The 56917-nt window shown below is 55.6% G+C and carries 56 protein-coding genes (1 of these 56 cut by a window edge); 16 read left to right on the top strand and 40 right to left on the bottom strand.

The features are described from left to right. Positions 1–457: the 3' portion of a MurR/RpiR family transcriptional regulator gene (locus CKK19_RS11070; protein WP_063853381.1), read on the top strand. Its footprint begins 314 nt before the window's first position; only the last 457 of its 771 coding nucleotides appear in the window; the start codon falls outside the window, past its left edge; it ends in the stop codon at positions 455–457. Positions 458–474: 17 nt separating this feature from the next. On the opposite strand, the gene sseB is transcribed toward CKK19_RS11070, so the two are convergent. The 11 genes from sseB to trmJ all read right to left on the bottom strand — a co-directional run bounded on the left by sseB (position 475) and on the right by trmJ (position 9323). After that, positions 475–1251: an enhanced serine sensitivity protein SseB gene (gene sseB, locus CKK19_RS11065; RefSeq protein ID WP_045308549.1), complete on the bottom strand. Its 777-nt coding sequence runs from the start codon at positions 1249–1251 to the stop codon at positions 475–477. A 96-nt stretch (positions 1252–1347) separates the two neighbouring features. Beyond that, positions 1348–2634 (bottom strand): aminopeptidase PepB, encoded by a 1287-nt coding sequence (pepB, locus tag CKK19_RS11060; protein WP_023306708.1) that lies wholly within the window; start codon positions 2632–2634, stop codon positions 1348–1350. 53 nt (positions 2635–2687) lie between these two features. Continuing rightward, a complete protein-coding gene (gene iscX, locus CKK19_RS11055; protein WP_003860650.1) occupies positions 2688–2888 on the bottom strand; it encodes a Fe-S cluster assembly protein IscX in 201 nt (66 codons plus the stop codon). Position 2889: 1 nt separating this feature from the next. After that, positions 2890–3225 (bottom strand): ISC system 2Fe-2S type ferredoxin, encoded by a 336-nt coding sequence (gene fdx / locus CKK19_RS11050; RefSeq protein ID WP_003860652.1) that lies wholly within the window; start codon positions 3223–3225, stop codon positions 2890–2892. A 1-nt stretch (position 3226) separates the two neighbouring features. After that, positions 3227–5077 carry a Fe-S protein assembly chaperone HscA gene (gene hscA, locus CKK19_RS11045; RefSeq protein WP_063853380.1) on the bottom strand — a complete coding sequence of 617 codons (1851 nt, stop codon included), beginning with the start codon at positions 5075–5077 and terminating at the stop codon, positions 3227–3229. A gap of 14 nt (positions 5078–5091) precedes the next feature. Continuing rightward, positions 5092–5607: a co-chaperone HscB gene (hscB, locus tag CKK19_RS11040; RefSeq protein WP_063149212.1), complete on the bottom strand. Its 516-nt coding sequence runs from the start codon at positions 5605–5607 to the stop codon at positions 5092–5094. Positions 5608–5805: 198 nt separating this feature from the next. Next, positions 5806–6129: an iron-sulfur cluster assembly protein IscA gene (gene iscA / locus CKK19_RS11035; protein WP_003860659.1), complete on the bottom strand. Its 324-nt coding sequence runs from the start codon at positions 6127–6129 to the stop codon at positions 5806–5808. 13 nt (positions 6130–6142) lie between these two features. Further along, positions 6143–6529, bottom strand: a complete 387-nt coding sequence (iscU, locus tag CKK19_RS11030) for a Fe-S cluster assembly scaffold IscU (protein ID WP_003860661.1) — start codon at positions 6527–6529, stop codon at positions 6143–6145. 24 nt (positions 6530–6553) lie between these two features. Continuing rightward, positions 6554–7768 (bottom strand): cysteine desulfurase, encoded by a 1215-nt coding sequence (iscS, locus tag CKK19_RS11025; RefSeq protein ID WP_063853379.1) that lies wholly within the window; start codon positions 7766–7768, stop codon positions 6554–6556. A 117-nt stretch (positions 7769–7885) separates the two neighbouring features. Next, a complete protein-coding gene (iscR, locus tag CKK19_RS11020; protein ID WP_003860665.1) occupies positions 7886–8377 on the bottom strand; it encodes a Fe-S cluster assembly transcriptional regulator IscR in 492 nt (163 codons plus the stop codon). A 220-nt stretch (positions 8378–8597) separates the two neighbouring features. Beyond that, on the bottom strand, positions 8598–9323 hold the full coding sequence (gene trmJ / locus CKK19_RS11015) for a tRNA (cytosine(32)/uridine(32)-2'-O)-methyltransferase TrmJ (RefSeq protein WP_015572157.1): 726 nt from the start codon (positions 9321–9323) through the stop codon (positions 8598–8600). A 132-nt stretch (positions 9324–9455) separates the two neighbouring features. On the opposite strand from trmJ, the gene suhB reads away from it, so the two are divergent. Beyond that, positions 9456–10259, top strand: a complete 804-nt coding sequence (suhB, locus tag CKK19_RS11010; RefSeq protein WP_022649020.1) for an inositol-1-monophosphatase — start codon at positions 9456–9458, stop codon at positions 10257–10259. A gap of 60 nt (positions 10260–10319) precedes the next feature. Here the strand turns inward: suhB and CKK19_RS11005 are convergent, their stop codons facing one another. Both CKK19_RS11005 and CKK19_RS11000 read right to left on the bottom strand, forming a co-directional pair. Next, positions 10320–11300 (bottom strand): nickel/cobalt transporter, encoded by a 981-nt coding sequence (locus CKK19_RS11005; RefSeq protein WP_063853378.1) that lies wholly within the window; start codon positions 11298–11300, stop codon positions 10320–10322. After that, positions 11291–11929 carry a DUF1007 family protein gene (locus CKK19_RS11000; RefSeq protein ID WP_022649022.1) on the bottom strand — a complete coding sequence of 213 codons (639 nt, stop codon included), beginning with the start codon at positions 11927–11929 and terminating at the stop codon, positions 11291–11293. The genes CKK19_RS11005 and CKK19_RS11000 overlap by 10 nt, the downstream gene beginning before the upstream one ends. 125 nt (positions 11930–12054) lie before the next feature. Between CKK19_RS11000 and csiE the strand changes: the two genes are divergently transcribed. Next, positions 12055–13332 (top strand): stationary phase inducible protein CsiE, encoded by a 1278-nt coding sequence (gene csiE / locus CKK19_RS10995; protein WP_063853377.1) that lies wholly within the window; start codon positions 12055–12057, stop codon positions 13330–13332. On the opposite strand, the gene CKK19_RS10990 is transcribed toward csiE, so the two are convergent. Further along, entirely contained in the window at positions 13333–14472 is a 1140-nt protein-coding gene (locus CKK19_RS10990) for a 3-phenylpropionate MFS transporter (protein ID WP_063853376.1), read from the bottom strand. It abuts the gene before it with no gap. 172 nt (positions 14473–14644) lie between these two features. Between CKK19_RS10990 and CKK19_RS10985 the strand changes: the two genes are divergently transcribed. After that, positions 14645–15067, top strand: coding sequence for a DoxX family protein (locus CKK19_RS10985; protein WP_038416512.1), 423 nt, complete (start codon positions 14645–14647; stop codon positions 15065–15067). Positions 15068–15120: 53 nt separating this feature from the next. Here the strand turns inward: CKK19_RS10985 and glyA are convergent, their stop codons facing one another. Then, entirely contained in the window at positions 15121–16374 is a 1254-nt protein-coding gene (gene glyA / locus CKK19_RS10980) for a serine hydroxymethyltransferase (protein ID WP_003860678.1), read from the bottom strand. A 304-nt stretch (positions 16375–16678) separates the two neighbouring features. On the opposite strand from glyA, the gene hmpA reads away from it, so the two are divergent. Then, positions 16679–17869, top strand: coding sequence for an NO-inducible flavohemoprotein (gene hmpA / locus CKK19_RS10975; RefSeq protein ID WP_032623756.1), 1191 nt, complete (start codon positions 16679–16681; stop codon positions 17867–17869). 80 nt (positions 17870–17949) lie between these two features. Here hmpA and glnB read toward each other — a convergent pair whose 3' ends face one another. From glnB to purL, 5 genes are all read right to left on the bottom strand, one after another. Continuing rightward, on the bottom strand, positions 17950–18288 hold the full coding sequence (gene glnB, locus CKK19_RS10970; protein ID WP_003860685.1) for a nitrogen regulatory protein P-II: 339 nt from the start codon (positions 18286–18288) through the stop codon (positions 17950–17952). An 80-nt stretch (positions 18289–18368) separates the two neighbouring features. Beyond that, positions 18369–19706, bottom strand: a complete 1338-nt coding sequence (glrR, locus tag CKK19_RS10965) for a two-component system response regulator GlrR (RefSeq protein ID WP_015572150.1) — start codon at positions 19704–19706, stop codon at positions 18369–18371. Next, entirely contained in the window at positions 19703–20455 is a 753-nt protein-coding gene (gene qseG / locus CKK19_RS10960; protein ID WP_032623754.1) for a two-component system QseEF-associated lipoprotein QseG, read from the bottom strand. The genes glrR and qseG overlap by 4 nt, the downstream gene beginning before the upstream one ends. After that, positions 20452–21885 carry a two component system sensor histidine kinase QseE/GlrK gene (qseE, locus tag CKK19_RS10955; RefSeq protein ID WP_038417062.1) on the bottom strand — a complete coding sequence of 478 codons (1434 nt, stop codon included), beginning with the start codon at positions 21883–21885 and terminating at the stop codon, positions 20452–20454. Before qseE ends, qseG begins: the two co-directional genes overlap by 4 nt. A gap of 532 nt (positions 21886–22417) precedes the next feature. Then, the gene (gene purL, locus CKK19_RS10950; RefSeq protein WP_063853375.1) at positions 22418–26305 is read right to left on the bottom strand and encodes a phosphoribosylformylglycinamidine synthase; all 3888 of its coding nucleotides are present in this window, start codon (positions 26303–26305) and stop codon (positions 22418–22420) included. 267 nt (positions 26306–26572) lie between these two features. Between purL and mltF the strand changes: the two genes are divergently transcribed. Beyond that, on the top strand, positions 26573–28123 hold the full coding sequence (mltF, locus tag CKK19_RS10945; RefSeq protein WP_032623752.1) for a membrane-bound lytic murein transglycosylase MltF: 1551 nt from the start codon (positions 26573–26575) through the stop codon (positions 28121–28123). Here mltF and tadA read toward each other — a convergent pair. Genes tadA through murQ form a run of 4 tightly spaced genes read right to left on the bottom strand, consistent with a single transcriptional unit; the run spans position 28011 to position 31484 of the window. Continuing rightward, positions 28011–28550 (bottom strand): tRNA adenosine(34) deaminase TadA, encoded by a 540-nt coding sequence (gene tadA / locus CKK19_RS10940; protein ID WP_063853374.1) that lies wholly within the window; start codon positions 28548–28550, stop codon positions 28011–28013. The two genes, mltF and tadA, sit on opposite strands and share 113 nt — an antisense overlap. Positions 28551–28574: 24 nt before the next feature. Beyond that, on the bottom strand, positions 28575–29210 hold the full coding sequence (gene yfhb, locus CKK19_RS10935; protein ID WP_063853373.1) for a phosphatidylglycerophosphatase C: 636 nt from the start codon (positions 29208–29210) through the stop codon (positions 28575–28577). A 3-nt stretch (positions 29211–29213) separates the two neighbouring features. After that, on the bottom strand, positions 29214–30578 hold the full coding sequence (locus CKK19_RS10930; protein ID WP_225455139.1) for a PTS transporter subunit EIIC: 1365 nt from the start codon (positions 30576–30578) through the stop codon (positions 29214–29216). Between the two features lie 9 nt (positions 30579–30587). Continuing rightward, positions 30588–31484, bottom strand: a complete 897-nt coding sequence (gene murQ, locus CKK19_RS10925; protein ID WP_063853371.1) for an N-acetylmuramic acid 6-phosphate etherase — start codon at positions 31482–31484, stop codon at positions 30588–30590. Positions 31485–31602: 118 nt separating this feature from the next. Here murQ and CKK19_RS10920 point away from each other — a divergent pair, with 118 nt between their 5' ends. Further along, complete coding sequence (locus CKK19_RS10920; protein WP_023300733.1) at positions 31603–32451, top strand: MurR/RpiR family transcriptional regulator; 849 nt, start codon at positions 31603–31605, stop codon at positions 32449–32451. Positions 32452–32507: 56 nt separating this feature from the next. Beyond that, positions 32508–32768 (top strand): YfhL family 4Fe-4S dicluster ferredoxin, encoded by a 261-nt coding sequence (locus CKK19_RS10915; RefSeq protein ID WP_023300734.1) that lies wholly within the window; start codon positions 32508–32510, stop codon positions 32766–32768. Here CKK19_RS10915 and acpS read toward each other — a convergent pair. From acpS to rpoE, 11 genes are all read right to left on the bottom strand, one after another. Then, the gene (gene acpS / locus CKK19_RS10910; RefSeq protein ID WP_015572144.1) at positions 32765–33145 is read right to left on the bottom strand and encodes a holo-ACP synthase; all 381 of its coding nucleotides are present in this window, start codon (positions 33143–33145) and stop codon (positions 32765–32767) included. The two genes, CKK19_RS10915 and acpS, sit on opposite strands and share 4 nt — an antisense overlap. Then, a complete protein-coding gene (pdxJ, locus tag CKK19_RS10905; RefSeq protein WP_015572143.1) occupies positions 33145–33876 on the bottom strand; it encodes a pyridoxine 5'-phosphate synthase in 732 nt (243 codons plus the stop codon). The genes acpS and pdxJ overlap by 1 nt, the downstream gene beginning before the upstream one ends. A gap of 75 nt (positions 33877–33951) precedes the next feature. Next, complete coding sequence (gene recO / locus CKK19_RS10900; RefSeq protein WP_015572142.1) at positions 33952–34659, bottom strand: DNA repair protein RecO; 708 nt, start codon at positions 34657–34659, stop codon at positions 33952–33954. Positions 34660–34676: 17 nt separating this feature from the next. Then, positions 34677–35582: a GTPase Era gene (era, locus tag CKK19_RS10895; RefSeq protein WP_003860709.1), complete on the bottom strand. Its 906-nt coding sequence runs from the start codon at positions 35580–35582 to the stop codon at positions 34677–34679. Further along, positions 35579–36259 carry a ribonuclease III gene (rnc, locus tag CKK19_RS10890; RefSeq protein ID WP_003860711.1) on the bottom strand — a complete coding sequence of 227 codons (681 nt, stop codon included), beginning with the start codon at positions 36257–36259 and terminating at the stop codon, positions 35579–35581. Before rnc ends, era begins: the two co-directional genes overlap by 4 nt. 223 nt (positions 36260–36482) lie before the next feature. Then, positions 36483–37457: a signal peptidase I gene (gene lepB / locus CKK19_RS10885; RefSeq protein WP_022649040.1), complete on the bottom strand. Its 975-nt coding sequence runs from the start codon at positions 37455–37457 to the stop codon at positions 36483–36485. Positions 37458–37472: 15 nt separating this feature from the next. Continuing rightward, the gene (gene lepA / locus CKK19_RS10880; RefSeq protein ID WP_022649041.1) at positions 37473–39278 is read right to left on the bottom strand and encodes a translation elongation factor 4; all 1806 of its coding nucleotides are present in this window, start codon (positions 39276–39278) and stop codon (positions 37473–37475) included. A gap of 185 nt (positions 39279–39463) precedes the next feature. After that, positions 39464–39940 (bottom strand): SoxR-reducing system protein RseC, encoded by a 477-nt coding sequence (gene rseC / locus CKK19_RS10875; RefSeq protein ID WP_063853370.1) that lies wholly within the window; start codon positions 39938–39940, stop codon positions 39464–39466. After that, positions 39937–40890 (bottom strand): sigma-E factor regulatory protein RseB, encoded by a 954-nt coding sequence (gene rseB, locus CKK19_RS10870; protein WP_022649043.1) that lies wholly within the window; start codon positions 40888–40890, stop codon positions 39937–39939. Before rseB ends, rseC begins: the two co-directional genes overlap by 4 nt. Beyond that, on the bottom strand, positions 40890–41540 hold the full coding sequence (gene rseA / locus CKK19_RS10865; protein WP_022649044.1) for an anti-sigma-E factor RseA: 651 nt from the start codon (positions 41538–41540) through the stop codon (positions 40890–40892). Before rseA ends, rseB begins: the two co-directional genes overlap by 1 nt. Before the next feature lie 31 nt (positions 41541–41571). Beyond that, complete coding sequence (gene rpoE / locus CKK19_RS10860; protein WP_006176728.1) at positions 41572–42147, bottom strand: RNA polymerase sigma factor RpoE; 576 nt, start codon at positions 42145–42147, stop codon at positions 41572–41574. 425 nt (positions 42148–42572) lie between these two features. Between rpoE and nadB the strand changes: the two genes are divergently transcribed. Continuing rightward, a complete protein-coding gene (gene nadB / locus CKK19_RS10855; RefSeq protein ID WP_063853369.1) occupies positions 42573–44192 on the top strand; it encodes an L-aspartate oxidase in 1620 nt (539 codons plus the stop codon). Here nadB and trmN read toward each other — a convergent pair. Further along, on the bottom strand, positions 44177–44914 hold the full coding sequence (trmN, locus tag CKK19_RS10850; protein ID WP_058677483.1) for a tRNA(1)(Val) (adenine(37)-N(6))-methyltransferase TrmN: 738 nt from the start codon (positions 44912–44914) through the stop codon (positions 44177–44179). The two genes, nadB and trmN, sit on opposite strands and share 16 nt — an antisense overlap. Before the next feature lie 132 nt (positions 44915–45046). On the opposite strand from trmN, the gene srmB reads away from it, so the two are divergent. Next, positions 45047–46375, top strand: a complete 1329-nt coding sequence (gene srmB / locus CKK19_RS10845; RefSeq protein WP_022649047.1) for an ATP-dependent RNA helicase SrmB — start codon at positions 45047–45049, stop codon at positions 46373–46375. 52 nt (positions 46376–46427) lie between these two features. On the opposite strand, the gene grcA is transcribed toward srmB, so the two are convergent. After that, a complete protein-coding gene (gene grcA, locus CKK19_RS10840; protein WP_022649048.1) occupies positions 46428–46811 on the bottom strand; it encodes an autonomous glycyl radical cofactor GrcA in 384 nt (127 codons plus the stop codon). A 314-nt stretch (positions 46812–47125) separates the two neighbouring features. On the opposite strand from grcA, the gene ung reads away from it, so the two are divergent. Continuing rightward, entirely contained in the window at positions 47126–47815 is a 690-nt protein-coding gene (gene ung, locus CKK19_RS10835) for a uracil-DNA glycosylase (protein ID WP_003860729.1), read from the top strand. Positions 47816–47854: 39 nt separating this feature from the next. Here the strand turns inward: ung and CKK19_RS10830 are convergent, their stop codons facing one another. Then, positions 47855–48940 carry a tRNA/rRNA methyltransferase gene (locus CKK19_RS10830; RefSeq protein WP_023300740.1) on the bottom strand — a complete coding sequence of 362 codons (1086 nt, stop codon included), beginning with the start codon at positions 48938–48940 and terminating at the stop codon, positions 47855–47857. A gap of 204 nt (positions 48941–49144) precedes the next feature. Between CKK19_RS10830 and trxC the strand changes: the two genes are divergently transcribed. The 5 genes from trxC (at position 49145) to CKK19_RS10800 (ending at position 54866) form a co-directional block, all read left to right on the top strand. Further along, complete coding sequence (gene trxC / locus CKK19_RS10825) at positions 49145–49564, top strand: thioredoxin TrxC (RefSeq protein WP_003860733.1); 420 nt, start codon at positions 49145–49147, stop codon at positions 49562–49564. A 70-nt stretch (positions 49565–49634) separates the two neighbouring features. Beyond that, on the top strand, positions 49635–50333 hold the full coding sequence (gene tapT / locus CKK19_RS10820; RefSeq protein ID WP_022649050.1) for a tRNA-uridine aminocarboxypropyltransferase: 699 nt from the start codon (positions 49635–49637) through the stop codon (positions 50331–50333). Between the two features lie 35 nt (positions 50334–50368). Then, entirely contained in the window at positions 50369–53032 is a 2664-nt protein-coding gene (locus CKK19_RS10815; protein ID WP_063853368.1) for a bifunctional acetate--CoA ligase family protein/GNAT family N-acetyltransferase, read from the top strand. Between the two features lie 109 nt (positions 53033–53141). Beyond that, on the top strand, positions 53142–54497 hold the full coding sequence (pssA, locus tag CKK19_RS10805) for a CDP-diacylglycerol--serine O-phosphatidyltransferase (protein WP_063149204.1): 1356 nt from the start codon (positions 53142–53144) through the stop codon (positions 54495–54497). Positions 54498–54542: 45 nt separating this feature from the next. Further along, positions 54543–54866, top strand: coding sequence for a YfiM family lipoprotein (locus CKK19_RS10800; RefSeq protein WP_022649053.1), 324 nt, complete (start codon positions 54543–54545; stop codon positions 54864–54866). Here the strand turns inward: CKK19_RS10800 and CKK19_RS10795 are convergent. Next, entirely contained in the window at positions 54863–56170 is a 1308-nt protein-coding gene (locus tag CKK19_RS10795) for an MFS transporter (RefSeq protein WP_022649054.1), read from the bottom strand. The genes CKK19_RS10800 and CKK19_RS10795 overlap by 4 nt on opposite strands. Before the next feature lie 151 nt (positions 56171–56321). Continuing rightward, positions 56322–56774 (bottom strand): DUF4385 domain-containing protein, encoded by a 453-nt coding sequence (locus tag CKK19_RS10790; RefSeq protein WP_032622345.1) that lies wholly within the window; start codon positions 56772–56774, stop codon positions 56322–56324. Positions 56775–56917 lie beyond the last annotated feature (143 nt).

Below are 56917 nucleotides of genomic sequence, written 5' to 3'. Positions count from 1 at the left end.
CTTCCAGTGGGTTACCCAGGAAAAACGCCAGCAGTTTGCCAGCCTGCTGCGCCAGAAAGAGAGCTTCTTTCTCTACGGCGCCGGGTTTTCATATCTTTTTGCCGAGTACCTGACCAAGAAGTTGCAGGTGCTGGGAAAAACCGCGTTCATCTCCGGACCGGGGGACAGCCGGAATATTTTTCTCAGCAACGCCGCACGCTATCAGGTATTTATTGCCGTTTCGCGCAGCGGCGAAACGGAGCAGGTGCTGGATAAAGCGCGGATCGCCAAAAACGTCGGCATGACGATCGTCGCGTTTACCCGCGCGTCGGCCAATACGCTGGCAGGTATGGCCGACGTGCATTTTGCCCTCTATGACGAAGCGGTACATTTCGCCGCCGAAGCCGCAGGGGTGACGTCGTTTGAGTCGAATCTGGTGCTGCTGATGGATTTACTGTTGCTGGAAGCAACGGGGTGAAGGTCACCCCGCCGTAATCAGATAATGCGGTTGGTCTTGAGATCGCGCAGGAAGCCGCCCCAGCGACGCTCGTAGAACGGGGTGATGTGCTCGGTAATAAAGTGGCTGATGCCCTGCTCACCTTTCTTCACCTGACAGATATCAATCGGCTCATCGCCCGGGAGCGTGTCGGTCGCTACGCTTCCCGCCGCCTGGATGATCTCCTCAACATCGCCGTCGGCCTCGATCCCTATCAGCAGAACAGGCTTTTCGTCAGCGCTCTCTTTGATGGAGCAGAGGAACGCGCGTTTTACCGGCTTGATGGTTTTAAACAGCGTGGTCAGGGAGTCAATCATCTGCGCGGGCGGCTCAGCCACTTCAGACAGCAGCAGCGTTTCGCCCCCTTCCAGCACCTCCTGGGTGCTGAGCGGGTTGCCTTCTTCACCAATCAGATGGCTGATTTCACGCGGAGTGAACTCTTTCCCGGTCGGCAGTTTGGCGTTGAGGAACAGCGTCTGCCCCAGGGTCATTTCGAACAGCGTGCGCACCGGCATCACCACGAACGCCTGTTCGTCTTCTACCGCTTCCTGCAAGGCCTCGAGCGAGGTAAAGAACGGGATCACCGACGTGCCGTCGTCTTTCTCCCAGTGCAGCAGATCCAGCGCGCTGTCTTCGACAACCTGCTCCCCTTCCGCGGCGGTGCCCGGCACCCAGACGGTGGATTCCAGCAGCGTGCGGAAAAAGGCCGGACGGTGGGCGGGCTCGGTCGCCGCCTGCTCCAGCAGGGTTTCTAATTCGTTTTTGGTTTCTGACATAGTTTGGCTACTTCACAATTGCCCGGCGGCGCAACGCTTGCACGGGCCTACGGGTTTTGTAGGCCGGGTAAGCGTAGCGCCACCCGGCAAAAAAGATCACTCAGCCGTCAGCAGGTTCGCCACGGTACGCACACCCAGACCGGTTGCGCCTGCTGACCACTGCTCAACCGCCGCTTTACGGTAGGTTGCGGAGCAGTCAATGTGCAGCCAGCCTTCATGGTAGTTCTCAACGAAGTGAGACAGGAAGCCTGCTGCGGTACTGGCCCCCGCCGGGTACGCCGCGCTCGCGGTGTTGTTCAGCTCGGCGAAGTTAGACGGCAGCTGGCTGCGGTGGAACTCGGCCAGCGGCAGACGCCAGAACGGCTCGTTTTCCGCCGCCGCGCTGGCCAGCAGGCGAGCGGCCAGCTTGTCGTCGAAGCTGAACAGCGCATGGTAATCGTTGCCAAGGGCAGTTTTCGCCGCGCCGGTCAGGGTCGCCATGTCGATAATCAGCTCCGGCTTCTGCGCAGAGGCGTCGATCAGGCCATCGGCCAGCACCAGACGGCCTTCGGCATCGGTGTTCATCACCTCAACATTTTTACCGTTGCGGTAGCGAATGATGTCGCCCAGCTTGAAGGCGTTGCCACTCACCATGTTATCCGCGCAGCACAGGTAGAGCTTCACGCGCTTGTTCAGACCACGGGTGATGGCGAACGCCAGCGCGCCGGTAATGGTCGCCGCGCCACCCATGTCGGACTTCATGGAGTCCATGAACGCGCTCTGCTTCAGGCTGTAACCGCCGGTATCGAAGGTGATACCTTTCCCGACCAGACAGGCAAAGACCGGCGCTTCTTTATCGCCGGTTGGGTTGTAATCCAGCGCCAGCAGGACCGGAGGACGCTCGGAGCCACGACCCACGGTGTGGATACCCATGTAATTTTGTTCGCGCAGGTCTTCACCTTTGGTGATGCGGTAGGACATCTTGTCGTCCGCCACGCCGCACAGCAGGTCAACCGCGCGCTGCGCCAGCTGCTCAGGCCCCAACTCTTCCGCCGGGGCGTTGATGGTGTCGCGCACCCAGTCGATAATTTTCAGGCGGCTTTCCAGCTCTTTCTGACCGGCTTCATCGAGGTTCGCCCACTCAATTTTACGGGTGCCTTTCGGCCCTTTGTAACCCGCCCAGAAAGCCCAGCTGCGGTCGGTGTCCCAGCCTTCGCCAGTCAGAGTGACATGCTTAATGCCCAGGCCGTCAATTTTACGCGCGGCGCGCTGGATCAGGCCCAAATCATCGTTACCCGTCAGGTGCAGGGTAATACCGTCGTTATTGATGCTCCAGGTGGCTTTCTCGCCCCAGCGTGCGTCGGCTGGCTGCGTGGAGAGCGTAATCTTCATCGCTTCGGTCATTTTATTTGTCCTTATTAGCAAACGGGCCGCCTGAAGGCAGCCCGTTAAGTGATTTACTCTGCTTCATCTAACCAGACTAACAGAATCGCCTCCAGAATTTTTTCATTGGATGCGTTTGGATCGTCGTCAAAATCCTCTAAATCGCAGATCCACTGATGCATGTCGGTGAATCGTACGGTCTTCGGGTCGAGATCCGGGTTCGCGTCGTAGAGCGCTTCGCCGATTTCACGGCTGTCAGTCCACTTCAGTCCCATATTAATGCTCGCGTGCGTGGTTGATGGTGTAGCGTGGGAATTCCACGACCAGATCTTCATCGGTCACCGCGGCCTGGCAGCTTAAGCGGCTGTCTGGCTCCAGACCCCATGCTTTGTCCAGCATGTCGTCTTCGTCTTCGGTGCTCTCGGCGAGAGAATCAAAACCTTCACGCACGATGCAGTGGCAGGTGGTGCAGGCACAGGATTTTTCACAGGCGTGTTCCACTTCGATACCTGCACGCAGGGCTACATCGAGAATGGTTTCACCGGTCTTCGCTTCCAGAACAGCGCCATCCGGACAGAGGTCCGCATGAGGCAAAATAACAATTTTTGGCATATTAAACCTCGTCCACGGACTGGCCTTTCAGCGCGACGCGGACAGATTTGTCCATGCGGCGAGCAGCGAAGTCCTGGGTTTGTTTATCAACGTTTTTAATGGCTTCTTCTATTGCGTCAGCGTCATTGCCTTCGGCCACGGCGCTTAAGCGCGCAGCAGCCTCGTCAATCACCTGGCGCTCAGCGGCGCTTAACAGCGCGGCATCGGCAGCAAGCGCGCCGTTCAGGCTCTCCAGCACGCGTGCGGCTTCCACTTTTTGTTCCGCCAGCATACGCGCCTTCACATCCTGCTCGGCGTAGCTCATTGAGTCCTGAATCATGGAGGCGATTTCGCCATCGGTCAGGCCGTAGGACGGCTTCACCTGAATGGACGATTCGACGCCGGTGGATTTTTCCATCGCCGTCACGCTCAGCAGACCGTCCGCATCTACCTGGAAGGTGACGCGAATATGCGCCCCGCCCGCCGGCAGCGCCGGAATTCCGCGCAGCGCAAAGCGCGCCAGAGAGCGGCAGTCCTGCACCAGCTCGCGCTCGCCCTGCATCACGTGGATGGACATCGCGGTCTGGCCGTCTTTGAAGGTCGTAAACTCCTGCGCGCGCGCCACCGGAATGGTGGTGTTACGCGGAATGACTTTCTCCACCAGGCCGCCCATGGTTTCTAAACCCAGAGACAGCGGGATGACGTCCAGCAGCAGCATTTCGCTGTCCGGCTTGTTGCCGACCAGGATATCGGCCTGGATAGCGGCACCCACGGCAACCACTTTGTCCGGGTCGATAGAGGTCAGCGGCGTGCGGCCAAAGAATTCCCCTACGCGCTCACGTACCAGCGGCACGCGGGTTGAGCCGCCAACCATGACCACTTCCAGCACCTCGCTGGCCTCAACGCCCGCATCTTTCAATGCGCGACGGCAGGCCAGCAGGGTACGCTTAACCAGAGGCGCAATCAGTTCGCTGAACTGGTCGCGGGTGATCTCACCCTGCCAGCCTGCGACGATCACGCTGACGGACTGCGCATCGCTCAGGGCGATTTTGGCGTCGATGGCCGCATCCAGCAGTTCACGCTGGACGCGCGCATCGCTGCGATCGCTGATGCCCGCCTGCTCGCGGATGTAGTCCGCCAGCAGATGGTCGAAGTCATCGCCGCCGAGCGCGGAATCCCCGCCGGTGGCCAGCACTTCGAACACACCGCGGCTTAAGCGCAGGATAGAGATATCAAACGTCCCGCCGCCGAGATCGTAAACCGCAATCACCCCTTCCTGACCGGAATCGAGGCCGTAGGCAATGGCTGCCGCTGTCGGTTCGTTCAGCAGACGCAGCACGTGCAGGCCCGCCAGACGCGCGGCGTCTTTGGTGCCCTGACGCTGTGCATCGTCGAAGTAGGCCGGAACGGTGATTACCACGCCGTCCAGATCGCCACCGAGCGTCGCCGTCGCGCGCGCCGCCAGCGCTTTGAGGATGTCAGCGGAAACACGAATCGGGTTCAGCAGACCGGCAAATGTCGCAATCATCGGCAGGCCGTTTTCGCTGGCCTGTAACTGGTACGGCAGATGCGGATAACGGGTCTGGATATCCGCCAGCGAGCGGCCCATCATGCGCTTAACCGAGCTGATGGTGTTAGCCGGATCGCGCGCGGCATTGGCGCGGGCATCAAAGCCGACAGCGTGACCCTGCTGCTGGTAGTGGACCACGGAAGGCAGCAGATGGCGGCCCTGCTCGTCAGCCAGCGTTTCCGCCTGGCCGCTACGCACGGTCGCCACGAGAGAATTGGTGGTGCCCAGGTCAATACCGACCGCCAGACGACGCTGGTGCGGTGCGGCGCTTAAGCCTGGCTCACTAATTTGTAATAAGGCCATAATTGCTTCCGAAATTAAAAATCGAGCAGCTTTTCTTCGAGTTGTTCAGCACTGCTTCGCAGTTTATCGAGAAAACGGAGTTTGCGCACAGTGTCTGCCGCCACATCCCAGGTCTCGTTGTTCAGTTGCTCAACCATCTGCTGATGGCGGGTATCGAACATGCCCTTTACGCGCTGGAGAAAACGTTCCAGACGCGCTTCGTCTTTAGCCTGTTCAATTTCATCCAGCTCTTCGCGAAGCTCCAGCTGCTCCATCAGAAACGCGGTGTCGCGCACGGTATGCTGTTCGCTCGCCAGATCAAAACCGTGGAGCGAGAGCAGATATTCTGCACGCGCCAGCGGATGACGCAGCGTTTGCCAGGCCTGGTTGATGGTTGCGGAGTGTGATACCGCAGCCAGCTGCTCTGCCTGCGACCCGCTGGCGAATTTATCCGGATGGTACTGACGCTGGAGATCCTGAAAACGGATCGTCAGCGCCTGGAGATCAATCGGGTATTGAGCGGGTAGTCCGAAGAGAGTGAAGTAATCCATAACAATCTCAGGGGTAGCCTGTTAGAACAAACCCCACGCGTAGCACAGCCACGGTGGGGTTATACCTTCTTACTTCGCGCTGCAGATGCGTTGTCTGCGCTCGTTCACCCCAGTCACTTACTTAAGTAAGCTCCCGGGGATTCACTCGCTTGCCGCCTTTCTGCAACACGAATTAATCGGTATAACAGCGGAACGCGGTTAAACGTGGAAGCTTTCGCCGCAACCACACTCGTCTTTGACGTTCGGGTTCGTAAATTTGAACCCTTCGTTCAGGCCTTCTTTTACAAAGTCCAGCTGAGTGCCGTTGAGAAATTGCAGGCTTTTGCCATCGACCACCACCTTCACGCCCTTGTCTTCAAACACGGTGTCATCAGACGCCGGTTCGTCAACAAACTCCAGTACGTAAGCCATACCAGAACAGCCGGAGGTACGTACGCCCAGTCGCAGGCCAAAGCCTTTACCACGGTTCGCCAGAAAAGAGCTTACTCGCGCGGCAGCGCTGTCGCTAAGGGTAATCGACATACTCAAACCTCAATTATTTTGCTTCACGTTTGCTTTTGTAATCCGCAATGGCGGCTTTGATCGCGTCTTCTGCCAGAATTGAACAGTGAATTTTCACCGGCGGCAGTTCGAGTTCTTCAGCAATGTCCGTGTTTTTGATTGCCTGTGCTTCGTCCAGAGACTTGCCCTTCACCCACTCGGTGACCAGGGAGCTGGAGGCGATAGCAGAACCGCAGCCGTAGGTCTTGAAGCGCGCGTCTTCAATGATACCTTCATTGTTGACTTTAATCTGCAACTTCATCACGTCGCCACACGCTGGCGCGCCAACCATACCGCTACCGACAGATTCGTCGCTGTTGTCAAAAGAGCCAACGTTGCGCGGGTTCTCGTAATGATCGATAACTTTTTCGCTGTATGCCATGATTGAATTCTCCTTATGTACCGATTAGTGATGTGACCATTCAATGCTGTTCAGATCCACGCCCTGCTTGAACATTTCCCACAGTGGAGAAAGGTCGCGCAGACGGCCGATGGAGTTACGAACCAGTTTGATGGTGTAGTCAATCTCTTCTTCGGTAGTGAAACGACCTAAAGAGAAACGGATAGAGCTGTGCGCCAGCTCGTCAGTCATGCCCAGCGCACGCAGCACGTAGGATGGCTCCAGGCTTGCAGACGTACAGGCAGAACCGGAAGAAACGGCCAGGTCTTTCAGCGCCATGATCAGCGACTCGCCTTCAACATAGTTGAAGCTGACGTTGAGGATGTTCGGCGCGCCCTGCTCGAGATCGCCGTTCAGATAGACTTCTTCCATATCCTTCACGCCGTCCCACAGACGGTTACGCAGCGTACGCAGGCGTGCCATCTCGCTTTCCATCTCTTCTTTCGCGATGCGATACGCTTCGCCCATGCCCACTATCTGGTGAACAGGCAAAGTACCGGAACGCATGCCGCGCTCGTGACCGCCGCCGTGCATCTGTGCTTCGATGCGGATACGTGGCTTACGACGAACGTACAGCGCGCCGATGCCTTTCGGGCCATAGATTTTGTGACCGGAGAAGGACATCAGGTCCACTTTCAGCTGGCTCAGGTCGATAGGCAGTTTGCCCACGCTCTGGGTCGCATCCACGTGGTAGATGATGCCGCGCGCACGGCACATTTCGCCGATGGTGGCGATGTCCTGCACAACACCGATTTCGTTGTTAACGTGCATGATGGAAACCAGAATGGTGTCATCACGCATCGCCGCTTCGAGCTCTTTCAGGTCGATGATCCCGTTGCTCTGCGGCGCCAGGTAAGTCACTTCGAACCCTTCACGCTCCAGCTGACGGCAGGTGTCCAGCACGGCTTTGTGTTCGGTTTTGCTGGTGATGATGTGCTTGCCTTTTTTCTGATAAAAGTTGGCTGCACCTTTGATCGCCAGGTTGTCGGATTCGGTCGCACCGGAGGTGAAAACAATTTCACGCGGGTCGGCACCGACCAGGTCAGCAATCTGATTACGGGCGATATCAACCACCTCTTCAGCATGCCAGCCAAAACGGTGTGAACGGGAAGCTGGGTTACCAAAGTTTCCGTCCAGGGTCAGACACTGCATCATTTTCTCGGCAACACGCGGGTCCACCGGCGTGGTTGCGGAGTAGTCGAGATAAATCGGTAATTTCATTGCTCTATAAACTCCGTACATCGCTTCAATGCAAGGAATCAGGCAACCGGCTGGATGTACGACCGAGTACGCGGGGTGTGACCACCCCGGCCTGATTCTGAATACTTATCTTTTTAATTACGCGCGCAGTTTAACGTCGATGGCGTCCTGCGTGCGGGTGCTGCGTTGTGAATCCTGACTGTGCTGACGACCAGAAACATCCAGAACTTCCTGGTTATTAACCAGCTCACCCAGGGTGATGTTATTCAGGAAGCCGGTAAGACGGTCGCTCAGATCGCGCCACAGCGCGTGGGTCAGGCATTTATCGCCGCCCTGACAGCCGCCTTTGCCCTGGCAACGGGTCGCGTCAACGGATTCGTCAACTGCGCTAATCACTTCGCCAACCGCAATACTGCCCGCGTCTTTACCCAGCAGATAACCGCCGCCCGGGCCACGAACGCTGGACACCAGTCCATTTTTACGCAGTCTGGAGAACAGCTGTTCCAGATAAGAGAGGGAGATCCCCTGTCGTTCAGAAATATCAGCCAACGGAACCGGGCCCGCTTCGGAGTTGAGCGCAACGTCCAGCATCGCGGTCACGGCATAACGCCCTTTAGATGTCAGTCTCATGTCTTACTTAACCTCAAACTCGCCCCTGCCCGGGGTTTTTTATTGTAAAATGGGGGTATTGCATAGCAGGGCCAAGTCTGACATTCCTGACTAAATTGGTCAACTATTTACTTGACTGTTTTAGTCAGGTATTTAACCTTCTTTGCCTCCATAACAAAGGTGCGGACTGATGCCCTCACCCCGGCCCTCTCCCAAAGGGAGAGGGAGAAAACACACTGCACTACTCTTTATTCTTCTGCTCAATCGACGCCAGGATCCCGCGCAGGATGTTCAGCTCCTGGCTTTCCGGACGCGCGCGGGTGAACATACGGCGCAGCTTGTTCATCACCTGTCCCGGGTGACCTTCGCGGATAAAGCCAGTAGAGAGCAGCGTCTGCTCCAGGTGGCCGTAGAAGCGCTCCAGATCGTCCACCAGCGGGTAGGCCGTCTCTTCTTTAGGTTCGACCGGTTTTTCCTGCGTCGCCAGCCATGCCATGCGCACTTCGTAGGCGATTACCTGCACCGCCATCGCCAGGTTAAGCGAGCTGTATTCCGGGTTGGCGGCAATCGCCACGTGGTAGTGGCACTTCTGTAGTTCCTCGTTGGTCAGGCCAACGCGTTCGCGACCAAACACCAGCGCAACCGGCGCTTGCTCCGCTTCTGAGATACTTTTCAGGCCGCATTCGCGCGGGTCCAGCATCGGCCAGGGCAGCGTACGGGAGCGCGCGCTGGTCCCCACCACCAGACTGCAACCGGCCAGGGCTTCGTCCAGGGTGTCCACAATCTGTGCATTCCCGATCACGTCGCTGGCGCCGGCCGCCAGCGCAATAGCCTGAGAGTCTGGTTTCACCAGCGGATTAACCAGCCACAGGTTCGTTAAGCCCATGGTTTTCATAGCGCGGGCCACAGAGCCCATGTTGCCGGTGTGCGATGTTTCGACCAGCACGATTCGAATGTTTTGCAGCATAATTTTTAGATGTCTGGATTCAGTGTCTGAAGAATATTCGGGCATATTATCATAAACGAGAGACATAATCCGATCCCGCTGCTATACTCTGCGCCGATTTTCCTGTTCTTTAACATCCAGTGAGAGAGACCGATGCATCCGATGCTGACCATCGCCGTGCGCGCAGCGCGCAAGGCGGGTAATGTAATTGCCAAACACTACGAAACCCCAGACTCCGTAGAAACCAGCCAGAAAGGCAGCAATGATTTCGTGACTAACGTCGATAAAGCCGCCGAAGCGATTATTATCGAAACGATCCGCAAATCTTACCCGCAGCACACCATCATCACCGAAGAAAGCGGTGAACATGAAGGTACCGATCAGGATGTTCAATGGGTTATCGATCCACTGGATGGCACCACCAACTTCGTTAAGCGCCTGCCACACTTCTCTGTGTCTATCGCAGTACGCATCAAAGGCCGTACTGAAGTCGCCGTTGTTTACGATCCAATGCGTAACGAACTGTTCACCGCGACCCGCGGTCAGGGCGCGCAGCTGAACGGCTACCGTCTGCGCTGCAGCAATGCACGCGATCTGGACGGCACGATTCTGGCGACCGGCTTCCCGTTCAAGGCGAAGCAGCACGCAACCACTTATATGAATATCCTCGGCAAACTGTTCACCGAATGCGCGGACTTCCGTCGCACCGGCTCTGCTGCACTGGATCTGGCCTACGTGGCGACCGGCCGCGTTGACGGTTACTTTGAGCTGTCACTGAAGCCGTGGGACTTCGCGGCGGGCGAGCTGATCGCACGTGAAGCTGGCGCGATTGTTTGTGACTTCACCGGCGGCCATAACTATATGTCTACCGGCAACATCGTTGCAGGTAACCCGCGCGTTGTTAAAGCCATGCTGGCAAACATGCGTGAAGAACTGAGCGATGCGCTGAAGCGTTAATCCAGTCTGTTAAGCCCGGTGGCGCTACGCTTACCGGGCCTACAAACCCCTCAGGTATGGCTAAAAAGGCCGCAACCCCCTTCCCACCGGCACCGCACTTATCCACATCGTGACCGCAGCCACCAGCAGAATCACCCCGCCCGCCAGCGCAAGCGTCGTCCAGCCAACCTGTCGCCACAATACCGGCGTTTTATTGCCGCTGAGTTTTACCGCCAGCTGACGGAAGCTGTGCACCAGCAAGGCTAACGAAGAGATAGTCAGAGATGTTCCCGCCGCCATCGCCAGCGCCGAGATCATGCCCCAGCCAAATACACCTATCACTTTGCTGAACAACAGCACCATGATTGCGCCCGAGCACGGACGCATCCCCATTGAGAGAACAATCATCAGGCGCGTACGCCAGTCGTCACCATTCTGTAATTGTTCCTGCGTCGGCAGATGCTGATGCCCGCACCCGCAGTTTTCATGGTGAAGGTGATGCGGCGCAAAGATTTTGAATTTTGGTTTTTGCAGCAACGCGCGCAATTTTTTCAGCGCCCGCCAGCAGAGAATCAGCCCCAGTAAGCCTACCAGCGCGTAACTTCCCTTCTCCAGCCAGAAGCTGCTCATATGCAGCTGGCGGGCCGGGAGCTGTAGCAGCGAAAGGACGACCACGACCAGCGCAATTGCCACACCGCCCTGAAGTAACGAGGAAGCCAGCGTCAGGCCGATACTCGATTTCAGCTTCGACGGATGGGTGGCAAGCCAGGTCGTGATGACGATTTTGCCGTGCCCCGGCCCCAGGGCATGCAGCACGCCATAGATAAAGCTGAACGCCAGAAGAGAGCCGCCCGCTTTGGACGGATTTTCCGCCACGGCTTTCAGCAGCCCGCTCATCTGCTGATTAACTTCCCGCTGCCAGAGGATACTTTTCATCATCACCTGCGGCCATGCCTGCCACAGCCAGAGCGCGCCGCCAGACGCAAACAGCAAAAAGAGCGCCAGAGGCCAGAGGTGCAGCCAGCGACGCGGCTTACTGACGGGAGAGGAGATCACTGACATTGTAACGTCACCTCCTGCGCAAACTGTTTTCCTAATTCCATGTCTTCTGGAGGCGCATCTTCTTTATCAAGGGAAACGGCAAAGTTCAGCGTCTCTTCACTGGGCGTCGGCGTGTGCACGGCAATTTTGCAGCTTTTTTGCAATATTTCTGGCAACTGTACGTCGCTGTCCTGGGCGTAATGCATATCGACATAGTAGGTTGGGTCAAACGTGGAAAACCTGTACTTCTGCCCGGCCAGCGGCTGAGGGTGCGCCAGCGGAAGGATAAACGTCAGCACCGCCTGATGGCCGTCGCGGGTCATACCGTACTCCGTGGGACGGTTAAGAAATTTCACCTTTTGTCCGTTGTGCCAGAACTCGGTGAAGTAGTGCTGACCCAGCACGTTGGCCATGACTTCCGCCGCCAGCTTTTTCCAGATCTCGTCGCCGGGCTTTGCGTTTCCGGCATCGTACAGCAGGTCGGCGGAGGTGATTTCATCCATCGTCCAGCGCATCTTCAGGCCGCTAAGCTGTGTGCCGTCCGTCACCAGTTCGGTTTTCAGGCTGATAAAGCTGTGAGGATGTGCGCTGGCGGCGGAGGTGATAACCGCCAAAAATAACGCTGTCACGCTTTGTTTAACTGTTTGCATCAATTCCTCACGTCAAAAATTCTGTGATGTTCGCCAGCAATCCTGAATGAAAGGCCTGCCGGCGCGCTTTTCAGCGCCCATCCTTTAGCTATTCTTATCAAACATTCACACTGGATACCCGACAGATGATGACGACGCTTGAAATTCCATCTGTGCTTTCCAGTTCGCAGCGCCGTTGCCAGGTGCTTTTGATGCTTTACCTGCCCGATGCTGCCGTCACCGCACAGAGCATAATCGCTGCCAACGGCGTGGACGACGTCCTGGCACGGCAAGATATAGCCGAGACGCGCGATGAAATCCAGCGCTATCATCGGCTTGATATCGTCACGCACCATGACGGTTGCTACCGTATTGAGGGCTCCGCCCTGAATCAGCGTTTGTGCCTGCTGCACTGGCTGCGCAGGGCGCTTCGGCTGTGTCCACATTTTGTCGCCCAACAGTTTACCCCTGCCTTAAAAACCGCGCTCAAACAGCACGGCATTGCCCGCCCGCTTTATGACGATGCGAACCTTCGGGCGCTTATCAACTTTTGCGCGCGCAAGCTTCAGCGCCAGTTTGAGTCCCGCGACGTACAGTTTTTACAGCTTTATCTGCAATATTGTCTGATTCAGCATCATCTGGGCAATACGCCGGAGTTTTCACCCGTTCAGCGCAGCTGGACGCAATCGAGAGGGGAATACTTTACGGCGCAGGAAATTGTCCGTCACTGGAAACGGCGCGTCCCGCAGGGAACGCACAGTGATGAACAGCTGTTCCTGGCGCTGCTGTTTATGATGCTCCGCACACCCGACCCGGTACTGGATAAACACCAGCAGGATCAGCGCCTGCGTCGGGCCATCGTGCGTATGATTGCCCGTTTCCGGGCGCAAACCGGGATGAACTTCAGCGATGAGCAAGGGCTGACCGATCAGCTGTATATTCATCTGGCTCAGGCGCTGGACCGCTCCTTATTTGACATCGGCATCGACAACAGTCTGCCGGAAGAGATCCACCGTCTATACCCCCGGCTGCTGCGCACCACTAAAGAGGCGCTGTTTGAGCTGGAAGCCGAATTTGGCCTGCGATTCTCCGGTGAAGAGATGGCTCTGGTGGCGGTGATTTTTGGTGCCTGGCTGATGCAGGAAACCGATCTTCATGAAAAACAGGTGGTCCTGTTAACGGGGGAAGATAAAGCCTGCGAGGAGTTAATTGAGCAGCAGCTTCGCGAGCTAACGCTGCTGCCGCTCAATATTCGTTATCTTAGCCTGGAAGCGTTTAAGAAGGAGGGCGCCCCCCGCGAGGCGGCGCTGGTTATTACGCCTTATCCTACCGCCCTGCCGCTGTTCTCGCCGCCGCTCATTCATGCCGTTGAGACCCTGAACACGCAGCAGCAGGAACATATTCGCATTATGCTCGAATCTTAGTTACGTGCGAGCAGCGACTTTAGGGCGGATGACGATGGCCGGTAAAGCGACCAGCGCCATCACCCAGAACACACCGTGGCCCAGGTGCTGATAGAGGAAACCGGCAAATACGGTCATCACCGCAATACTGCCGCCCATCGCCACCGCTGAATAGACTGCCTGAAGACGAATAACGTCCCCACCCTCTCGCGCCGCGATATAGCGCATCGCCGCCAAATGGCAGACGGTGAAGGTTCCGCAGTGCAGAATTTGCGCCACAATCAGCCACGGCAGATCCGTCGTCCAGCCCATGATGCCCCAGCGCGCTACGCCGCAAACGGCGGAAAGCAGCAGCAGGTCACGCGCCCCGAAACGACGGAACAGTTTTTGGCTCAGCGCGAAGATAATGACCTCCGCTACCACGCCGAGCGACCACAGGTAGCCTACCGCAGAAGCCGAGTAGCCCGCCCCCTGCCAGTAGATGGCGCTGAAGCCGTAATAGGCCGCATGCGCCCCCTGAAGCAGACAGACGCAGGCCAGGAAACGCCAGCTTTGCGCCACCAGCGAGCGCCAGGCGGGCCAGCCAGCGCTCTCCTGATGGCGGCTTTCGCCCTGCGGCATCACCGACGGACGCAGCAACATACCGAGCAGCATCGAGGCGATGCCGAGCGTTAACAGCGCCAGAATGGCGCGATAGTCATAGAGGCTGACCAGTTTCCCGACCAGCGCAGAGCCGATCACGAAGGCAATCGATCCCCACAGGCGCACGCGGCCATAGTCCATGGTGATCTGCTTTTGCCAGGTGTTCGCCAGGGCATCCGTCAGCGGCACCAGCGGGGAGAAGAACAGATTAAAGCCAACCATCACCACCATCAGCCAGGCAAACTGGTGGCTGACCCAGAAGCAGGCCGCAAAGACCAGCGTCAGGAGGGCCAGAATTCGCACCGCTTTAATCAACAGAGAGGGATCGCTGACGCGGGGTGCTATCAGCAGGCTACCCAGGAAACGTGCCACCAGCCCCGTGCCCAGCAGGATGCCGATGGTCTCAGGCGTCAGACCAATTCCCTTGAGCCAGACGCTCCAGAAAGGCAAAAAAATACCGTAACTAAAGAAATAGGTGAAATAGCTGAGCGCCAGCCAGCGCGTGGAATGCAAGACCATGAATCCCTCCCGAAATGGAGGCGATAGTCTGGCGTTAATCCCTGACTTTAGCAAGTCGTTAGCGCGCTATAAATTAACTAAAAATTAACATCATCACCAGCCGTACAGCGTATGGCGAGAGCGGTAAAACTGTATTACGTTTATAAGACATCGCCTGAAGAGGTCGTTTGCCATGAACAGCTTACGTTATTTCGATTTCGGATCCTCTCGTTCTCTCCTGCTTTTAATTGCCCGCATTGCTATCGTGGTCCTGTTTATTATTTTCGGTTATCCCAAGCTGACGGGGTTTAGCGGCACCGTTCAGTACATGACGTCGCTCGGCGCCCCCATGCCCATGCTGGCCGCGATTATTGCGGTGGTAATGGAAATCCCCGCCGCGATTCTGATCGTTCTGGGCTTTTTTACCCGCCCCCTCGCGGTGATCTTTGTCTTCTATACGCTGGGAACGGCGGTGATTGGACACCACTACTGGGATATGACGGGCGATGCGGTCCTGCCAAATATGATTAACTTCTATAAAAATGTGAGTATCGCTGGCGCCTTTATTTTGCTGGCGATAACCGGGCCGGGGGCCATCTCCCTCGACCGACGTTAGCCCATAAAAAAAGGCCGCATGAGCGGCCTTTTTCAGTTCTGAAACGCAGAGAATTATGCGTACACCGGGAAGCGTGCGCAGATGTCCAGAACTTTACCTTTAACGCGCTCGATAACCGCGTCGTCATTGATGTTGTCCAGAACGTCACACATCCAGCCCGCCAGCTCTTTCACTTCCGCTTCTTTAAAGCCACGGCGAGTTACGGCCGGAGAACCGATACGGATACCGGAAGTCACGAACGGGCTCTTCGGATCGTTTGGCACGCTGTTTTTGTTCACGGTGATGTTGGCGCGGCCGAGGGCTGCGTCAGCTTCTTTACCGGTCAGGTTCTTGTCGACCAGATCCAGCAGGAACAGGTGGTTTTCAGTCCCGCCGGATACCACTTTGTAACCGCGGTTCAGGAACACTTCCACCATCGCTTTGGCGTTCTTAGCAACCTGCTGCTGATAAACCTTGAACTCTGGCTCCATCGCTTCTTTCAGCGCGACGGCTTTCGCGGCGATAACGTGCATCAGCGGGCCGCCCTGGGCACTTGGGAACACGGCGGAGTTCAGCTTTTTGTACAGCTCTTCGTCACCGCCTTTCGCCAGGATCAGGCCACCGCGTGGACCCGCCAGGGTTTTGTGGGTGGTGGTGGTCACAACGTGCGCATGTGGAACCGGGTTCGGGTAAACGCCAGCGGCAATCAGACCGGCAACGTGCGCCATGTCGACGAACAGGTACGCGCCGATGCTGTCAGCGATTTCACGCATTTTTGCCCAGTCAACGATGCCGGAGTAAGCAGAGAAGCCACCGATGATCATCTTCGGCTTGTGCTCTTTGGCCTGCTTCGCCATGTCTTCGTAGTCAATTTTACCGGACTCATCAATACCGTAAGGGATGATGTTGTACAGTTTGCCAGAGAAGTTAACCGGAGAGCCGTGAGTCAGGTGGCCGCCCTGCGCCAGGTTCATACCCAGAACGGTATCGCCCGGCTGCAACAGCGCGGTGTAAACAGCGAAGTTAGCCTGAGAGCCAGAGTGCGGCTGGACGTTCGCGTAGTCAGCGCCAAAGAGTTCTTTCGCACGGTCAATCGCCAGTTGCTCAACGATATCAACGTATTCGCAACCGCCGTAGTAGCGCTTGCCCGGATAACCTTCAGCATATTTGTTGGTCAGCTGAGAACCCTGCGCCTGCATCACGCGCGGGCTGGTGTAGTTTTCGGAGGCGATCAGTTCGATGTGCTCTTCCTGACGTACTTTTTCCTGCTCCATAGCCTGCCACAGTTCGGCATCATAATCGGCAATGTTCATTTCACGCTTTAACATCCGCATCTCCTGACTCAGCTAACAAGTAAATTTTTGGCCTGAAAAGGCAGTCCTGTTGGACGACGGGCAACAGTATAACTGAATAGTTCTGCGATAACAGGTCTTGACAAACGATTTTACGCAAACGTTTACCTCCACGCCACGCAAGGGTTTGAGCAATAAAGCTCTCGCCATTTTCAACGGATTTCTTTTCAGCTTTGTGATGCATATTTTTCACGATGCAAAGAACCATTTACATTGCAGGGGTATTTTTATAAGATGCATCTAAAATACATCATTAAAGTAACATCAGAAGGAAGCTGCTATGCTCGACGCCCAAACCATCGCTACCGTGAAAGCCACAATCCCCCTGCTGGTTGAAACGGGTCCTAAACTGACCGCCCATTTCTACGATCGCATGTTCGCGCATAACCCGGAGCTCAAAGAGATTTTCAACATGAGCAACCAGCGTAACGGCGATCAGCGCGAAGCGCTGTTTAACGCTATTGCCGCCTATGCCAGCAACATCGAAAACCTGCCGGCTCTGCTGCCTGCGGTGGAAAAAATCGCGCAGAAGCACACCAGCTTCCAGATCAAACCTGAGCAGTACAACATCGTCGGCAGTCACCTGCTGGCGACCCTGGACGAAATGTTCAGCCCGGGCCAGGAAGTACTGGATGCCTGGGGGAAAGCCTATGGCGTACTTGCAAACGTATTCATCAACCGTGAAGCACAGATCTACAGCGAAAACGCCAGCAAGAATGGCGGCTGGGAAGGCACGCGCGCCTTCCGCATCGTTGAGAAAACCCCGCGCAGCGCACTGATCACCAGCTTTGAGTTTGAGCCAGTTGACGGTCAGCCAGTTGCCGATTACCAGCCGGGGCAGTATCTGGGCGTCTGGCTGAAGCCTGAAGGCTTCCCGCACCAGGAGATTCGCCAGTACTCCCTGACCCGCAAGCCAGACGGCAAAGGCTATCGCATTGCGGTTAAACGTGAGGAAGGCGGTCAGGTATCCAGCTGGCTGCATAACGTCGCCAGCGTGGGTGATATCGTTCATCTGGCCGCGCCAGCGGGTGATTTCTTTATGGCGGTGGAATCGGGTACCCCGGTGACGCTGATTTCCGCAGGTGTTGGTCAAACGCCAATGCTGGCGATGCTGGATACGCTGGCAAAATCAAACCACAGCGCGCAGGTTAACTGGTTCCACGCGGCCGAAAACGGTGATGTGCACGCCTTTGCAGATGAAGTAAAAGCGCTCGGAGCGGGTCTGCCACACTTTACCGCGCATACCTGGTATCGTTTACCTACTGAAGCTGACCGCGCAGCGGCACGTTTTGACAGTGAAGGCCTGATGAATTTAGGGCAGCACGAAGGGGCGTTTAGCGCACCGGGGATGCAGTTCTACGTGTGTGGGCCGGTAGCGTTTATGCAGTATGCCGCGAAGCAGCTGGTAGACCTGGGCGTGAACAAAGACAACATTCATTACGAATGTTTCGGCCCGCATAAAGTGCTGTAATCGCCCGGCGGCGCTGCGCTTGCACGGACCTGCGAAGGGTTCTGTAGGCCGGGTAAGCGCAGCGCCACCCGGCAAGAATGTTAAATCGCCGCGTCGTCTTCTTCGCCGGTACGGATACGGATCACGCGCGCCACGTCAAAGACGAAGATTTTCCCGTCGCCAATTTTACCGGTCTGCGCCGTGCGGATGATGGTATCCACACAGGTATCGACGATATCATCGCTCACCACGATCTCGATTTTCACTTTCGGCAGAAAGTCCACCATGTACTCTGCGCCACGGTATAGCTCGGTGTGGCCCTTCTGACGACCAAAACCTTTCACTTCAGTTACGGTCATCCCGGTGATGCCTACTTCTGCCAGCGCTTCACGTACATCATCCAGTTTGAAAGGTTTAATAATCGCATCAATTTTTTTCATGGTGGGTCCTTAAACTCTTGCCAGTAAGCAGCCTCGTAATCGGTTGCTCACAGTATCATATTCAGGCGAATTTTGCGGTATTACTCTTTAAAATCGTTCGCTTCCAGCTCGTGGCGTGAGAGCAATTTATAGAACTCGGTACGGTTACGCCCGGCCATGCGCGCCGCGTGGGTCACGTTGCCTTTGGTGATTTGCAGCAGCTTGCGCAGATAGTTCAGCTCGAACTGATTTCGCGCTTCCGCAAACGTCGGTAAGGCCGTGTTTTCCCCCTCGAGCGCCTGCTCCACCAGCGCATCGCTGATCACCGGCGATGACGTCAGCGCCACGCACTGCTCAATCACGTTCACCAGCTGGCGTACGTTACCCGGCCAGCTTGCGGTCATCAGGCGTTTCATCGCATCGGTGGAGAACGCGCGCACAAATGGTTTGTGGCGGTCAGCGGCCTGGCGCAAAAGGTGATTTGCCAGCAGCGGGATATCTTCCGCACGCTCGGCCAGCGCCGGGATTTTCAGGTTGACGACATTCAGTCGATAGTAGAGATCTTCGCGGAACTCGTTGCGCGCCATCACCTTGGGTAAATCACGGTGGGTGGCGGAAATAATACGCACGTTGATATCGATATCGCGGTTGCTGCCGAGCGGACGTACTTTCCGCTCCTGCAACACGCGCAGCAATTTGACCTGCAGCGGCGCGGGCATATCGCCAATTTCATCAAGGAACAGCGTGCCCCCCTCAGCCGCCTGGAACAGCCCTTCACGGCTGCTCACCGCGCCGGTAAAGGCGCCGCGGGCATGGCCGAAGAGCTCTGATTCGAGCAGCTGTTCCGGCAACGCGCCACAGTTAATGGCAATAAAAGCATTTTTACTGCGCGGGCTGGCGTTGTGGATCGCCTGGGCGAGGATCTCTTTCCCGGTCCCGCTCTGGCCGTTGATCAGCACGCTAACGTCGGATTGCGCCACCATCCGCGCCTGTTCCAGCAGGCGCAGCATTACAGGGCTACGCGTCACGATGGATTCACGCCAGGCGTCGTCGCCGGATGGCGCCGCGTGCTCAAGGGCGCTGTCGATCGCTTTATAGAGGGCGTCTTTATCCACCGGTTTGGTGAGGAAGCTGAATACCCCCTGCTGCGTCGCGGCCACCGCATCAGGAATAGATCCGTGAGCGGTGAGGATAATCACCGGCATCCCGGGCTGCTGCTTCTGGATCTCCGTGAACAGTTGCAGGCCATCCATTTCATCCATGCGCAAATCGCTGATCACCAGATCGATTTTCTCACGGCTGAGCACCTTCAGCCCCTCCTGCCCGCTTTCAGCGGTGACCACGCTGTAGCCTTCGCTGACCAGACGCATCCCCAGCAGCTTTAACAGCCCGGGATCGTCATCCACCAGTAACAGATGGGCAGGTTTACGGCTTGTCATGGCTTCACATCCTCTTGTTTCGGCGTCTCACTGTCTGGCGTCGTGGCAGAGTTGCCTTTCGACCCATCAGGCAGATAGCTGCCTGCCGGCTTACGCGTCGAGAGCTGTCTTTCGATATCGGTCAGATTTTCGAGCTTGCGGGTGGTGGTTTCCAGCTGCTCGCGCAGCGACTCCTGCTGCTGGCGAAGCGCATCAAGCTCGCTGTCGCTTGACTGCTGCAATTTGCTGTAGCGGAAACGCTCTTCAGACAGTTGTAATTGCAGGGTTTGTCCGTCCCGCCAGAGCTGATAGACCGGGCGCACCTGCGGGGGAATATTGATCACGTAAGTATCCAGCCGCGTCACGTTGGCGCGGCGTTCGACAGGCGTGATTCTGGCATCCGCCATCACGATCCCACGTTTAAACGCGTCCTGCCAGGTATCGTCCACCAGCATCGCCGCCTGGGCACGGGCCTCGGCGGGCGCCAGCCGCTGGGCGCAGTCTATTCCGCGCAGCCAGAACAGCGGATTGGATTCAACATCACGCCCCGACAGGCTCCAGATATCATCGCAACGTGTCGAAAGGAAATCAGCCAGCTGTTTTTGCGGCCATTTATCTTCCTGTTTGTGGCTAATTGCACTTTTCGGTGCATGGGTTACACAGCCTGCCAGCAGTAAGCAGGGCAGGCTGAGGCGCACATTTTTGCTGGAAAACACCGCGCGCAGTGCGCGGTAAAAGACGTGTGACATACTCACCAGGTTGTTATTCATTTCATTGATTTTTCCGGCTCAAGAGGCAGTTCGATACGAAAACAGACATCGGCGCGTTCATCACTCACGATGTTAAGCTCACCCTGCATGCGTCGTATGCAGTCGCGGGCAATACTCAGCCCCAGACCACTTCCTTTTACCGCACCTTTTCGCTGATGACTCCCCTGGAAGAAGGGTTCAAAGATCAGCGTTTTTTCATCATCCGGAATCGGGCTTCCGGTATTCGCTACGTCAATAAATACCCGCGAACCGTTGTTATTGCTTCTGATATAAATGGTACCGGATTCAGTACCATAGTGCACCGCATTGGAATAAAGATTATCCAGTACGCTCATTAACAGCATCGGTTCTGCAAGACAGGCTGGCGCGTTGAGTTCCACCTGGGTATGCATCATTTTAGCTCTTGCTGGCAGGCTATGGGCGGAGATCACCATGTCCACCAGCGGTTCAATCTCAACGCTTTCAAGCACCACAGCACCATCCGCCAGCTTGCGGTTATAGTCCAGCAGTTGTTCAATAAGCTTTTGTAAATTGCGGCTGCTGGCATCCAGAATCGCCACGATCTCTTTTTGCTCAGGGGTTAACGGCCCCGCCACTTCGTCGGCCAGCAGTTCCGTACCTTCACGCATGCTGGCCAGCGGCGTTTTGAGTTCGTGTGAGATATGGCGCAGGAACTGGTGGCGCTGCGATTCCAGCCACGCCAGGCGCTCTGAAAGCCAGATGATGCGTTGACCGACCGAGCGCAGCTCGCGCGGGCCTTTAAAAACGACCGTATCCCCGAGAGATTTACCCTCCCCCAGGCGGTTAATCATCCGCTGGATCCCCTTCACGGGGCCGATGATCATGCGGGTAAAGAGCAGCACCAGCCCCAGGCTGACGAGGAACAGCACCAGCGCCTGCCAGCCGAAGAACTGGCCGCGCTCGGCAATCTCCTGCTGGAGCTGCTGACCACGGGAAAAGATAACCGTACGGGTGGACTGAACCATCTCCGTATTGGCGTTCGCGAAGGCTTCAAGTCGGGCGGCGGCGGCGGCATCAGGACCGCTGTTTTTACACTGGAGCTGCGCCAGATCGTTCAGATCCTGACGCAGCGCCTGATAGAGTTTGTCATCTGGCAGCACCCCGGCGTGGGCGTCCAGCATTTCGCTGTAGCGTTTACGCTGGTTCTGATAGACCCTCTCCAGCGTGCGATCGTCAAGCACGCAGTACTGGCGATAGCTACGCTCCATCTCAAGCGCGGCGTTGGTCATCGCCTCGCTACGGCGAGCATCAATAAGCGTGGTGCGGTTAGTCAGGGCCGCCTGTGCACTTAACGCGTTCAGGCTTTGCCAGGCCTGCCAGGCCAGAACCAGCAAAGGTAGCAGGATCAGCAGGAAGGCCATCATAACGAGCTGTCGCAGGGAACGAGGGAAAGCGGGCCAGCGTTTCAACACATTACTCTCTTCATCCGGGTTTGAGGAGAGCGTAACTGAGTCTGCCCTTCAGATACAACAAAGCCGGGTAAAAACCCGGCTTTGTCATGGAATAAGGCGGTGCCTAACTCGACGTTTCGCCCTGGCCTGATAAAGCATTGCAATAATCAGTAGTTGGACGGCAGGCACCTTTTTGTGCGTCATTCGAAGTTTATGTAGCACGTCCCGAAGGGGCTGACATAAGAAGGTGAATGAGCCACTGGTTACTATTATGCAACACGCGTGCCAGATTGCAAAAATTAATGCTATCCTTATGATTAGTAATATTTTTATTATCAAAACGTATTGATTGTTACGTGAATGATTTCCAGGCTAAGTGTCGCTATTAAGCAACACCTTAACGGGAACCTGTCCTGCCGCATATAAATCAACAGGTTAAATGTCTCCTTTTGGAGACACTCAGACCAGAGAGTTGTCGCGATTTTGCGACAGAGACAAAAAAGCCCGGTGGCGCTCGCGCTTACCGGGCCTACAGTCAGGGCGTTGAAACTTAACCTAGTTGTTTACGTGCGTTGCGGAAAATGCGCATCCACGGGCTGTCCTCGCCCCAGTTTTCCGGGTGCCAGGAGTTGCTCACGGTACGGAAGACACGCTCCGGGTGCGGCATCATAATCGTCACCCGACCGCTTTCGCTGGTGACCGCGGTAATGCCATTTGCCGAACCGTTCGGGTTAGCCGGATAGGTTTCGGTGACCTTGCCAAAGTTATCAACAAAGCGCAGCGCCACCAGTCCTTTGCTTTCAAGCTGAGCCAGGTGCGCCGCATCACGGACTTCAACCTGACCTTCACCGTGCGAAACCGCGATTGGCATCTGCGAACCGACCATCCCCTGCAACAGCAGAGACGGGCTTTGGGTTACTTCTACCAGGCTGAAGCGCGCTTCAAAGCGGTCAGACTGGTTACGCACAAAGCGCGGCCAGGCTTCGCTGCCCGGGATCAGCTCGCGCAGGTTAGACATCATCTGGCAGCCGTTACACACCCCCAGCGCCAGCGTCTGCGGACGGTGGAAGAAGGTTTCAAACTCGTCACGTACGCGGCTGTTGAACAGGATGGACTTCGCCCAGCCTTCGCCCGCGCCCAGCACGTCACCGTAGGAGAACCCCCCGCAGGCTACCAGTGCCTGGAAATCATCCAGCCCGGTACGCCCTGCCAGCAGGTCGCTCATGTGGACGTCGATGGCGTCAAAGCCCGCCCGGTGGAAGGCCGCTGCCATTTCAACGTGGGAGTTAACGCCCTGTTCGCGCAGCACGGCCACTTTAGGACGCGCACCGGTCGCAATGTACGGCGCGGCAATGTCTTCGTTGATGTCGAAGGTGAGCTTCACGTTCAGGCCAGGATCGTTGTCGTTCGCCTTCGCGTTATGCTCCTGATCGGCACATTCCGGGTTGTCACGCAGGCGCTGCATCTGCCAGGTGGTTTCCGCCCACCACATACGCAACGTGGTGCGGCTTTCGCTGAACACCGGGTGGCCGTCGGCTTCAATCACGAAGCGGTCGCCCTGCACCGCTTTACCGAGATAGTGCACGCAGTCTGCCAGACCGTGCTGCGCCAGAATCGCTTCCACCGCGTCGCGATCTGCGGCGCGTACCTGAATGACGGCACCCAGCTCTTCGTTAAACAGCGCCGCCAGGCGGTCTTCACCAAGCGTTGCAATGTTTGCTTCAACGCCGCAGTGGCCGGTGAAGGCCATCTCTGCCAGCGTCACCAGCAGGCCGCCATCGGAACGATCGTGGTAGGCAAGCAGCTTACGCTGCGCCACCAGCGCCTGAATTGCGTCGTAGAAGCCTTTCAACTGTGCGACGTCCCGCACGTCGGCTGGCTTTTCGCCGAGCTGGCGGTAAACCTGTGCCAGCGCGGTGGCACCCAGCGCGTTATGGCCTTTGCCGAGGTCAATCAGCAGCAGGGCGTTATCTTCAGTGGAAAGCTGCGGCGTAACGGTATGACGCACGTCTTCCACGCGCGCAAACGCGGTGATCACCAGCGACAGAGGCGAAGTCATCTCGCGCTGCTCGCTGCCTTCCTGCCAGCGGGTTTTCATCGACATGGAGTCTTTACCCACCGGAATGGTCAGGCCGAGCGCAGGACACAGCTCTTCACCCACCGCTTTTACCGCTTCGTACAGGCCCGCGTCTTCGCCAGGGTGACCGGCAGCGGCCATCCAGTTCGCGGAAAGTTTGATGCGTTTGATATCGCCAATCTGCGTCGCGGCGATATTGGTCAGCGCTTCACCGACCGCCAGACGGGCAGAAGCGGCGAAGTCCAGCAGAGCCACCGGGGTGCGTTCACCCAGCGCCATCGCTTCGCCGTAGTAGCTGTCGAGGCTCGCGGTGGTCACGGCGCAGTTAGCGACCGGGATCTGCCACGGGCCGACCATCTGATCGCGTGACACCATACCGGTCACGGTACGGTCGCCGATGGTGACCAGGAAGGTTTTCTCCGCCACCGCAGGCAGGTGCAGCACGCGGTTAACCGCTTCCGCCACAATAATGCCCTGACGATCCAGCGCTTTACCCGCCGCTTTGCGGGTTGTAACGTCGCGGGTCATCTTCGGCGTTTTGCCGAGAAGCACGTCGAGCGGCAGATCGATCGGCTGGTTGTCGAAATGGGTATCACTGAGAGTCAGGTGCTGCTCTTCGGTCGCTTCACCGATGACGGCATACGGCGCGCGCTCGCGGCGGCACAGCTCGTCAAACAGCGGCAGCTGATCGGCAGCAACCGCCAACACATAGCGCTCCTGGGATTCGTTACACCAGATTTCCAGCGGGCTCATGCCTGGCTCATCGCTCAGGATATCGCGCAGGTTGAAGCGCCCGCCGCGACCGCCGTCGCTCACCAGCTCAGGCATGGCGTTAGAGAGCCCACCCGCGCCCACGTCGTGGATAAACAGAATCGGGTTGGCATCGCCGAGCTGCCAGCAGCGGTCGATCACTTCCTGACAGCGGCGCTCCATTTCCGGGTTGTCGCGCTGCACGGACGCGAAGTCGAGATCCGCATCAGACTGGCCGGAAGCCATAGACGAGGCTGCACCACCGCCCAGACCAATGTTCATTGCCGGGCCGCCGAGCACGATCAGCTTCGCGCCCACGACGATCTCACCTTTTTGCACGTGATCGGCGCGAATGTTGCCGATCCCGCCCGCCAGCATGATGGGTTTGTGGTAGCCGCGCAGCTCTTCGCCGTTGTGGCTGTCCACTTTCTCTTCGTAGGTACGGAAGTAACCGTTCAGCGCCGGACGACCAAATTCATTGTTGAACGCCGCGCCGCCCAGCGGGCCTTCGGTCATGATATCCAGCGCGGTCACAATGCGCTCTGGCTTGCCGAAATCTTCTTCCCACGGCTGTTCAAAGCCCGGGATACGCAGGTTGGAAACGGAGAAACCGACCAGACCCGCTTTTGGTTTCGCGCCGCGACCGGTCGCACCTTCGTCACGGATTTCACCGCCGGAGCCGGTCGCCGCACCCGGCCACGGAGAGATGGCCGTCGGGTGGTTGTGGGTTTCCACTTTCATCAGGATATGCGCAGGCTCCTGGTGGAAGTCATAGCGCCCTGCTTCGCGGTCGGCGAAGAAGCGGCCCACCTCGGAACCTTCCATCACCGCGGCGTTGTCTTTATAGGCAGACAGCACGTGGTCAGGGGTTTGCTCCATGGTGTTTTTGATCATTTTGAACAGCGACTTCGGCTGCTGTTCGCCGTCGATAATCCAGTCGGCGTTGAAAATTTTGTGGCGGCAGTGCTCGGAGTTGGCCTGCGCGAACATATACAGTTCGATGTCGTTCGGGTTGCGATTCAGCTTAACGAATGCATCCTGAAGGTAGTCGATTTCATCTTCTGCGAGCGCCAGACCAAGACGCAGGTTTGCGTCGATCAGCGCCTGACGCCCCTGCCCCAGCAGATCCACGCTCTGTACCGGCGCAGGCTGATGGTGGGAGAACAGTTTCTGCGCATCATCCAGAGAGTCAAACACGCTCTCCATCATGCGGTCGTGCAGCTCCGCTGTCACGGCCTGCCACTGCGCGTCGCTCAGGGTTGACGCTTCCACATAGTACGCCACGCCGCGCTCCAGACGGTTAATCTGGCTCAGGCCGCAGTTGTGCGCGATGTCGGTGGCTTTGGAAGACCAGGGGGAGATGGTGCCAGGACGTGGCGTGGCGAGGATTAATTTGCCGGTCGGCGTATGGCTGCTCAGGCTTGGGCCATATTTAAGCAGACCTTCCAGCTGTACGCGCTCCTCTGCATTCAGGGGGGCATTCAGGTCAGCAAAATGGACATACTCAGCGTAAATATTGCTTACCGGAAGGTCGGCCGCCTGAAAACGTGCCAGCAGTTTATTAATACGGAAGGCAGACAGTGCAGGCGAACCACGCAGAATTTCCATCATAAGTCTCTCGTCTTCGAAGCGCCGGGGCGCTTACAGTGTGCGCAAGGGGGGAAAACGGGCGTCATTATAGAGAATCCTGAGCGCTGACGAAACCGTTTGCGTCGAAATAAAATCATCCTTTTTGTTTAACAATAGATGTGACCTGTCTCTCTAATTGGTTGCCAACTGGCGCTACTTTGCGCAAAATGCCGCTCAATCAATGGCAAACTCTACTCTTAACATGACTACAGCACACTGAGGCAACCGGCGTCGCAGAGAATTAACTAATTGAAAAAATTAAAGATTAATTATCTGCTCATCGGCATTGTTACGTTGCTGCTGGCAGTGGCCCTCTGGCCGTCTATCCCCTGGTTCGGCAAAGCCGAAAACCGTATCGCCGCCATTCAGGAGCGGGGGGAGTTGCGCGTCAGTACCCTCTCCTCTCCGCTTATATACGACGATATCAACGGTAAAACAATTGGTCTTGATTATGAACTGGCACAGCTGTTTGCGGACTATCTGGGCGTGAAGCTTAAAGTCACCGTGCGGCAGAACATCAACCAGCTGTTTGATGATTTAGACCATGACCGTGCCGATATTCTCGCCGCAGGTCTGGTGTACAACAGCGAACGCAGCAAAAATTATCAGCCGGGCCCGACCTATTACTCCGTGTCGCAGCAGGTGGTTTATCGTGTGGGTAGCTTGCGCCCGCGCTCACTGGCCGACATTACCGACCAGCAATTGACCATTGCGCCGGGCCATGTGGTGATTGACGATCTGCGGGCGTTGAAAGAGAAAAAATACCCGAACCTCAGCTGGACGGTCGATCCTAAACTCGGCACTACCGAATTGCTGGAGCAGGTAAAAGATAAAAAGCTGGCCTATACCATTGCTGATTCGGTGGCGATCAGCCTTTTCCAGCGCGTTCATCCTGAAATCGCCGTGGCGCTGGATGTGACCGATGAACAGCCGGTAACCTGGTTTACCCAGTTAGACGACGATCAAACCGTCTCTGCGGCTATGCTCGATTTCTTTAATTCCATCAATGAAGACGGCACCCTGGCGCGTCTGGAAGAGAAATATCTCGGTCACGGTGACGATTTTGATTACGTTGACACCCGCTCCTTCCTGCGCGCGGTGGATAGCGTGCTGCCGGACCTGCAACCGCTGTTCGAGAAGTACGCTCAGGAGATTGACTGGAAGTTACTGGCGGCAATTTCCTACCAGGAATCGCACTGGGATGCTCAGGCCACCTCCCCCACGGGCGTGCGCGGGTTGATGATGCTGACCAAAAATACCGCGCAGAGCCTCGGCATTAGCGATCGAACCGATGCGGAACAGAGCATCAGCGGCGGCGCGCAATATTTACAGGATATGATGGCGAAAGTGCCGGAGACGGTCCCTGAAGGGGAGCGGATCTGGTTTGCGCTGGCCGCCTATAACATGGGTTATGCCCATATGCTCGACGCGCGGACGCTGACGGCAAAAACCAAAGGTAACCCGGACAGCTGGTCAGATGTAAAACAGCGCCTGCCGCTGCTTAGCCAGAAACAGTGGTACCAGAAGCTGACGTACGGCTATGCGCGCGGGCATGAAGCGTATGCCTACGTGGAAAATATTCGTAAGTATCAGATAAGCCTGGTGGGATATCTGCTGGAGAAAGAAAAAGAGGCGGCCGAGGCGCAACAGCTGGCTGAAAGCTATCCGGTGGTCGCACCGGACGAGCTTAATCACCCTGCGGTTTCAATTCTGCCTTTTGTTGCTTTTTCTGCAGCCGACGCATTCGAAAAAAGTCACTTAACAGACCCGAACATTCTTGTGCAAGTACCCCGCCGATAGTTTTCACCTGGTGGTTCATCCCCGGATGCCCAAGCACGTCCATCAGTGAACCAGCAGCGCCCGTTTTTTCATCCCGCGCGCCAAACACCAGCGTACCGATTCGGCTATGCACCATCGCCCCGGAGCACATCACGCACGGTTCAAGGGTGACGTACAGGGTGGTATCAAGCAGACGATAGTTTTGCAGCACCAGCCCGCCCTGACGCAGCGCCATAATTTCAGCATGCGCGGTAGGATCGTGACGGCCAATCGGACGGTTCCACCCTTCCCCAATCACCTGATTGTTATGGACCAGAACCGCGCCCACGGGCACTTCGCCCTCTTCCCAGGCGCGCTGAGCCAGCGCCAGCGCATGGCGCATCCAGTATTCATGATTGTGTTCAGGGTTGGACAAGGGCTGATACTCCAGTCGAAAAGCGGGCGGCATTATACACAGCCGGTACAGATAAGACTATTCGAGTTGCTGAAGTTCGCCCAGAGGCGTGACGCGCCAGCGGTGCTGGCAAAAATAGAGCAGCGGGTTGTCCTGCTTGCTGTCGCTGTAGCCGCTGTACAGACGCAGCGGCGTACCGATGCGTTTCTCCAGCTGCACCACTTTTTCATGTCCGAGGCAGCGCATAGTCAGCACCCAGCCGCCGTAGCCGCGCGCGATCTGCGTGGCGATAAGATTTACGCGCGGCAGCCAGGGCGTATCAAAATAGACTTGCTCCACCAGCGTCTGCGGGGAGCCAGTAATCAGCCAGATATCGGCATCGTTGGCGTCGAGGTAGCTGGTCAGGCGCGCCTGTACCACGGGAAACGCGGCGACGTGCCCGCGAAACCAGTGCGCAAAATCCTGTTCGAGCTGCTTGAGGCGCGCTTCGCTATGACCAAACGTGCATCCCCAGAGCAGCAGGCTCATCGGCCAGCGCGCTGCACGGCCTTTCACCAGCAGCGCGATGCCAATAACGGGTAACAGGGGTAATACCAGCAACGCGTTAAGGGGCTGGTGCCGTAGCAGGTAACGCATAAAGGTGCCGAACATATCCTGCTGATGCAGCGTTCCATCCAGATCAAAAAAGACAACGCGACGCTCGTGATTTGCCAAACCTTACTCCTCTGGGTCGTTGAATCCTAATAGCCAGGTAAACAGGAACCCGGCGATCACCGCTACCAGATAGCCTAACAGATAGAGCATCACTTTTCCGGTCACGATGGTTAATGCCAGCGGTAAACCGGAAATCCCGAAGGTGATAACGGTCGCCACTTTCCAGTAGCTAATCAACGCCCCGCCCACCGCGCCACCGAGACAGGCGGCCAGGAACGGCTTGCCCAGCGGCAGCGTAACGCCGAAAATCAGCGGCTCGCCGATACCGAGCAACCCGACCGGCAACGCCCCTTTAATAACCTTTTTCAGACGCGCGTTGCGGGTTTTCATCAGCACCGCGATGGCCGCGCCGACCTGCCCAACGCCCGCCATCGACAGGATCGGCAGCAGGGCGTTATAGCCGTGCGCCTGTACCAGTTCGACGTGAATCGGCACTAGCCCCTGATGCAGACCGGTCAGCACTAACGGCAGGAAGGTTCCGGACAGCACAGCCCCCACCAATAACCCACCGCGATCGATAGCCAGAGACGCGCCGTGGGCGATGGCTTCAGAGATGGCGCCGCCTAACGGTTGCAGCGCCACAATCGCCACGCTCCCGGTAATAAATGTGGTCAGCAGCGGGTTGAGGATCAGCTCAATCGAGCCTGGCAGCACCGCGCGCAGCTTTTTCTCGATCCAGCACATCAGAATGACCACCAGCAGCACGGCAATCACCCCGCCGCGGCCAGGCTGAAGCGCCTCGCCAAACAGCGTAATCTGCGCCAGCTGCGGGCTGGAGAGGATACCCGCCATAACGCCGCCCATCGCCAGCGAGCCGCCAAACACTTTGGCCGTGTTCACCCCCACCAGAATGTTCATGATGGCAAACACCGCGCTGCCGAAAATCGCCAGAATACCCAGCAGGTTCGGATACTGCGTGGCAAAATCCCCGACAATATCCGGACGCTTAAGAATATTGATAATCCCGGTGATCAGCCCCGACGCGATAAACGCCGGGATCAGCGGAATAAAGACGTTTGCCAGCTGGCGCAGCGCATCGCTCATAGGGGCTTTGTATTTGGCTTTCGCCTGCGCTTTGGTGCGTTCCGCATCGTCAAAGGCGGGAGCCGTTTCACCGCCCGTCATCAGGGCGCGCATGGCATCTACCACCTGCGCCGCTTTGCCCGGACCGACAATCAACTGGTGCTGTTGCCCCTGCTTAACGTACCCGCTCACGCCGGGAAGCTGCTTAAGGCGCGTCAAATCAAGCTGTTCGTCGTTATGCACCTCGACGCGAACACGCGTCATACAGTTCTCAAGACGCTGAATATTTTTTTCCCCACCGATCCCGAGCAGGATGTCGCTGGCGAGCGCTGCTGTTTTGTCCATACACGCCTCTTATTGGTGTTCTAATGCCGCCCGTAAAAACCCGTGATGGGCTTCGAGTCTGGCTCTGGCCGCGGCTGCATCCAGCCCGGTTAATATCATCAGAATGGCGGGTTTTACATCGTGATCGGTCTGCTGAAGCACCTTTTCCGCCTCTTCACGACTGGCGCCTGTCGCTTCCATCACCATGCGACACGCTCTGTCCACCAGCTTGATGTTAGTGGCCAGCATATCCACCATCAGGTTTTGGTAGACCTTGCCAAATTTCACCATCGCGCCGGTGGAGATCATATTGAGCACCAGCTTCTGCGCGGTACCCGACTTCAGCCGTGTGGAGCCGGTGAGCGCTTCCGGCCCGACGACCGGAGAGATGGCAATGGCGGCCACCTGCGCAATCGGCGAGCCCGGGTTACAGGAGATGGCCACTGTGGTGCACCCGGTCTGTCTGGCATATTCCAGTCCACCAATGACGTACGGCGTACGACCAGAAGCCGCCAGCCCGACCACCAGATCCTGCGCGGTCAGGTTTAGCGCCCTGAGATCATCTTCCCCAAGCTGTTTATTGTCTTCTGCCCCTTCTACCGCTTTCAGCAGCGCGCCGGGGCCACCGGCAATCAGGCCAACGACCAGCCCGTGCGGAACGCCAAAAGTCGGCGGACATTCTGAGGCATCCAGCACACCGAGGCGCCCGCTGGTTCCCGCTCCCATATAAATAATGCGTCCTCCTGCTTTGAGAGCGTCGGCAGCGGCGTCTACGGCTTTTGCTACCTCAGGCAATGTCTCTTTGACTGCCAGCGCGACGAGGGTATCCTGTTGATTAAAGCGGTTTACCAGCTCCAGCGTGGACAGTGCATCAAGATCCATGGTTTGCGGGTTACGCGTTTCAGAAACAAGAGAGCCAAGATTCATGTTATTTACCTCTGGAATTTTTAATTCATAATAAACGCACTATAATGGAATATAAAATTCATTCAGGCGAGCAAAATTCGTATTTGCGCGGGTAATCACATTTTCGCCAGGAGACCGTATGAACTGTTTAATTCGTATTCGTCAGCGCTACGCAGGGTTTGCCCAGAGTGATAAAAAGCTGGCGGATTTTTTACTTTCTCAGCCCGATCGCGCGCGACACCTCAGCTCCCAGCAGCTGGCAGGCGAAGCCGGGGTAAGCCAGTCGAGCGTGGTGAAATTCGCCCAGAAAATAGGCTATAAGGGTTTTCCGGCGCTAAAGCTGGCGATCAGTGAAGCACTGGTGAGCAACCCGAATCCGCAGTCAATGCCGGTGCATAACCAGATCCGTGGCGACGATCCGATGCGTCTGGTGGGCGAAAAGCTGATCAAGGAGAACGTGGCGGCAATGCATGCCACGCTGGATGTAAACACGGAAGAGAAGCTGCTGGAAAGCGTAGCCATGCTTCGCGACGCACGGCGCATTGTATTGACCGGGATCGGCGCCTCCGGACTGGTTGCGCGTAACTTTGGCTGGAAGCTGACAAAAATCGGCTATAACGCCATCGTTGAACAGGATATGCACGCGCTACTGGCGACCGTGCAGGCCATGGATCCTGACGATTTACTGCTGGCCATCTCCTATTCCGGCGAGCGACGTGAAATTAATATGGCCACCGACGAAGCCCTGCGCGTAGGGGGAAAAATTCTGGCGATTACCGGATTTAGCCCGAATGCGCTCCAGCAACGGGCAACCCGCTGCCTGTATACCATTGCCGAGGAACAGGCCACTCGCAGCGCGGCGATTTCGTCGACGAGTGCGCAGATGATGCTGACGGACCTGCTGTTTATGGCGCTGGTTCAGCAGGATCTGGAGCGTGCGCCAGAACGTATTCGGCACAGCGAAGAGCTGGTAAAAAAACTGGTTTGAACAACGAATGAGCGTATAATGCCCGCCCTGTTTGTGATGTTTCTGAGAATTTCCTGATGGCGCTGTTAATCACCAAAAAATGCATCAACTGCGATATGTGCGAACCCGAATGCCCGAACCAGGCGATTTCGATGGGCGACAGCATTTATGAGATTAACAGCGACCGCTGCACCGAATGCATCGGCCACTATGAAACGCCGACCTGCCAGAAGGTGTGCCCAATTCCCAATACGATCTTAAAAGATCCGGCACACGTCGAGAACGAAGAACAGTTGTGGGATAAGTTTGTCCTGATGCACCATGCGGACAAAATTTAACTCTCAATAATCACCGTCGCACAGGCATAGTGGCGTTCATCTGCAAGCGTTACGTGCATGTGCGCCACGCCCAGCTTTTCCGCCAGCTTAAGCGCCTCGCCCCATAAACGCAGACGTGGCTTACCCAGCTCATCGTTAAACACTTCAAACTGGTTGAACGCCAGGCCGTTACGAATGCCCGTGCCGAACGCTTTCGCCGCCGCCTCTTTTACCGCGAAGCGCTTTGCCAGAAAGCGCACCGGCTGTTGATGCGCCTCCCAGATAGCCCATTCGTTATCGCTCAGCACGCGTCTTGCGAGGCGATCGCCGCTGCGGGCGATCACCGCTTCAATGCGGGCTATTTCGACGATGTCGGTGCCTAAGCCCAGAATAGCCATTACTGACGCGCTTCCAGCATCAGGCGCTTCATCTCGGACACCGCCTCTTTCAGGCCGCTCATCACCGCACGACCAATAATGGCGTGGCCAATGTTCAGCTCATGCATTTCCGGCAGGGCAGCAATGGCTTTTACGTTGTGATAGGTCAGGCCGTGTCCGGCGTTCACCTTCAGTCCCAGGCTCGCGGCGTAGGTTGCCGCTTTGGCGATTCGCTCCAGCTCTTTCGCCTGCGCTGCGTCGTTTTCGGCATCGGCATAGCAGCCGGTGTGAATTTCAATATACGGTGCACCCACGTCGGCAGCGGCTTTAATCTGGGTGAAATCGGCGTCGATAAATAAAGATACCAGGATACCGGCATCCGCCAGGCGTTTGCAGGCATCGCGCATTTTGTCGAGCTGCCCGGCCACATCGAGACCGCCTTCGGTGGTCACTTCCTGACGCTTTTCCGGCACCAGGCAGCAGAAATGCGGTTTAGTCTCGCAGGCAATCGCCAGCATCTCTTCTGTCACCGCCATCTCCAGGTTCATGCGGGTATCCAGCGTCTGACGCAGGATGCGCACGTCGCGGTCAGTGATGTGGCGACGATCTTCACGCAGGTGGACGGTAATGCCGTCGGCGCCAGCCTGCTCAGCGATAAATGCCGCCTGAACCGGATCGGGATACGCGGTACCGCGTGCATTACGTAACGTGGCGATGTGATCGATATTGACGCCTAACAGTAATTCAGCCATGACAATCCTCGGTATTTTTGGTCATTTACCTTCTCCCTCTCCCTCCGGGAGAGGGCTGGGGTGAGGGGTAAAACATTAGCGTTTCGGCATAAACTGCCTGAATAATTCGCGGCTCTTTAAAGGTTTGCCCCCAAGATACGGCTTGAGCGCGATTCGGGTAAAGCGTTTTGCCGCACGCAGGGTGTCGGCGTCCGGGAACTCGCGTTCATACAGTGCTCTGAGCTGGCGCCCGGTAAAAGTGCTGTTATCGACGACGACACTGGCAATAAAGCCCTTTTCCTCACGATAGCGATAGGTCATGGTGTCTTCTACCTCGTCTCCGCTTCCCGCACAGTGCAGAAAATCAACGCCGTAACCAAGGTGCCCGAGCAGCGCCAGTTCGAAACGACGCAGCACAGGCTCAGGGGTGCCGGTTGCGCCAGCAAGTGCCTGAATACAGTGCAGGTAATCAAAGAAAAGTTCAGAGAAGCGGGTCTCATGTTCAAGAACCCGTGAAATGAGTTCGTTGACATACAAACCGCTGTAGAGCGTGATACCAGAAAGAGGAAGCGCGAGGGAAACCGCTTCAGCACTGCGCAGGGTTTTGACTTCCCCTCGCCCGCCAAAGCGGACCAGCAGTGGGGTGAAAGGCTGCAAGGCACCTTTGAGATTAGAACGTCTGGAACGTGCGCCTTTGGCAACAAGGCGCACGCGACCGGACTCTTCCGTGAAGACGTCCAGCATCAGGCTGGTTTCGCTCCAGGGACGACTATGCAGGACAAAGGCGCGCTGCCATCCATCCATATACTCGTCGTCTTAGGTTACTGATCTTCGCCGTAACCGAGGCTGCGCAGCGCACGCTCATCATCGGCCCAGCCAGATTTAACTTTCACCCACAGTTCCAGGTGAACCGGTGCTTCAAACATGTCCTGCATGTCTTTACGGGCTTCGATTCCGATAGTTTTGATCTTGGCGCCTTTATTACCGATCACCATCTTCTTCTGCCCTTCACGCTCAACGAGGATCAGACCGTTAATATCGTAACCGCCGCGCTCGTTGCTCTGGAAACGCTCGATCTCCACCGTCACAGAGTACGGCAGTTCAGCGCCCAGGAAACGCATCAGCTTCTCACGGATGATTTCAGACGCCATAAAACGCTGAGAGCGATCGGTGATGTAGTCTTCAGGGAAGTGATGAGTCGCTTCCGGCAGATGCTTGCGCACGATGCCCGCGATGGTATCAACGTTCAGACCCGTCTCCGCAGACAGCGGAACGATGTCGAGGAAGTTCATCTGGCTGCCCAGCCATTGCAGGTGCGGCAGCAGATCGGCTTTTTCCTGCACATTGTCCACTTTATTGACCGCGAGGATCACCGGCGTTTTGCCGTCGCGCAGCTTGTTCAGGACCATTTCGTCGTCCGGCGTCCAGCGGGTGCCTTCCACAACGAAAATCACCAGCTCTACGTCGCCAATGGAGCTGCTCGCCGCCTTGTTCATCAGACGGTTGATGGCGCGCTTCTCTTCCATGTGCAGGCCCGGGGTATCGACGTAAATCGCCTGATACGCGCCTTCAGTATGGATACCGACGATGCGGTGACGCGTGGTCTGCGCCTTACGCGAGGTGATAGAAATCTTCTGCCCAAGCAGATTATTCAGCAGGGTGGATTTGCCAACGTTCGGACGTCCGACGATGGCAATAAATCCGCAATAGGTTTTGTCGATGCTCATTCCAGCTCCAGCATTTTTAACGCCTGTTCGGCGGCAGCCTGTTCAGCCTTACGACGGCTTGAACCCGTGCCGACCACCGGTTCACTCAGGCCACTGACCTGGCAATGGATGGTAAATTCCTGATCGTGCGCTTCGCCACGTACCTGCACCACCAGATAGGATGGCAGCGGCAGATGACGACCCTGCAAATATTCTTGCAGACGCGTTTTAGGATCTTTTTGTTTATCGCCCGGGCTGATTTCGTCCAGGCGGGTCTGATACCAGTTCAGGATCAGCTTTTCTACGGTCTGGATATCGCTGTCCAGGAACACGCCACCGATCAATGCCTCGACCGTATCGGCAAGGATGGATTCACGACGGAAACCACCACTTTTCAGCTCACCTGGCCCCAGACGCAGACATTCACCCAGCTCAAACTCGCGTGCGATTTCAGCGAGGGTATTGCCGCGCACCAGCGTGGCGCGCATGCGGCTCATATCACCTTCGTCCACACGCGGAAAACGATGATAAAGCGCATTTGCAATCACGAAACTTAAAATAGAGTCGCCTAAAAACTCGAGACGCTCATTATGTTTGCTGCTGGCACTGCGATGGGTTAATGCCTGTTGCAACAACTCCTGATGATGAAAAGTGTAGCCCAGCTTCCGTTGAAGCCGATTAATTACGATGGGGTTCATGCGATACCAATAAATGAATGCGTCAAAAATGCAGCACACGAAACCGACCTGAGAAAACCAACGCGGTTTCGTGTGCCGTGGCACCCTTGCAGGGCCAACCTTAAACTTCGGGGGAATATTCTATACGCAACGACAGGGGATGTCGTTAGTTCAAAGAGATTTATCGCTGAAATAATTCACGTAGCGGCGAATAAAAGCCGCTACGTGTTATTTTTGACGAAAATTAATGAATTCCACCAATACGATTCAGGCGAACGCCGGTCGGCCACTCGCCTTCCTGCTTCTCGAAACTCATCCAGATAGCGGTTGCTTTACCGACCAGATTCGCTTCCGGCACAAAGCCCCAGTAACGGCTGTCCGCAGAGTTATCGCGGTTGTCACCCATCATGAAGTAGTGTCCCGGCGGCACAATCCAGGTCGCCAGCTGCTGGCCTGGCTGCTGGTAGTACATTGCTAGCTGGTCCTGTGCGATTGGCACGGTCAGAATGCGGTGAGTGACATCGCCCAGCGTCTCTTTGCGTTCAACCAGACGAATACCGTTCTCTTTGGTTTCACCTTTTGGCACCTGGAAGAATCCGCTGGTCGCTTCACCGCCATTACGGCGGGCGAAGGTCTGCACAAAATCACCTGGCTCAACGTTGGAGTAAGTGACTGGCAGCGCATTTTCACATGCAGTTCCAGAGCTACAGCCTGGCTGAATCCTCACTTCCTTCGCTATCGGATCGTAGGTTACTTTATCGCCCGGCAGACCTACCGCGCGTTTAATATAATCCAGCCGTGGATCTTCCGGATATTTAAACACCACGATATCGCCACGTTTCGGATGACCCGTTTCGATCAGCGTTTTCTGGTAGATCGGATCTTTGATGCCATAGGCAAACTTCTCAACCAGAATGAAATCACCGATCAGCAGCGTTGGCATCATCGATCCTGACGGGATCTGGAACGGTTCATAGATAAATGAACGCACCACCAGCACAATCGCCAGCACCGGGAAGACCGATGCCCCTGTTTCCAGCCAGCCCGGTTTTGGGCCGACTTTTTTCAGGGTTTTCGCGTCCAGCGTATCGCCCGTGGCTGCCTGCGCGGCAGCCTGACGTTCACGGCGTTTTGGGGCGAAGATAAACTTATCCAGGCACCATAACAGACCTGTTACCAGGGTAGCGATGACCAGGATCAGGGCAAACATGTTCGCCATGCCAACTCCTTAAGGTTATTTACCGTTTCCGTCTTTACCAACATGAAGGATGGCAAGGAATGCTTCCTGCGGCAGCTCAACGTTACCGACCTGCTTCATACGCTTCTTACCTTCTTTCTGCTTCTGCAACAGCTTTTTCTTACGGCTGACGTCGCCGCCGTAGCACTTAGCCAGAACGTTTTTACGCAGCTGCTTCACGGTTGAACGGGCAATGATGTGGTTACCAATGGCCGCCTGAATCGCAATGTCAAACTGCTGACGCGGGATCAGCTCTTTCATCTTCTCAACCAGCTCACGACCACGGTACGGTGCGTTATCGTTGTGGGTGATCAGCGCCAGGGCATCAACACGCTCGCCGTTGATCAGCACGTCTACGCGAACCATGTTCGAGGCCTGGAAGCGTTTGAAGTTGTAGTCCAGTGACGCATAGCCACGGGAGGTAGACTTCAGACGGTCGAAGAAGTCGAGCACCACTTCCGCCATCGGAATTTCATAGGTCAGCGCCACCTGGTTACCGTGGTACACCATGTTGGTCTGCACACCACGCTTCTCAATACACAGGGTGATCACGTTGCCGAGGAACTCCTGCGGCAGCAGCATGTGACACTCTGCGATAGGCTCGCGCAGTTCCTGAATATTATTCAGCGGCGGGAGCTTGGAAGGGCTGTCGACGTAGATGACCTCTTTCGACGTGGTTTCTACTTCGTAGACAACCGTCGGGGCGGTGGTGATCAGATCCAGATCGTATTCACGCTCCAGACGTTCCTGAATGATCTCCATGTGCAGCAGACCGAGGAAGCCACAGCGGAAGCCGAAGCCCAGCGCCGTTGAGCTTTCTGGCTCATAGAACAGGGAAGCATCATTGAGGCTCAGCTTTCCGAGCGCATCGCGGAAGTTTTCGTAATCGTCAGAGCTGACCGGGAACAGACCCGCATAAACCTGCGGTTTCACCTTTTTGAAGCCTGGCAGCGCTTTATCTGCCGGGTTACGTGCGCCGGTCAGGGTATCGCCCACTGGCGCGCCGAGGATGTCTTTAATTGCACAGACCAGCCAACCCACTTCGCCGCATTTCAGTTCGGTACGGTCAACCTGTTTTGGCGTGAAGATGCCGAGGCGGTCAGCGTTGTAGACCTGCCCGGTGCTCATGACCTTGATTTTGTCGCCTTTACGCATGGTGCCGTTTTTAATACGCACCAGCGAGACAACGCCCAGGTAGTTATCAAACCAGGAGTCGATGATCAGCGCCTGGAGCGGCGCATCCGGGTCACCTTCCGGCGGCGGAATGTCACGCACCAGACGTTCCAGTACATCCGGAACACCTACGCCGGTTTTTGCCGAGCAGCGCACTGCATCGGTCGCATCGATACCGACGATGTCTTCAATTTCTTCCGCTACGCGCTCAGGATCGGCGGCTGGCAGGTCGATTTTATTCAGAACCGGCACCACTTCGAGATCCATTTCCATGGCGGTATAGCAGTTTGCCAGCGTCTGGGCCTCTACGCCCTGCCCGGCATCCACCACCAGCAGCGCCCCTTCGCAGGCCGCCAGCGAGCGTGACACTTCATAAGAGAAGTCAACGTGCCCTGGGGTGTCGATAAAGTTCAGCTGGTAGGTTTCACCATCGGAAGCCTTATAGTCGAGCGTCACGCTCTGGGCTTTAATGGTAATACCGCGTTCGCGTTCCAGGTCCATGGAGTCCAGAACCTGGGCTGCCATTTCACGATCAGACAGGCCACCGCAAATCTGGATAATACGGTCAGACAGCGTCGACTTACCGTGGTCAATGTGAGCAATGATCGAAAAGTTACGTATGTTCTTCATATAGTTAAATAATTATGCCTTACGAATTCCTGGAGGCCGCTGTTCTTAGCCTGACGTTTTTCAGTGCGAAAACGCAGCATTCTACACTACAACCTCGTCTGCTGGAAATGCACTTAGAGTCAGGTATAGCGCGAAGAGACGGCGTTTACTTTATTGCGATGTAAATAATAATAAAGCCCGGCAGATCACCGGGCCTCAGAAGAGAGCGTCTCAACACGAAGTTGGTCGGGTGCCAGTGCAACGCTGAGAATGACGGGCTGCCAGGCTTTCCGGGCGGTAAGCCTTGGGGAAACGCCTTTAGCAAGCCAGAACCCGCCCACACCGCCCAAGGCGGCACCGCACATGGCGGCCAAATCTGTGCCGAACAGCATCTGGAAAACCCCGCCCATCACGAAAAGTCCGGCTAGCGGAGAGAGGTAAACCAGTATGGCGGAAGTGAGCAGGCTGCCTTCAGCGATGCCGAGCTCCACTTTTTGCCCTGCCACCAGCGGCTGATCGCTCGACACAGCAATAGTGTGCGACGTTTGCGGCCCCAGCTTATTCAATACGCGGCTGCCGCAACCGGCCCGCGAAGCGCAACTGCTGCATGATGCTTTAACGTCACAGCTGACAAGCGCTACGCCATCCTGCCAGGATACGACCGTCGCCCACTCTTTAATCATTGCGCAGCCCTGAATTTGATGCTGTCTGAAATACGTTTTGCTGTTGGCGGCGGTAATTCACCAACAATGGTAATTTCCGCATTATCGCGTACCGTCGTGCTAACCGTCCGGCGACCGGTACGGAGCATCTGTTCGGAACTGTTCGCCGTAGCGCGATTGATATTCACCGAGAAGCTAAATAGCCCATCGGAATAGAGGCGCGACTCAACCGGTGTTTCGATAGTCGGCAGCTGGCGACGGCTGCTGGATACTTCGCTGAATCCTTGCGGGATCCAGGAAGGTACCCAGTTGAAATTGACAGAATCGCCGGCAGGTACGGAAAGCAAAGGCGGCAGGCTGGCTTTGGCCAGATTCTGCATACTGTTGCCAACCTGACCGTTCACGTCGAAGGAGATCACGCGGAACTGCTCCAGCGTTTCACCGTCGCGATCGAGCAGATCAACGCGCATCGGCAGCTTCGTCTCTGCGTCAATCCAGACGATATAGCTGTAACGTGTCCCATCCCGCGCGACTACGCGGATCACTTCGCACAACCTGTCGGCAATACGCGTTCGCCCCACTGAGATAAAATCATAGTAGGGGGCGAGACGTTTAAAATCGGTGTAAATGAGCGATGGCAGGGAATCAACGATGTAGTCACCATTGAGCGTAAACGGCTCAAGGCCTGGCTCGAAATAGCTGATTTCGTTCCCACGCTGGACCACTTCCCGACGCGGGCCATCCATCTGTAAAAGCTGGGCGAGCGGCTGATTATCAAGGCGGGCGTGGCGATAGCGTAACGATTCGACACCCTGCTTATTGATGCTAATAAATGCCAACTCGTAATTGAGTGACTGGCTGGCCAGATTCATTTGCTGCAACAACGCCCCGGATGAAACATCAGCCGAGGCGTTAGCAGAGAAGAACAGGCTACCCGCCATCAAAGACATGGCGAACCAAAGTTGCTTCATTACTGCGATTGCGTTCCTAAAGTTTGGTTTCCTGGCACCTGCACAGCAGCCTGCTGGGTTTGGGCCTGCTCAAACTGAAGCTGCTCGGAGTGCAGACGACGCTGCAACTCGTAATCCTGCAACATCGCATTAATGCGACGACGCTGCTCCTGTACCTGCTGTTGCTGTCCGCCGCTTGCGGAGGCATCTGCCGGTACGCCCAGGCTAACCGGACTGGCTTTACCCATCATCGGCAGCGTATTGAACACTGGCGCTTCAGGCTGCTGACTGGCTTCAGACTGGGTATTATAGTGCTGGACCCCAACGATAACTGCAAGCGATACACACGCAGCGACTCCCATCTGGGTGAGCTGGCTGGCCCATGGACGCACCTTGTGCCAGAACGGCATTTTCTGCCACTGGTGAGGTGCAGGCTGCGCTTCAGGAATAAGCGGCGTGGTCTGATGAACAGGTTCGTTCTCAATGGCCGCCATAACGCGTGCTGAGATATCGAAATGGAGAACATCGCTGGTATCACCCCGCAGAGTGTCGCGGATAAGATGATAGTTCTCCCAGGTCTGTTGCATTTCGGGAGAATGAGACAACTCATCGAGCAGCTCACTATCCAGCATTTCACCATCCATTAAAGCGGAAAGTTTTTCTTTCTGCATGCCTAATACCTTTTCCAGTATCCCGCTATCGTCAACGCCTGATAAGCGGTTGAACTTTATTATCAATGGCTTCTCGCGCACGGAAAATTCGTGAACGAACCGTGCCGACCGGACAATCCATGATGGCGGCTATCTCTTCATAGCTTAGGCCATCCAGCTCCCGTAACGTAATTGCCATGCGTAAATCTTCCGGGAGCGACTCGATCGTGCGAAAAACGATTTGTCTCAGTTCTTCTGACAACATTAAGTTCTCAGGGTTCGAAATTTCTTTCAGCGCGCCGCCACTTTCGAAGTTTTCTGCATCGATAGCGTCAACATCACTTGAAGGCGGACGACGCCCCTGAGCAACCAAATAATTCTTAGCCGTATTGACTGCAATACGATACAGCCAGGTATAAAAAGCACTATCCCCCCGGAATGAATCCAGCGCGCGATAGGCCTTAATAAAAGACTCTTGTACCACATCAGGAACATCGCCTGACGGTACATAGCGGGAAACCAGACTCGCTACCTTATGCTGGTAGCGCACCACCAGTAGGTTAAAAGCTTTCTGATCTCCCTTCTGGACCCGTTCAACCAGGACCTGGTCCGTTAACTGCTCGCTCATCCGAGGTAATGTCTCCCCAAACCAAATTCCACGCGTTATCGAAACGCCACTCTAACAACATTGCACTTTGAGCAAGCACCGAATTAGAGCGTCTGTTCTTCAATAAGTTCCGTAACGCCTTTGTTTTTGTTCATCGCGCCGCAGACCGTTCATTTTCTCTCATTATAAGTCTGTTCACGATACGCACCCGCTTTCTGACAAGAATCATTAACTTTATCGTCAGAAGAGTAACGCAACACAGGCTTTATTTCACCACAAAATCTGAAGCTAACGATCTGCTTCGCAAAATAATTCCAGTCATTTAGCGATGATTTAACTTCCGGCCATCCGTTTAGTCATTGCAACACGCTTCAAAAAAAACGTGCGATAACTCGCATCACAATGCTATTCTGCCCAGACCATGTTTAGTAAATTAAACAAACATCATGAATACAACGCCTGAACTCCATTGTGATGTACTGATTATCGGCAGCGGTGCTGCTGGCCTCTCCCTCGCGCTGCGCCTGGCGGAACATCAGAACGTAATCGTGCTGAGTAAAGGGCCGATGAGCGAAGGTTCCACCTTCTATGCACAAGGCGGTATTGCCGCCGTGTTTGATGAAACGGACAGCATTGCCTCACACGTAGAAGACACTCTGATTGCCGGTGCCGGGATCGTGGATGAGCATGCCGCAGAGTTTGTCGCCAGCAATGCCCGCCACTGCGTGCAATGGCTTATCGACCAAGGCGTGCTGTTTGATACGCAGGTTCAGCCTAATGGTGAAGAGAGCTATCATCTGACCCGTGAAGGCGGGCACAGCCATCGCCGTATTCTGCACGCTGCTGATGCAACAGGAAAAGCGGTTGAAACCACATTGGTCAGCAAAGCCCTCAGCCATCCCAATATTCGGGTGCTGGAGCGCAGTAACGCCGTCGACCTGATTATTTCCGATAAAATTGGCCTGCCCGGCACGCGCCGTGTTGTCGGCGCATGGGTGTGGAATCGGAATAAAGAGAAGGTGGAAACCTGCCAGGCTAAAGCCGTTGTGCTGGCGACCGGCGGCGCCTCCAAGGTTTACCAGTACACGACTAACCCGGATATCGCCTCCGGAGACGGTATCGCCATGGCCTGGCGCGCAGGCTGCCGCGTAGCGAATATGGAGTTTAATCAGTTCCATCCTACCGCCCTGTTCCACCCGCAGGCACGTAACTTCCTGTTAACTGAAGCGTTGCGCGGCGAAGGCGCGTATCTCAAGCGACCGGACGGTTCCAGGTTTATGCCGGACTTCGACCCCCGAGGTGAACTTGCCCCGCGGGATATCGTGGCCCGCGCCCTTGACCACGAGATGAAGCGGCTTGGCGTGGACTGTATGTATCTGGACATTAGCCATAAACCGGCAGACTTTATTCGCCAGCACTTCCCGATGATTTATGAAAAGCTGCTGAGTCTGGGTATCGATTTAACCCGCGATCCGGTGCCGATTGTGCCTGCCGCCCACTATACCTGTGGCGGGGTGATGGTTGACGATCATGGTCGTACCGACGTGGATGGTTTGTATGCGATCGGCGAGGTCAGTTACACCGGCCTGCATGGTGCGAATCGCATGGCATCAAACTCATTGCTGGAGTGTCTGGTGTATGGATGGTCGGCTGCGGAAGATATAACCAAACGCATGCCCTATGCACGTCCAACAACGCACCTGCCAGCATGGGATGAAAGTCGAGTAGAGAACCCGGACGAACTGGTTGTTATCCAGCATAACTGGCACGAGCTGCGGCTTCTCATGTGGGATTATGTCGGGATTGTACGCACAACGAAGCGTCTGGAACGCGCGTTACGCCGCATCATGATGTTGCAGCAGGAAATTGATGAATATTACGCCAACTTCCGCGTTTCCAATAATCTGCTGGAGCTGCGCAACCTTGTGCAGGTTGCCGAGCTGATTGTACGCTGTGCGATGATGCGCAAAGAGAGTCGTGGCCTGCATTATACGCTGGACTATCCCGACCCGCTGGAAACGTCCGGCCCGTCGGTGTTGACGCCGCAGGTTCACATAAACAGATAAAAGGCCTGGGTCAGGGCAGTGTAATCTTCGGAATAACGCTGGTCTGGCCCGCGAATAACCATCCTGTCGGTAAAGCACTCCCCCTCTTTCGGCGAGAGCGCCAGCAACACACGGTGCGGTAAGCGACCTTCCGTATCCGAAATATCGGTACGAAGACGCAAACTCCAGCCGATATCCCGAGCGATCTCAATGAAGGTGTTACCCGTGCTTTCGGGCAAGACCACGCAGAAAAATCCCTCTTCCGAGATGAGTTCCGCCGCGCTGGTCAGTAGCGCCTTGTGATCGAGCGAGCCGGTGTAACGTGCCTGCTCGCGTTCCGGCGTTCCACACTCCACACCTGGCGTGAAATACGGCGGATTGCTGACGATCAAATCGTAACGCGCAGTCTGCTCCAGTGCCCAGGTCAGGACATCGGCACATTCCACCCTGATCCGTTCTGCCCACGGAGAATCGGCAGCGTTTTCGCTTGCCTGCTGGGCCGCCTGAGGATCAAGCTCAACGGCGTCGATAGTGACGTGTTCTTCGGTACGCTGCGCCAGCATCAGCGCCTGAAGTCCGCTGCCCGTACCAATATCCAGAATGCGTTTTACACCTGCGACAGGGGCCCATGCACCCAGTAAAATACCGTCTGTACCGACTTTCATTGCACAACGATCGTGCGCCACAAAAAATTGTTTAAACGTAAAACCATCGCGGCGCAACTGCGCTTTGAGTTGAGACATGTCAGGGCAACCTTCTGTGTGAAACTGGAGTAGCATAGGGGAAAGCGAAGTGGTCGAAAAGCGATATCCATACAAACAGATGAAGATTACAGCCGTAACGTCTATAATCAGCGCCCCACACAGAGGTAGAACATGACTGTAACGACTTTTTCCGAACTTGAACTCGATGAAAGCCTGCTCAATGCTCTTGAGAGTAAAGGCTTTACACGCCCGACCGCCATTCAGGCCGCGGCCATTCCGCCTGCGCTTGAGGGCCGCGATGTGCTCGGTTCTGCGCCAACCGGCACGGGGAAGACAGCAGCCTACTTGCTGCCTGTGTTGCAGCATTTGCTCGATTTTCCGCGTAAAAAATCAGGGCCGCCGCGCATTTTGATCCTGACCCCGACCCGTGAACTGGCGATGCAGGTTGCCGAACACGCGCGTGAGCTGGCGGCGAACACCCATCTGGATATCGCGACCATCACTGGCGGCGTAGCGTATATGAACCACGCCGAAGTGTTCAGCGAAAACCAGGATATCGTTGTCGCGACGACAGGCCGTCTGCTGCAATACATAAAAGAAGAGAACTTCGACTGCCGGGCGGTGGAAACGCTGATTCTCGATGAAGCTGACCGCATGCTGGACATGGGCTTTGCCCAGGATATCGAACACATCGCGGGTGAAACGCGCTGGCGTAACCAGACAATGCTGTTCTCGGCAACCCTTGAAGGGGATGCCATTAAAGATTTCGCCGAACGTCTGCTGGAAGATCCGGTGGAAGTGTCCGCTACGCCATCGACGCGTGAGCGTAAGAAGATCCACCAGTGGTACTACCGCGCAGATAACCTTGAGCATAAGGTTGAGTTGCTGAAACATCTGCTGAAGCAGGAAGAAGCAACCCGTACCATCGTCTTCGTACGTAAACGCGAGCGCGTGCATGAGCTGGCAGAAATGCTGCGCAACGCTGGCATCAACAACTGCTATCTCGAAGGTGAAATGGCACAAGTTAAGCGTACCGAAGGGATTAAGCGCCTGACCGATGGTCGCGTGAATGTGCTGGTTGCAACCGACGTTGCCGCGCGCGGGATCGACATCCCGGACGTGAGCCATGTGATCAACTTTGATATGCCTCGCAGCGGTGATACTTACCTGCACCGTATTGGTCGTACCGGCCGTGCGGGCCGCAAAGGGATTGCTATTTCTCTGGTAGAAGCGCACGACCATCTGCTGCTCCAAAAAATTGGCCGCTACGTTGATGAGCCGCTAAAAGCTCGTGTGATTGACGAACTTCGTCCGACGACACGTGCACCGAGTGAAAAAATGACGGGTAAACCGTCTAAGAAAGCGCTCGCGAAACGTGCTGAGAGAAAAGAGAAAGAAAAAGAGAAGCCGCGCGTGAAGCAGCGCCACCGCGATACCAAAAATATTGGTAAGCGCCGTAAGCCAAGTTCTGCTGCGCCAGAGACAAAAACTGAAGAGTAAAAAAAAGCCGGGACATTCCCGGCTTTTTTATTCCACCCCCGAAGCTGAAACCTTACAGGCTTTCAGTAAAGGTACGGGCGATAACGTCGCGCTGCTGTTCCGGAGTCAGAGAGTTGAAACGCACCGCATAGCCAGACACACGGATGGTCAGCTGCGGGTATTTTTCTGGGTTCTCAACAGCATCCATCAGCGTTTCACGACGCAGGACGTTAACGTTCAGGTGCTGACCACCTTCCACGCGCACTTCTGGTTGCACTTGCATTGGAATTTCACGGTATTCAATTTCGCCCAGTTTGCTCACCGGAACGATTTCGTCTTCCGCAAAACCTGCTTTCGCTACTACACAGCGCGCTTCGTTTTTCTCGCTGTCCAGCAGCCAGAAAGAGTTCAGCAGATCGTCATTTGCAGCTTTAGTAATCTGGATACCTGTAATCATGTGTTGCCTCCCTTAGGCTACATTAACTGATGCTGGCCTTTTGCGGCCAATTGGTAAAACCATTGTTTGTTGTGTGTATATATAACATTCAGACCCGGGTGATTTATTGATTTAAATCAACAAAATCACTAACCACATAAAGAGTGTGGTCTAAATTTTTTGTTTTAGATCAATTTTAATGATTTACCAATTCAACTTACCCTGCCTGGTTTTCAACATAAATTGAGACACTTAGCCGCTTTTCCGCGGGTAATTTTGCTCACCAGGCATTAGCAGGTAAGCTAGGCAGAGAATGAAATTCGCAGGAGAGCGAGATGACAACACCTTTAACCTGGCATGACGTGCTGGCAGAAGAGAAGCAGCAGCCCTATTTTATTAATACCCTCAGTACCGTTGCGGCTGAACGGCAGGCCGGCCAGACAATTTATCCACCGCAGAAAGATGTATTTAACGCCTTTCGCTACACCGAACTGAGCGACGTGAAGGTGGTTATACTGGGGCAGGATCCGTACCATGGTCCCGGGCAGGCTCACGGACTGGCATTTTCCGTGCGTCCGGGCGTGGCCATTCCCCCTTCTCTGCTGAATATGTATAAAGAGCTGGAAGGAACGATTCCGGGTTTCACCCGCCCTAATCACGGTTATCTGGAAAGCTGGGCGCGCCAGGGCGTGCTGTTGCTGAATACCGTATTAACCGTCCGGGCGGGTCAGGCACACTCCCACGCCAGTCTGGGATGGGAAACCTTTACCGATAAGGTTATCAGCCTAATCAATGAGCATCGTGAAGGCGTCGTGTTTTTACTCTGGGGTTCACATGCCCAAAAGAAAGGGGCGATTATCGATCGTCAGCGCCATCACGTACTGAAAGCACCGCACCCGTCGCCGCTGTCTGCGCATCGCGGTTTCTTTGGCAGTAACCATTTTGTTCTGACGAATGAGTGGCTGGAAAAGCGTGGCGAAAAGCCGATTGACTGGATGCCTGTGTTACCGGCAGAGAGTGAGTAGGGTTTGAATGTGCCGGGTCAGGCCCGGCACATATAAGGCTTATGCCTTGTTCTGACGCCACCATTCGGCCAGCAGCACGCCGGTCGCAACGGATACGTTCAGGCTTTCAACGTTGCCAGTGCCGTCGATAGAAACGCTCATGTCAGCGCTGGAGAGTGCCGCATCAGACAGACCATCGCGCTCCTGACCTAACACCAGCACCATTTTGCGCGGCAACGTCGCTTTAAACAGCGGCGTAGCGGCGCGGCTTGAGGTGGTGACAATGGTGTAGCCCGCGTTACGGAATTGCTCAAGGGCCTCCAGCACGCTGTCGCCGGTGATCGGCTGAACATGCTCAGCACCGCCTTCCGCGGTACGGATTGCCGCACCGGATTCCAGCAGCGCGGCATCCTGCAACAGAACGCCTTTCACGCCAAAGTGCGCGCAGCTACGCATCATAGCGCCCAGGTTATGCGGGTTACCCACATCTTCCAGCGCCAGCACACAGTCATCGGCATCCGCCTGGCTGACCCACTGCTGCACGGTGGTGCCGTTACGTTTTTTGATCAGGAAGCAGACGCCGCCGTGGTGTTCAGTCCCGGACGCTTTTGTCAGCTCGGCATCGTCAACCACGTGGTAGGCTTTACGGTTCGCCGCCATCCAGCGCAGCGCTTCTTTAAAGCGCGGGGTCACGCTCTGGATAAACCATGCGCGAACGATACACTCCGGGCGGCTCTGGAACAGGGCCTGACAGGCGTTCTCACCGTAGACACGGGTCTCTTCCGCACGCTGACGACGCAGCACTTCCGGATCGATAAAGCTTTTTCCGCTGATACCGCCGTGATCGGCTTTTTCGGTCGCCTCTTCACCGGGCGCGCGCGAAACGGTACGCCATGGCGATCCACCGTCGCGGACAAAATCATCGCGTTTGCGATCGTCACGCTTACGGTCATCACGTTTGCGGTCATCGCCGCGGTTATTTCTGTCATCGCGGGCGGGGCGACGGCCACCGTCTGCACGAGAAGACGCCGGACGCCCGCCACCTTTTCCGGTACGCGGATTTTGGGTGCGTTTATCAGAGTCATCATCACTGCGGACATACATCACTTTGACCTTGCCGCTTTTGTTTTTCATTTCGTCGTTCATGCTTTTCTCCACCAGCGCTGCGCGAAGCGCGCAGATTACCCGATGTGCAAGCTCATAGCCATAATTTCGTACAAAAGCCTGTGACTATTGTTCCCATTGAATAAAACGCGTTGTCGATTTATACAGGCTCACTGATAATATGTAACATATCAGAAACATTATCGGCGTTCTGCCGTTGTTCCACGGCTCTATCAGAGGTTAGTTATGAATACCGTATGTGCCAACTGTCAGGCTTTAAACCGCATTCCGGACGATCGGATGGATGACGGTGCGAAATGCGGGCGTTGTGGCCACGAATTATTTGATGGCGATGTCATTAACGCGACGGGTGCTACGCTGGACAAACTCCTCAAGGACGATCTGCCGGTTGTGGTCGATTTCTGGGCACCGTGGTGCGGCCCCTGCCGTAACTTTGCACCCATCTTCGAAGACGTGGCTGAAGAGCGCAGCGGGAAAATGCGTTTTGTTAAAGTGAATACCGAAGCGGAACGTGAACTCAGCGCCCGTTTTCGCATTCGCAGCATTCCAACCATTATGATTTTCAAAAATGGTGAAGTGATCGACATGCTCAATGGTGCAGTACCGAAAGCGCCTTTCGACAGCTGGTTAAACGAATCCCTGTAACATTCGCGGGGCATATCTTGTGCCCCGTTCTCTCCTCTGCGAAAATGGGGTTTTTCCTGCCTTTTCGCCCATGACTGATAACGCTGTACTTCAATTACGCGCCGAGCGCCTTGCGCGCGCCACCCGCCCTTTTCTGGCCCGAGGCAATCGTATTCGCCGCTGCCAGCGCTGCCTTTTACCGCTGAAAGTGTGTCTGTGCGAAACGCTTGCACCGAGCGAGGCGAAAAGCCGCTTTTGTCTGGTCATGTTCGATACCGAACCGATGAAGCCCAGCAACACGGGGCGTTTGATCGCCGATATTCTGCCCAATACCGCAGCGTTTCAGTGGTCGCGCACTGAGCCACCTCAGGCTCTGCTTGACCTGGTGGCAAACCCGGACTATCAGCCCATGGTCGTTTTCCCGGCATCATATGCAGGCGAACAACGCCAGGTGCTTACGGCGCCACCATCCGGTAAGCCGCCGCTGTTTATTATGCTCGACGGCACCTGGACCGAAGCAAGAAAGATGTTTCGCAAAAGCCCTTATCTTGATGCGCTGCCGGTGATTTCCGTCGATCTGTCGCGCGTTTCGGCCTATCGCTTACGAGAAGCGCATGCCGAGGGTCAATATTGCACCGCTGAAGTCGCCATTGCGCTACTGGATCTGGCGGGCGATACCCAGGCGGCCAGCGCATTAAGCTCCCACTTCTCCTGCTTCCGCGAACGTTATCTGGCAGGAAAAACCGTTCATAAGGGTAGCGTCACAGCAACAGAGACAGAAAGCGTTTAAAATCATCAGGTCGCTTGCATTCACAGGAGGCCTGCATGAGCCAGAGAGGGTTAGAAGCGCTACTCCGTCCGAAATCCATTGCCGTTATTGGCGCCTCGATGAAACCGGACCGCGCAGGGTATCTGATGATGCGTAACCTGCTGGCTGGCGGGTTTAACGGCCCGGTCATGCCCGTTACGCCCGCTTATAAAGCGGTACAGGGGGTGCTGGCGTGGCCGGACGTGCAAAGTTTACCGTTTGTTCCCGACCTCGCCGTGCTCTGTACGCATGCGAAACGAAACCTCGAATTGCTTGAGTCGCTCGGTCAGAAAGGCTGTAAAACCTGCATTATTCTTTCCTCGCCTCCTGAACAGCAGCCCGAACTGCTGGCCTGCGCCAGCCGCTACCAGATGCGCATTCTTGGTCCAAATAGCCTCGGTCTGCTTGCGCCCTGGCAAGGGCTGAATGCCAGTTTTTCCCCGGTTCCGATCCGTAAAGGCAAACTGGCCTTTATTTCACAGTCGGCAGCGGTATCCAATACCATCCTCGACTGGGCGCAGCAGCGTGAGATGGGCTTTTCCTATTTCATCGCCCTCGGCGACAGCCTGGACATTGACGTTGATGAGCTGCTGGATTTCCTGGCGCGTGACAGCAAAACCAGCGCTATCCTGCTCTACCTTGAACATCTGAGTGACGCCCGTCGTTTTGTGTCGGCATCGCGTAGCGCATCGCGTAATAAACCGATTCTGGTCATCAAAAGCGGGCGCAGCCCCGCGGCTCAGCGCCTGCTGCAATCCCATTCCGGGATGGATCCCGCATGGGATGCAGCGATCCAGCGCGCCGGTTTACTGCGGGTACAGGATACGCACGAGCTTTTTTCCGCCGTCGAAACGTTGAGCCACATGCGTCCCCTGCGCGGTGAAAAGCTGATGATTGTCAGCAACGGAGCCGCTCCCGCCGCCCTGGCGCTGGACGAGCTCTGGCTACGCAACGGCAAGCTGGCCACGCTGGGTGAAGAGACGCTCCAGCGCCTGCGGGACGCGTTACCGGGAAGCGTTGTTCCCGATAATCCCCTCGATTTGCGCGATGATGCCAGCAGCGATCGTTACATTGAGGCGATCACGATTTTGCTGGATAGCCAGGACTTTGATGCGCTGATGATTATCCATTCGCCCAGCGCGGTTGCGCCAGGCAGCGAAAGTGCACGAACGCTGATTGAGGCTGTCCGAAACCATCCGCGCGGCAAATACGTCACCCTGCTTACCAACTGGTGCGGCGAGTTCTCCTCGCAGGAAGCGCGACGTCTGTTTAGTGAAGCCGGGTTGCCAACCTACCGTACGCCAGAGGGCACCATAACCGCGTTTATGCATATGGTTGAGTACCGCCGCAACCAGAAGCAGCTGCGTGAAACGCCTGCCCTACCGGGCAACCTCACAGCAAATTCGGTGGACGTACACAGTTTATTGCAACAGGCCATCGAAGAGGGCGCCACTTCGCTTGATACGCATGAAGTGCAACCCATTCTTGGCAGCTATGGGATGCAAACACTGCCGACCTGGATTGCCGGTGACAGCGCTGAGGCGGTACATATCGCTGAGCAGATTGGCTATCCGGTCGCGCTGAAGCTGCGCTCCCCCGATATTCCGCACAAATCGGATGTTCAGGGCGTCATGCTGTATCTGCGCACCGCGACAGAAGTACAACAGGCCGCGGATGCCATTATCGATCGCGTTAAAATGACGTGGCCACAGGCCCGGATCCACGGCCTGCTGGTGCAGAGCATGGCTAACCGAGCAGGTGCGCAGGAGCTGCGCGTGGTCGTCGAACACGATCCGGTTTTTGGTCCACTTATTATGTTGGGTGAAGGCGGCGTTGAATGGCAGCCAGAAGAACAAGCGGCTGTCGCGCTTCCACCTCTAAACATGAACCTGGCGCGTTATTTGGTTATTCAGGCCATCAAAAGTAAAAAAATCCGCGGCAGAAGCGCTCTGAGGCCGCTTGATATCGCCGGGTTAAGCCAGTTTCTGGTGAAGGTCTCCAACCTCATTGTTGACTGTGCGGAGATCCAGCGCCTGGACATCCACCCGCTCCTCGCTTCCGGAAATGAATTCACTGCCCTCGACGTGACGCTGGAAATTGCGCCATTTGTCGGTGACCGGGAAAGCCGTCTCGCCATTCGTCCTTATCCTCTCCATCTGGAAGAGTGGGTGGAGATGAAAAATGGAGAGCGGGCACTGTTTCGCCCTATCCTGCCGGAAGACGAGCCGCTGCTGCGAGCGTTCATCTCGCAGGTGACGAAAGAAGATTTGTACTATCGCTATTTCAGCGAAATTAATGAATTTACCCACGACGATTTAGCCAATATGACCCAGATCGACTACGATCGAGAAATGGCGATTGTGGCGGTCCGCCGTTCCGCAGAGGGAGAGGAGATCCTCGGCGTGACGCGTGCCATTTCCGACCCGGATAACGTGGATGCGGAGTTTGCCGTACTGGTGCGTTCCGATCTTAAAGGTTTGGGTTTGGGCAGACGGCTGCTCGAAAAACTCATTGGTTATACGCGCGATCACGGATTGTCACGGCTCAATGGCATTACTATGCCAAATAATCGGGGTATGGTGACCCTGGCGCGGAAGCTCGGTTTTGACGTTGATATCCAGCTGGATGAAGGCATTGTCTCTTTGTCCCTCAGCCTGACTTCGACGGGTAAACAAGAGTAAGCTGCTGGAAATGTTACCCACTTTTCCCGGCACTGGGGTATCATTGTCCGCTTATGTTGTTTGCCTGGTACAGACAACCCTTCAATGAACAGAGAAGAAACGCACTGTGATGTTGTCAAAATTTAAGCGTAATAAACATCAACAACACCTTGCTCAACTACCGAAGATTTCTCAGTCAGTTGATGATGTAGAGTTCTTTTATGCTCCCGCTCATTTCCGGGAGACGCTTCTTGAAAAGATTGCCAGCGCTACGCGACGTATTTGCATTGTGGCGCTCTATCTTGAACAAGATGAAGGTGGGCGTGCGATCCTGAACGCGCTCTATGAAGCGAAACGTCAGCGTCCGGAACTGGATGTTCGCGTGCTGGTTGACTGGCACCGTGCTCAGCGTGGCCGTATTGGTGCGGCTGCCTCGAATACCAATGCTGACTGGTATTGCCGCATGGCCCAGGAAAATCCGGGTATTGATATCCCGGTATATGGCGTACCGGTGAATACCCGTGAAGCGCTTGGCGTTCTTCATTTTAAAGGATTTATCATTGATGACAGCGTCCTTTATAGCGGCGCCAGTCTGAATGATGTGTATCTCCATCAGCTCGATAAATACCGTTACGATCGCTACCATCTTATCCGTAATCCGCAGATGACCGACATCATGTTCAACTGGGTTGATAAAAACCTGGTTCATGGCCGGGGTGTGCATCGTCTTGACGATCCTCATCGCCCGAAAAGCCCGGAAATCAAAAACGACGTTCGCTCCTTCCGCCAGGAGCTGCGCGATGCGGTTTATCGTTTCCAGGGTGATGCCAATAATGAAGAACTGTCCGTTACGCCTCTGGTAGGCCTGGGTAAATCCAGCCTCCTGAACAAGACTATCTTCCATTTGATGCCGTGCGCGGAGCATAAGCTCACCATCTGCACCCCGTACTTCAACCTTCCCGCCGTTCTGGTGCGTAATATCATTCAGCTGCTGCGTGATGGTAAAAAGGTGGAAATCATTGTCGGGGATAAAACGGCAAACGACTTTTTCATTCCGGAAGATCAGCCTTTCAAGATCATCGGCGCACTGCCTTATCTCTATGAGATTAACCTGCGCCGCTTTCTGAGCCGTTTACAGTACTATGTGAACACGGACCAGCTCGTCGTGCGCCTCTGGAAAGATGATGATAACAGTTATCATCTCAAAGGAATGTGGGTTGATGACGAGTGGATGCTGCTGACCGGTAATAACCTGAACCCACGCGCCTGGCGTCTGGATTTGGAAAACGCCATTCTTATTCACGATCCTCAGCATGCGTTAGCCGCGAAACGCGATCGTGAGCTGGAGCTTATACGCACGCATACCACAGTGGTTCGTCATTATCGCGATCTGCAAAGCATCGCTGATTACCCGGTGAAAGTTCGCAAGCTGATTCGCCGTCTACGTCGGATCCGTATCGATCGCCTCATCAGCCGCATTCTGTAATACACGAGCCCTGTCATCGACGGGGCTTTTTTATGGAGCTTGTTAATGCGTACGCCTTGCCTGATAATCCCTCTTTTGCTGACAGGTTGCAGCCATATGGCTAATGATAACTGGTCGGGTCAGGATAAAGCTCAGCACTTTCTGGCGTCTGCAATGATGTCCGCTGCGGGTAATGAGTATGCGCTGCACCAGGGTTATAGCAGGGATCGAAGTGCCACAATAGGCCTGATGTTCTCCATCAGCCTGGGGGCATCAAAAGAACTTTGGGATAGCCGCCCCTCGGGAAGTGGCTGGAGCTGGAAAGATTTTGCCTGGGACGTAGCCGGGGCAACAACCGGCTACGCCGTCTGGCAGATGGCGCATTATTAAAGGCGGATACCTTTTCCTTTGCGATGCAGCATCAGCGAGACAATAAACGCCAGCGCCCCCATAACGGTGACATACCAGAAGAAGGTCGTTTCACTGCCCCATGACTTAAGGGATAACGCGACATACTCTGCCGAACCGCCGAACAGGGCATTCGCGACCGCATAAGACAGGCCTACACCCAGCGCCCTCACCTGTGCGGGAAACATTTCCGCTTTCAAAATGCCACTGATTGCCGTGTAAAAACTGATAATAATGAGCGCCACCATGATTAAAGCGAAAGCGGTATACGGAGAGGTTGTATGCTGTAGCGCCGTCAAAAGCGGAACGGTACCCAGGGTTAGCATGCCGCCAAAGATCAGCATGGAGGTACGGCGACCAATTTTGTCCGACAGCGCGCCGACAATCGGCTGGATGAGCATAAAGACGAGTAACGCCACCGTCATGACGACACTCGCAACGTTTGCATGCATGCCCGTGGTGTTAACCAGATATTTTTGCATGTAGGTGGTGAAGGTATAGAAACTTAGCGAGCCCGCGGCGGTAAAACCTAACACCATCAAAAATGCTTTGCGGTTTCGCCAGAGCCCCTTCATCGAGCCCGCCTCTTTCAGCGCCCTGACCTCCTGTTGAGAGGTTTCATCAAGCTGACGGCGTAGCCACAGGGCGACAACCGCCAGGGCAGCGCCCATAGCAAACGGGATGCGCCAGCCCCAGGCGCGCAAATCTTCATCGCTAAGGATTTGTTGCAGGATCACCACAACCAGTAACGCCAGTAGCTGTCCGCCAATGAGGGTTACATACTGGAATGATGCATAGAAACCTTTGCGCCCTTCAACCGCCACTTCGCTCATGTATGTCGCACTGGTGCCATATTCGCCACCGACCGATAGCCCCTGGAACAGACGTGCCAGCAACAACAACGCCGGTGCCCATGTTCCGATAGTCTCATAACCGGGCAGGCAGGCAATCACCAGCGAGCCGACGCACATCATGCATACAGAGATGAGCATGGATGTCTTGCGCCCTTTCCTGTCCGCGATCCTGCCGAATAGCCATCCACCGATAGGGCGCATCAGGAACCCGGCGGCAAAAACGCCTGCGGTTTGCAAAAGCTGAGTTGTGGTGTTCCCTGACGGGAAAAAGATATGCGCAAAGTAGAGTGAACAAAATGAATAGACGTAAAAGTCAAACCACTCTACAAGGTTTCCTGATGAGGCCCCAACGATTGCCCAAACCCGACGGCGAGTATCCTTACCTGCCAAATTGGTGTTATCCGTATCTGCACTGGCTACGGTTTCTGTCATTTTAATATCCCCTGTCTCACATTGCGGGCCTTTGCCCACAAACAGTAAAACCGGATTTAAAACGAATCGTTAGGTAAATAAAATGTTTCCAATATGTTTCATTGCGTTTTGTGAACTCGATCAGCTATCTAATTATTAGCGGACGCAGTAATTATCCCCAGGACTGCTGGTGGGCTTTTTTTCGCTGCAAGTAATCTTCGTCTGCACGAATTTTATCCCACCACTTTTTGAAGACTGCGGCTGCTTCTGCTTTTACTGGATCGTGATCGAGGGGTTTGACTTGTCGTTCCGCATCATACTTTTTACCGCCCTTATGATTCGCGTATCGCCGGGCGCGGGTATAGCCCATTTGTATGAATTTACGTGCCATATCCATACCTACAAAATCGTTTTTACTGCGGTACTCTTCAAAGAGAGCGTATATCTCTTGTGCCGAACGCGCTGCGACTTCAGAATTTTTAAAACGCCAGTGTGGAAGGATTTCGCTTTTATAAGGCTCGACCATCAATACGCCCTGCTCACCCCGGCCAACCTGATACCGTTCGGGATGTTCGCGAAAATTTATATTTGCAAAATCTTGTTGGTAATCAAAAGGACGAGTCAAAGCGGCACCTTTGTTAAAATCGTTTTAACAATTGTAGGCCGGATAAGGGGAAGCCGCCATCCGGCATGTTTTTCCGCGCACAAAGCAAAAAACCCCGCACCTTCCGGTACGGGGTTCTTTCTGTTTGATGCCTGGCAGTTCCC

The organism is Enterobacter sp. CCUG 70166, assembly GCF_020224095.1.
Classification (GTDB): domain Bacteria; phylum Pseudomonadota; class Gammaproteobacteria; order Enterobacterales; family Enterobacteriaceae; genus Enterobacter; species Enterobacter intestinihominis.
The sequence above is the reverse complement of the archived record's forward strand: the minus strand, read 5'-3'. Positions and strand labels throughout refer to the sequence as shown.

Excerpts from the sequence above, each read along its gene's own strand:
- rpoE (WP_006176728.1), bottom strand. The coding sequence starts at position 42,147 with ATGAGCGAGCAGTTAACGGACCAGGTCCTGGTTGAACGGGTCCAGAAG.
- glnB (WP_003860685.1), bottom strand. The coding sequence starts at position 18,288 with ATGAAAAAAATTGATGCGATTATTAAACCTTTCAAACTGGATGATGTA.
- iscX (WP_003860650.1), bottom strand. The coding sequence starts at position 2,888 with ATGGGACTGAAGTGGACTGACAGCCGTGAAATCGGCGAAGCGCTCTAC.
- CKK19_RS11005 (WP_063853378.1), bottom strand. The coding sequence starts at position 11,300 with ATGTCAGTGATCTCCTCTCCCGTCAGTAAGCCGCGTCGCTGGCTGCAC.
- CKK19_RS10815 (WP_063853368.1), top strand. The coding sequence starts at position 50,369 with ATGAGCCAGAGAGGGTTAGAAGCGCTACTCCGTCCGAAATCCATTGCC.
- purL (WP_063853375.1), bottom strand. The coding sequence starts at position 26,305 with ATGATGGAAATTCTGCGTGGTTCGCCTGCACTGTCTGCCTTCCGTATT.
- glyA (WP_003860678.1), bottom strand. The coding sequence starts at position 16,374 with ATGTTAAAGCGTGAAATGAACATTGCCGATTATGATGCCGAACTGTGG.
- iscR (WP_003860665.1), bottom strand. The coding sequence starts at position 8,377 with ATGAGACTGACATCTAAAGGGCGTTATGCCGTGACCGCGATGCTGGAC.
- CKK19_RS10985 (WP_038416512.1), top strand. The coding sequence starts at position 14,645 with ATGAACAGCTTACGTTATTTCGATTTCGGATCCTCTCGTTCTCTCCTG.
- iscS (WP_063853379.1), bottom strand. The coding sequence starts at position 7,768 with ATGAAATTACCGATTTATCTCGACTACTCCGCAACCACGCCGGTGGAC.
- acpS (WP_015572144.1), bottom strand. The coding sequence starts at position 33,145 with ATGGCTATTCTGGGCTTAGGCACCGACATCGTCGAAATAGCCCGCATT.
- CKK19_RS10920 (WP_023300733.1), top strand. The coding sequence starts at position 31,603 with ATGAACTGTTTAATTCGTATTCGTCAGCGCTACGCAGGGTTTGCCCAG.
- lepA (WP_022649041.1), bottom strand. The coding sequence starts at position 39,278 with ATGAAGAACATACGTAACTTTTCGATCATTGCTCACATTGACCACGGT.
- qseG (WP_032623754.1), bottom strand. The coding sequence starts at position 20,455 with ATGAATAACAACCTGGTGAGTATGTCACACGTCTTTTACCGCGCACTG.
- murQ (WP_063853371.1), bottom strand. The coding sequence starts at position 31,484 with ATGAATCTTGGCTCTCTTGTTTCTGAAACGCGTAACCCGCAAACCATG.
- iscU (WP_003860661.1), bottom strand. The coding sequence starts at position 6,529 with ATGGCATACAGCGAAAAAGTTATCGATCATTACGAGAACCCGCGCAAC.
- pssA (WP_063149204.1), top strand. The coding sequence starts at position 53,142 with ATGTTGTCAAAATTTAAGCGTAATAAACATCAACAACACCTTGCTCAA.
- glrR (WP_015572150.1), bottom strand. The coding sequence starts at position 19,706 with ATGACAAGCCGTAAACCTGCCCATCTGTTACTGGTGGATGACGATCCC.
- iscA (WP_003860659.1), bottom strand. The coding sequence starts at position 6,129 with ATGTCGATTACCCTTAGCGACAGCGCTGCCGCGCGAGTAAGCTCTTTT.
- CKK19_RS10990 (WP_063853376.1), bottom strand. The coding sequence starts at position 14,472 with ATGGTCTTGCATTCCACGCGCTGGCTGGCGCTCAGCTATTTCACCTAT.
- sseB (WP_045308549.1), bottom strand. The coding sequence starts at position 1,251 with ATGTCAGAAACCAAAAACGAATTAGAAACCCTGCTGGAGCAGGCGGCG.
- tadA (WP_063853374.1), bottom strand. The coding sequence starts at position 28,550 with ATGCCGCCCGCTTTTCGACTGGAGTATCAGCCCTTGTCCAACCCTGAA.
- srmB (WP_022649047.1), top strand. The coding sequence starts at position 45,047 with ATGACTGTAACGACTTTTTCCGAACTTGAACTCGATGAAAGCCTGCTC.
- era (WP_003860709.1), bottom strand. The coding sequence starts at position 35,582 with ATGAGCATCGACAAAACCTATTGCGGATTTATTGCCATCGTCGGACGT.
- csiE (WP_063853377.1), top strand. The coding sequence starts at position 12,055 with ATGATGACGACGCTTGAAATTCCATCTGTGCTTTCCAGTTCGCAGCGC.
- ung (WP_003860729.1), top strand. The coding sequence starts at position 47,126 with ATGACAACACCTTTAACCTGGCATGACGTGCTGGCAGAAGAGAAGCAG.
- CKK19_RS10930 (WP_225455139.1), bottom strand. The coding sequence starts at position 30,578 with ATGGACAAAACAGCAGCGCTCGCCAGCGACATCCTGCTCGGGATCGGT.
- hscB (WP_063149212.1), bottom strand. The coding sequence starts at position 5,607 with ATGGATTACTTCACTCTCTTCGGACTACCCGCTCAATACCCGATTGAT.
- recO (WP_015572142.1), bottom strand. The coding sequence starts at position 34,659 with ATGGATGGATGGCAGCGCGCCTTTGTCCTGCATAGTCGTCCCTGGAGC.
- lepB (WP_022649040.1), bottom strand. The coding sequence starts at position 37,457 with ATGGCGAACATGTTTGCCCTGATCCTGGTCATCGCTACCCTGGTAACA.
- hmpA (WP_032623756.1), top strand. The coding sequence starts at position 16,679 with ATGCTCGACGCCCAAACCATCGCTACCGTGAAAGCCACAATCCCCCTG.
- trmN (WP_058677483.1), bottom strand. The coding sequence starts at position 44,914 with ATGTCTCAACTCAAAGCGCAGTTGCGCCGCGATGGTTTTACGTTTAAA.
- hscA (WP_063853380.1), bottom strand. The coding sequence starts at position 5,077 with ATGGCCTTATTACAAATTAGTGAGCCAGGCTTAAGCGCCGCACCGCAC.
- grcA (WP_022649048.1), bottom strand. The coding sequence starts at position 46,811 with ATGATTACAGGTATCCAGATTACTAAAGCTGCAAATGACGATCTGCTG.
- tapT (WP_022649050.1), top strand. The coding sequence starts at position 49,635 with ATGACTGATAACGCTGTACTTCAATTACGCGCCGAGCGCCTTGCGCGC.
- CKK19_RS10795 (WP_022649054.1), bottom strand. The coding sequence starts at position 56,170 with ATGACAGAAACCGTAGCCAGTGCAGATACGGATAACACCAATTTGGCA.
- rseC (WP_063853370.1), bottom strand. The coding sequence starts at position 39,940 with ATGATTAAAGAGTGGGCGACGGTCGTATCCTGGCAGGATGGCGTAGCG.
- CKK19_RS11000 (WP_022649022.1), bottom strand. The coding sequence starts at position 11,929 with ATGCAAACAGTTAAACAAAGCGTGACAGCGTTATTTTTGGCGGTTATC.
- pdxJ (WP_015572143.1), bottom strand. The coding sequence starts at position 33,876 with ATGGCTGAATTACTGTTAGGCGTCAATATCGATCACATCGCCACGTTA.
- pepB (WP_023306708.1), bottom strand. The coding sequence starts at position 2,634 with ATGACCGAAGCGATGAAGATTACGCTCTCCACGCAGCCAGCCGACGCA.
- CKK19_RS10830 (WP_023300740.1), bottom strand. The coding sequence starts at position 48,940 with ATGAACGACGAAATGAAAAACAAAAGCGGCAAGGTCAAAGTGATGTAT.
- nadB (WP_063853369.1), top strand. The coding sequence starts at position 42,573 with ATGAATACAACGCCTGAACTCCATTGTGATGTACTGATTATCGGCAGC.
- CKK19_RS10800 (WP_022649053.1), top strand. The coding sequence starts at position 54,543 with ATGCGTACGCCTTGCCTGATAATCCCTCTTTTGCTGACAGGTTGCAGC.
- CKK19_RS10915 (WP_023300734.1), top strand. The coding sequence starts at position 32,508 with ATGGCGCTGTTAATCACCAAAAAATGCATCAACTGCGATATGTGCGAA.
- rseA (WP_022649044.1), bottom strand. The coding sequence starts at position 41,540 with ATGCAGAAAGAAAAACTTTCCGCTTTAATGGATGGTGAAATGCTGGAT.
- trxC (WP_003860733.1), top strand. The coding sequence starts at position 49,145 with ATGAATACCGTATGTGCCAACTGTCAGGCTTTAAACCGCATTCCGGAC.
- suhB (WP_022649020.1), top strand. The coding sequence starts at position 9,456 with ATGCATCCGATGCTGACCATCGCCGTGCGCGCAGCGCGCAAGGCGGGT.
- fdx (WP_003860652.1), bottom strand. The coding sequence starts at position 3,225 with ATGCCAAAAATTGTTATTTTGCCTCATGCGGACCTCTGTCCGGATGGC.
- trmJ (WP_015572157.1), bottom strand. The coding sequence starts at position 9,323 with ATGCTGCAAAACATTCGAATCGTGCTGGTCGAAACATCGCACACCGGC.
- rseB (WP_022649043.1), bottom strand. The coding sequence starts at position 40,890 with ATGAAGCAACTTTGGTTCGCCATGTCTTTGATGGCGGGTAGCCTGTTC.
- rnc (WP_003860711.1), bottom strand. The coding sequence starts at position 36,259 with ATGAACCCCATCGTAATTAATCGGCTTCAACGGAAGCTGGGCTACACT.